Origin of the sequence: Shewanella surugensis (assembly GCF_023284005.1) — a bacterium.
Taxonomy (GTDB): Bacteria; Pseudomonadota; Gammaproteobacteria; order Enterobacterales; family Shewanellaceae; genus Shewanella; species Shewanella surugensis.
Genome location: NZ_JAKIKS010000035.1, coordinates 1 through 44,944, shown reverse-complemented (window position 1 = coordinate 44,944; position 44,944 = coordinate 1). Strand labels below are relative to the sequence as shown.

35 protein-coding genes are annotated in these 44,944 nt (G+C 40.9%); 22 read left to right on the top strand and 13 right to left on the bottom strand.

Features of this window, described 5'->3' with window-relative positions; translation table 11 throughout:
* A partial coding sequence (locus tag L2764_RS10835; protein ID WP_283106984.1) for a transposase occupies nt 1-128 on the bottom strand: 128 nt, incomplete at its 3' end.
* Between the two features lie 392 nt (nt 129-520).
* On the opposite strand from L2764_RS10835, the gene L2764_RS10830 reads away from it, so the two are divergent.
* Nucleotides 521-952: a GNAT family N-acetyltransferase gene (locus L2764_RS10830; protein ID WP_248940232.1), complete on the top strand. Its 432-nt coding sequence runs from the start codon at nt 521-523 to the stop codon at nt 950-952.
* Nucleotides 953-1,202: 250 nt separating this feature from the next.
* On the opposite strand, the gene L2764_RS10825 is transcribed toward L2764_RS10830, so the two are convergent.
* Nucleotides 1,203-1,700, bottom strand: a complete 498-nt coding sequence (locus tag L2764_RS10825) for a GNAT family N-acetyltransferase (RefSeq protein ID WP_248940231.1) — start codon at nt 1,698-1,700, stop codon at nt 1,203-1,205.
* A complete protein-coding gene (locus L2764_RS10820; protein ID WP_248940230.1) occupies nt 1,697-1,969 on the bottom strand; it encodes a type II toxin-antitoxin system TacA family antitoxin in 273 nt (90 codons plus the stop codon). The genes L2764_RS10825 and L2764_RS10820 overlap by 4 nt, the downstream gene beginning before the upstream one ends.
* A 226-nt stretch (nt 1,970-2,195) precedes the next feature.
* Between L2764_RS10820 and L2764_RS10815 the strand changes: the two genes are divergently transcribed.
* Both L2764_RS10815 and L2764_RS10810 read left to right on the top strand, forming a co-directional pair.
* Nucleotides 2,196-2,618, top strand: a complete 423-nt coding sequence (locus L2764_RS10815) for a hypothetical protein (protein ID WP_248940229.1) — start codon at nt 2,196-2,198, stop codon at nt 2,616-2,618.
* 552 nt (nt 2,619-3,170) lie between these two features.
* Nucleotides 3,171-3,626: a hypothetical protein gene (locus L2764_RS10810; protein ID WP_248940228.1), complete on the top strand. Its 456-nt coding sequence runs from the start codon at nt 3,171-3,173 to the stop codon at nt 3,624-3,626.
* A 17-nt stretch (nt 3,627-3,643) separates the two neighbouring features.
* Here the strand turns inward: L2764_RS10810 and L2764_RS10805 are convergent, their stop codons facing one another.
* The 3 genes from L2764_RS10805 to L2764_RS10795 all read right to left on the bottom strand — a co-directional run bounded on the left by L2764_RS10805 (nt 3,644) and on the right by L2764_RS10795 (nt 7,673).
* A complete protein-coding gene (locus tag L2764_RS10805; protein WP_248940227.1) occupies nt 3,644-4,723 on the bottom strand; it encodes a hypothetical protein in 1,080 nt (359 codons plus the stop codon).
* A gap of 378 nt (nt 4,724-5,101) precedes the next feature.
* Nucleotides 5,102-6,667: an endonuclease/exonuclease/phosphatase family protein gene (locus L2764_RS10800; RefSeq protein WP_248940226.1), complete on the bottom strand. Its 1,566-nt coding sequence runs from the start codon at nt 6,665-6,667 to the stop codon at nt 5,102-5,104.
* A 349-nt stretch (nt 6,668-7,016) separates the two neighbouring features.
* On the bottom strand, nt 7,017-7,673 hold the full coding sequence (locus L2764_RS10795) for a DUF4136 domain-containing protein (protein ID WP_248940225.1): 657 nt from the start codon (nt 7,671-7,673) through the stop codon (nt 7,017-7,019).
* Between the two features lie 688 nt (nt 7,674-8,361).
* Here L2764_RS10795 and L2764_RS10790 point away from each other — a divergent pair.
* The 7 genes from L2764_RS10790 to L2764_RS10760 all read left to right on the top strand — a co-directional run bounded on the left by L2764_RS10790 (nt 8,362) and on the right by L2764_RS10760 (nt 19,400).
* Nucleotides 8,362-11,379, top strand: a complete 3,018-nt coding sequence (locus L2764_RS10790; protein ID WP_248940224.1) for a M4 family metallopeptidase — start codon at nt 8,362-8,364, stop codon at nt 11,377-11,379.
* A gap of 193 nt (nt 11,380-11,572) precedes the next feature.
* Nucleotides 11,573-13,567: a Hint domain-containing protein gene (locus L2764_RS10785; protein WP_248940223.1), complete on the top strand. Its 1,995-nt coding sequence runs from the start codon at nt 11,573-11,575 to the stop codon at nt 13,565-13,567.
* A 54-nt stretch (nt 13,568-13,621) separates the two neighbouring features.
* Nucleotides 13,622-14,887 (top strand): hypothetical protein, encoded by a 1,266-nt coding sequence (locus L2764_RS10780; protein WP_248940222.1) that lies wholly within the window; start codon nt 13,622-13,624, stop codon nt 14,885-14,887.
* Nucleotides 14,888-14,897: 10 nt separating this feature from the next.
* A complete protein-coding gene (locus L2764_RS10775) occupies nt 14,898-15,734 on the top strand; it encodes a GEVED domain-containing protein (protein ID WP_248940221.1) in 837 nt (278 codons plus the stop codon).
* Nucleotides 15,735-15,755: 21 nt separating this feature from the next.
* Nucleotides 15,756-17,252, top strand: coding sequence for an internalin (locus L2764_RS10770; protein ID WP_248940220.1), 1,497 nt, complete (start codon nt 15,756-15,758; stop codon nt 17,250-17,252).
* A 118-nt stretch (nt 17,253-17,370) separates the two neighbouring features.
* Nucleotides 17,371-18,450 carry a hypothetical protein gene (locus L2764_RS10765; protein WP_248940219.1) on the top strand — a complete coding sequence of 360 codons (1,080 nt, stop codon included), beginning with the start codon at nt 17,371-17,373 and terminating at the stop codon, nt 18,448-18,450.
* Nucleotides 18,451-18,818: 368 nt separating this feature from the next.
* Complete coding sequence (locus tag L2764_RS10760; RefSeq protein ID WP_248940218.1) at nt 18,819-19,400, top strand: PKD domain-containing protein; 582 nt, start codon at nt 18,819-18,821, stop codon at nt 19,398-19,400.
* A gap of 6 nt (nt 19,401-19,406) precedes the next feature.
* On the opposite strand, the gene glaH is transcribed toward L2764_RS10760, so the two are convergent.
* Nucleotides 19,407-20,324: a glutarate dioxygenase GlaH gene (glaH, locus tag L2764_RS10755; protein WP_248940217.1), complete on the bottom strand. Its 918-nt coding sequence runs from the start codon at nt 20,322-20,324 to the stop codon at nt 19,407-19,409.
* 90 nt (nt 20,325-20,414) lie between these two features.
* Nucleotides 20,415-21,458 (bottom strand): porin, encoded by a 1,044-nt coding sequence (locus L2764_RS10750; RefSeq protein WP_248940216.1) that lies wholly within the window; start codon nt 21,456-21,458, stop codon nt 20,415-20,417.
* 303 nt (nt 21,459-21,761) lie between these two features.
* Here L2764_RS10750 and gdhA point away from each other — a divergent pair, with 303 nt between their 5' ends.
* Nucleotides 21,762-23,102, top strand: coding sequence for an NADP-specific glutamate dehydrogenase (gene gdhA, locus L2764_RS10745; protein WP_248940234.1), 1,341 nt, complete (start codon nt 21,762-21,764; stop codon nt 23,100-23,102).
* A gap of 82 nt (nt 23,103-23,184) precedes the next feature.
* Here gdhA and L2764_RS10740 read toward each other — a convergent pair whose 3' ends face one another.
* On the bottom strand, nt 23,185-24,486 hold the full coding sequence (locus L2764_RS10740) for an NAD(P)/FAD-dependent oxidoreductase (protein WP_248940215.1): 1,302 nt from the start codon (nt 24,484-24,486) through the stop codon (nt 23,185-23,187).
* 566 nt (nt 24,487-25,052) lie between these two features.
* Between L2764_RS10740 and eat the strand changes: the two genes are divergently transcribed.
* The 5 genes from eat to L2764_RS10715 all read left to right on the top strand — a co-directional run bounded on the left by eat (nt 25,053) and on the right by L2764_RS10715 (nt 31,370).
* A complete protein-coding gene (eat, locus tag L2764_RS10735; protein ID WP_248940214.1) occupies nt 25,053-26,549 on the top strand; it encodes an ethanolamine permease in 1,497 nt (498 codons plus the stop codon).
* Nucleotides 26,546-27,916, top strand: coding sequence for a glutamine synthetase family protein (locus tag L2764_RS10730; RefSeq protein ID WP_248940213.1), 1,371 nt, complete (start codon nt 26,546-26,548; stop codon nt 27,914-27,916). The genes eat and L2764_RS10730 overlap by 4 nt, the downstream gene beginning before the upstream one ends.
* Nucleotides 27,917-27,993: 77 nt before the next feature.
* Complete coding sequence (locus tag L2764_RS10725) at nt 27,994-29,406, top strand: aldehyde dehydrogenase family protein (protein ID WP_248940212.1); 1,413 nt, start codon at nt 27,994-27,996, stop codon at nt 29,404-29,406.
* Between the two features lie 29 nt (nt 29,407-29,435).
* The gene (locus L2764_RS10720) at nt 29,436-30,617 is read left to right on the top strand and encodes an iron-containing alcohol dehydrogenase (protein WP_248940211.1); all 1,182 of its coding nucleotides are present in this window, start codon (nt 29,436-29,438) and stop codon (nt 30,615-30,617) included.
* 36 nt (nt 30,618-30,653) lie between these two features.
* On the top strand, nt 30,654-31,370 hold the full coding sequence (locus L2764_RS10715) for a glutamine amidotransferase-related protein (RefSeq protein ID WP_248940210.1): 717 nt from the start codon (nt 30,654-30,656) through the stop codon (nt 31,368-31,370).
* An 80-nt stretch (nt 31,371-31,450) separates the two neighbouring features.
* Here the strand turns inward: L2764_RS10715 and L2764_RS10710 are convergent, their stop codons facing one another.
* The 4 genes from L2764_RS10710 to L2764_RS10695 all read right to left on the bottom strand — a co-directional run bounded on the left by L2764_RS10710 (nt 31,451) and on the right by L2764_RS10695 (nt 35,978).
* A complete protein-coding gene (locus tag L2764_RS10710) occupies nt 31,451-31,876 on the bottom strand; it encodes a hypothetical protein (RefSeq protein ID WP_248940209.1) in 426 nt (141 codons plus the stop codon).
* A gap of 242 nt (nt 31,877-32,118) precedes the next feature.
* A complete protein-coding gene (locus tag L2764_RS10705; protein ID WP_248940208.1) occupies nt 32,119-34,740 on the bottom strand; it encodes an MlaD family protein in 2,622 nt (873 codons plus the stop codon).
* Nucleotides 34,718-35,359 carry a paraquat-inducible protein A gene (locus tag L2764_RS10700; protein ID WP_248940207.1) on the bottom strand — a complete coding sequence of 214 codons (642 nt, stop codon included), beginning with the start codon at nt 35,357-35,359 and terminating at the stop codon, nt 34,718-34,720. Before L2764_RS10700 ends, L2764_RS10705 begins: the two co-directional genes overlap by 23 nt.
* A complete protein-coding gene (locus tag L2764_RS10695) occupies nt 35,346-35,978 on the bottom strand; it encodes a paraquat-inducible protein A (RefSeq protein WP_248940206.1) in 633 nt (210 codons plus the stop codon). Before L2764_RS10695 ends, L2764_RS10700 begins: the two co-directional genes overlap by 14 nt.
* A 370-nt stretch (nt 35,979-36,348) precedes the next feature.
* Between L2764_RS10695 and L2764_RS10690 the strand changes: the two genes are divergently transcribed.
* The 6 genes from L2764_RS10690 to L2764_RS10665 all read left to right on the top strand — a co-directional run bounded on the left by L2764_RS10690 (nt 36,349) and on the right by L2764_RS10665 (nt 44,184).
* A complete protein-coding gene (locus L2764_RS10690) occupies nt 36,349-36,660 on the top strand; it encodes a YebG family protein (RefSeq protein ID WP_248940205.1) in 312 nt (103 codons plus the stop codon).
* A gap of 584 nt (nt 36,661-37,244) precedes the next feature.
* On the top strand, nt 37,245-37,703 hold the full coding sequence (msrC, locus tag L2764_RS10685; protein ID WP_248940204.1) for a free L-methionine (R)-S-oxide reductase MsrC: 459 nt from the start codon (nt 37,245-37,247) through the stop codon (nt 37,701-37,703).
* A gap of 294 nt (nt 37,704-37,997) precedes the next feature.
* On the top strand, nt 37,998-38,639 hold the full coding sequence (gene proQ, locus L2764_RS10680) for an RNA chaperone ProQ (protein WP_248940233.1): 642 nt from the start codon (nt 37,998-38,000) through the stop codon (nt 38,637-38,639).
* Nucleotides 38,640-38,668: 29 nt separating this feature from the next.
* Nucleotides 38,669-40,693 carry a carboxy terminal-processing peptidase gene (prc, locus tag L2764_RS10675; protein ID WP_248940203.1) on the top strand — a complete coding sequence of 675 codons (2,025 nt, stop codon included), beginning with the start codon at nt 38,669-38,671 and terminating at the stop codon, nt 40,691-40,693.
* 112 nt (nt 40,694-40,805) lie between these two features.
* Nucleotides 40,806-43,373: an aminopeptidase N gene (gene pepN, locus L2764_RS10670; protein ID WP_248940202.1), complete on the top strand. Its 2,568-nt coding sequence runs from the start codon at nt 40,806-40,808 to the stop codon at nt 43,371-43,373.
* A gap of 166 nt (nt 43,374-43,539) precedes the next feature.
* On the top strand, nt 43,540-44,184 hold the full coding sequence (locus L2764_RS10665) for an SGNH/GDSL hydrolase family protein (RefSeq protein ID WP_248940201.1): 645 nt from the start codon (nt 43,540-43,542) through the stop codon (nt 44,182-44,184).
* The last annotated feature ends 760 nt before the right edge of the window (nt 44,185-44,944 follow it).

Below are 44,944 nucleotides of genomic sequence, written 5' to 3'. Positions count from 1 at the left end.
CTATAGATTTGTGATTCATGAATACCCAGCTCTTTTGCGGCTTTGGAAACCCCATTTCTTTCAGCTAAAGCAAGTGCTTCTTTCTTGAACTCATCTGTGTGTATTTTGCGTGTTTTCTTTGTCATCATATTATACCTCGGTTAGTGATTTTACTCACTTAGCCGAGTGTCCGAAAGTACTGCCTAGGATCAAAATTAGCTGGTACTGTAGTGATAGCACCAATGGATAAAGGGGCTGAAAATGTGGCTTTTTCTTCAGCTGACACAGGAGTAAAAAACAATTAAATAATCTGTTGTAGCAGTAAATAAAAAAGCGACTTGAATACTATCATTCGAGTCGCTTTTTTATTTTTTGTCTCTTTTTTAATCTTTTATATTGCTGATGGGGTCAATGATCTTTATTCAGATTTTGGACGTAGCAAGCTGCGAAGCTTAGCATTTGTGGACAATTCATATCAATGAAGGCTAAAATACGGGTTCGCGGCTGCACATGAATTCCAGTCAACTAAAGAGACAATATTATGATTGTAGACAATGTGCTTCCTGAACATTACGTAGAAATGTTGAATGTTTGGGAAAATTCAGTCCGAGCCACTCATGACTTTATAACAGAAGAAGATATTGCGTTTTTTAAACCCATTATCATTGAGCAGGCTTTTCCCGCTGTAACCTTGAGATGTGTGAAAAATGAAAGTGGTTCAATCTTAGGCTTTGTGGGAATCCATGACTCAAAGGTTGAAATGCTGTTTATCTTAAACGAAGCAAGAGGCCAAAGTGTTGGTAAAGTGCTACTGCAATACGCAATCGCGCAGTTAGGTGCAACCAAAGTAGACGTAAATGAACAAAATCCATTAGCGGTAGGTTTTTACGAGCATATGGGTTTTAAGATTGTTTCACGCTCACCCCTTGATGAGATGGGAAAACCATTTCCAATTCTGCATATGACGCTTTAACGCTCGGTTTGTCGTCACCCAGTGTTTGCTAGAAGAAACGCCCAAGGCTAATAACTTTGGGCGTTTCCGTTTGTGGCGAGAAAAATCACATGACTAAGCGTTTAAGGATCACAAGAACCAAGCCACCCATAATTAACGACAAAAGTAGATAATAGGTTTGTTCTGTTTTGAGTGTGTCTTAATGGCGATAATGCAGCGTTTTGTACGTTAAATGAGTAAAAGTAGGCTGGATGTCGGACAATAACAGTGGTTAACCTAAGCTCGCTCTAACATCAGCAATGGTGATGAAGAGTTTGTTTTTTGTATCTTGAAACGCTTTAAATCCATAGCGTTCATAGAAGTGTTTTGCACCGTCTTTAACATCAACAATCACGACTGGGAACGCGACGCTGTCACTCGCAGCTAACAGCTTTCGAAGTGCATCGATAAGCAGCCACTCACCAAAGCCTTTCCCTTTGTATCGGTCATCGACAGCTAAACGAGCAATAAGACCACCAGAAGTCGATGATTGGTGTTTCTTCTGTAATTTATCGGGCAATGCTTTTAAGTCAATAGGTGTCATTGTGAGTGAGTAAAAGCCGATGATATGTGAGTTCTCGTTATTATCTTCTAAAACGAACGTTCTGGTATTGTCTTTTTTTGCTTGCTGACTCGCCATCACTTTCAGGTAGTTGTTGAGCGCTTCAATGCCACAGTTGAATCGCTTTTTATCGTGTTTAGCTTTGTCTAGCAGTACCGCATTCATCATTGAGCTTTGCTCTCGTAGCGTTCAGCGGCCGCTTTCAGTTTTGAATTCGGTGTTGCAGGGTGGTCTAATGCCTCCATGAGCAACATAGCGTCAGCTTGACTGAGTTTTAGCGTTTGCTCACGCTCAATGACTTGTTTCGCTTTTTCAATTGCCGCACTGAGAACAAATGAGTTTATACTCGACATGCCAGCAATGGCAGCAGCCTTAGTCAGTAAATCTTGTGTATCGACATCCACTCTAGCGGTGATGCGAGGCAAAGTCGTCGCCATAATGTTATCTCCTGTTGTGTCAAAATGTCACATGGGTATTATGGTCTTAAAGTGTGCAATAAGCAATCGTTGTGTCACTTTGGCACGCAAACTAACAAACTACGCAATAGGAATGTATAACGCGTGGCATTTTTACTACGAACTCATAAATAGACATCATTAATGGCATTGCCACGTACGACCTAGAAGTGCATCATCTATATTTTTTAAAAGAGAACGGGAATAAATGCTAGAAAAATACACCGTTAATGAAATAGAAAAAGCTATTGATGAGCTTGTATCCTCAGGGAAGAAGAGTGACGTGAAGCTTTTGAAAGAAGAAGCATGTAGGAGGCGAATGGAGGCCTTGAGGCTCGGTGTTAACCTTGAGAAGGAAGAAGCTCATAAATTTGGGAATAAGTCAGTCTCAATGACACTTATTGCTTTTATTATGTCTTTCTTTCTATTCTTAAGTGGAGGATATATTCCCTGTATTGAATGGCCGAGTAGAAATGGTCAGGAGCACGAATGTCATGTAGATGGTTGGCAACTTAACATGTTTGAGCATTTAGGCATTTCATTAGTCTCTTTAATCGTCATATGTGCAGTAATGGTTGTCCGACGTAGGCGAATTGATCAACTTAAACGTTTAACGAAAACAGTCATATGATGTACTTACTTACGCTTCGCACTATTTACGTACAATAATTCAGACTCCTATAATTAATTTTATCATTTAGATCAACGATGAGGGCACTTATCAGGGGATTGTCAGCTAGCGATGAAAGTATAAGATAGTGCAACTAGGTTAAATTCCTTTTACTTATTAAGATTATTCCCCTCAGTTAATCAACTGAGTCGTGAATCAATACCTTAAAACGGATTAATTTTTGCTATTTAGCTCAATTTCGAAAATCATTATCAATGACGATACTTACAATTGCCTAAATCGTAGTTTGGTCGATCACGTGCGTTGATGCCTTGAAGGATTCTAGGTATGTTATTGAATAATAATGGCTGGCTATAGCTAATTTTTTAATGGCCTATTAAGGCGATATTTTCCTAAAGGAGCAGGTTTCTTTCATGTTTCAGACAAGAAATGAGAAAACATTGTAAGCTTAATGAATCATTGACCTAGAAAGATATTAAATGACCAAACACCAGCGGAAATGTTTAGATGATTTTAGCAGGTGCACTTTGAACATGAATTCGGGTTGTTACCATGATCAGCGACACATTTATTTTTCGTACTTTCATTATCTTTAATATGCCTTACCTGGCATTAAATTGTCCAAAACTTCATATGGTAAAAGACGATGAGGTTAACATTATTATACCGGGGCATTGGCCAAATAAAAGCTTTACGGGAGGGCTTGGTTTTGGACCTATTCTTAGTGGTGCGGAATGTGCAGCGGGCTTTCCCATTAGCCGACTGATAAAAAAAAGCAATCTTCCCCTACGCTTTATCGTAAACAAAGGAGAGTTTTTCTTACGTAGCAAATTTAGAGGTAGCACGATTTTTAGCTCATATCAGCCATCATTAGCACTCAATATTCAAAAAGTAATCAATGAAAATATAAAGCTGGAATTTCCAGTCGTAGTTCAAGCTTCTGATCAGAAAAGTGGTGAAAATCTGGGTGATTTTGACTTCACTTTGATGATATCACCCAACAAATAGAAGGATTTTTAAATTAATCACTGATGTTTTTTAAATATGAATATATTGCCGCCTTGAATAAAGTTAAACCCTAGACTATTTTTGCTCTCAACAGGTGCGATTAATTCAAGGCTACCTAGCTTTAGTAACGAATATATCAACTCAGATATTAGTTTGGTTGCATATTTTTTTCCAGGACAATATCTTTCGCCCCCACTAAATACATATTTTTCCGTCCCAGATAATTGACCATAATGATTGAGCCCTGAAACATAAATCTCACTATCATCTCCAACTCTTAACGTTCCACTTATCACTGCATCGGTAGATAACGTTTGATACATCGTAGAGACTATCAATTCTAGTGCTTGCATTTGGTTTTTATTACACTGTATGTCCTTCTGCAAATCAGGAGACTCAGAAATAGTCGCCAGTGTTTTTACCAGTGCGTTTGTTGTATTTAAGCTTGCGCCATAAAACATGCCTAGTACACTTTCCTTATCCATTAGGGAAAGATCGCTAGCTTCGACAATTTTATAAAGATTACTATTGTATCTTTTAGATGAAGCATCCTTGTTCATCATACTAATAATATTGCGTATTTTTCTTGATCTTGGAAATAACAAACGTTTTGCAATCGGCCAAAGCATGAAAGGAATAAAATATGCGTACTTCCCCTCTTTTGAAAATGCATGACGTATATCGCTATAAGTAACCATACTTGATACTTCGTGTAGGTGGGGGCACTCAAGTATTTTATATACTAGCGAAACGTTAATCATTTGATATAAATTATCAGCATCTAAAAATGCCAAATCAGGATTCAGAAAAACCGAAAATATTTCATTGTCGATAAAGTCAGAGTTTATCTGTAATGCTTTGTCATTCAAATGCTTATTGATTTGTTGCTTTAGGTTTTTCCATGCGGCGGTTAGTTCTGTGACTGTAAATATATTTGTGCCATCAAATATTATTTTAAATGCCTTTTGTTGGATGGCTGGTTTTTTTGATAGATTATTGATTACATACTCATGAGCTTTTATCGATCTGGCTTGAAAAATTCGCTTTCCATAGTTTTTAACTTCCTTAAAAGACATGCCTTTCGAATTTGCGTCCATTTTCAAATCCTTCAGGGTATACTGTTATCATACTATAACTGACCAACATAAAATCGTCCTTGGTTAAGGATTGTACAGGCGGGGCAGTTTGTCAAAAACTAAGCCTGATTTCATAGTTTAGATATTCTGGGAGGCTTTACGCTTGAAGGTTAAACCGATAAATATCACTATAAAATAGTTGTGGCTGTTCTTGTCTACTGTTCAGCCCCAAGATCTAATCTTTACCTCAATAGGGTAACTAGTGATGAGATATGTTCACCGCAAATAGGCTCCACCTTATCGCTTAGCATTAAATTCAAGATCACAAGCCTTTTTTTGGGCCACTTTTCTTATTTAGGCCTTGCTTGAGGGGATACTCCCCCCTCAGCACTTTAACGATTACATATTGATAGTGATTATTTCCCATGCACCAATGTCAGTGCGATCGGCGTGGGCATCACCGTCACTTTCACCGACGATAAATTGGCCGTGATGGCTTCTGAAAGAAATACGGTCATTATTTTCTAAACAGCCAGAATTATCATCGTGATTGATTAAACTAAAGGTTTCCCAGTTGCCCAGCTGAGTGCGGTCAGCATCTAGGCTCCCGTCTGTTTGAGCACTAAAGTAATAACCATCTTGGGTCCGAATAGAGACTAGATCGCCACTTTGAATGCAGCCAGTAAAGTATCTTGCTTGTTCTAGTCTGAGGTTAAAAGACTCCCAAGACCCTTGATCATCTCGGTTGGCATTCACTGTGCTGCCGCCATTGCCTTCAGCGGTAAAGTATTTTCCACTGCTAGCCTTAAGTGAAATAGCTAAATCTACAGGAGGATATTCGATGGGGGTCTTATAAGCATAGGTATTGACCCAATGTAGTTGTCCAATTCTGGGAGCATGATCGCTAATATTATTATGATCTAGGCGATTATCCACGAGGGGTGTATGACTGAATTCAAATTTTGGATTATTTCGGTAGCCAATATAATCGATACGATCACATCCTTCGATAACACCATTGACTGGTTCTTCTTCACAGGTAAAAGTCATGCCTGTTTGGGCTTTAAAGTCGAGCATTAATTGATATTGATGCGCACGGTCACTGTTTTGCTCAAAGTAAATATTGAAGTCACCAACAATAATAACGGGGAAACCTGCGGAGTAGGCTTGGATCATTTCAGAAACTTGATTTAAGTCTGATTGATTATTGGCTCTATTATGGCCGGTATTGCCATGAAGATTATAAAAATGGATGATAAAATCTTTAGCAATTTCAATTTCACTGATGGTAAACCCTTTTTCTGTCGCACAATCAGGGCTAGAAACGGCTCCTGTTAAATACTCTAATAGTGTGCCATTACATTTATTCCACTCATGATATTGGACTTTGTCTTGATCTAAGCTATATCGAGATAAGGTGAGTAAACCGTCACCAAAGGTGGTTGGGGTGCCAGCCCAGTATTGGGTACGATAGGGATAATTGTCTAGACTGAGTTGAGAGGTGATTGCATCGGTTCTCACCCAGTTTTCTTGTAAACCAATAATGTCAGCTTGCCAGTTTTCAATGAACTGGCTTAATTCTTGGGCTTCATTATCGCTGATCCCGTTTAATGCTTCTGGGAAGCCTTTAATATTGAAGGTGATAATGTTTAATGTTCCGTTTGGACCTGCATCCTGTGTTGCAGGAATATAAGCTTGGCCATAGGTACTGAGGTAGCCATGATCTGACATGGTGGCTTCTAAGATAGAGACATAACCATCAACATCGGTGGCGAGACCTTCAATGGGTGCGATAACGTGACTGTCGAGCCATGAAAGAGTGACTTGACTGGCATCAACAACGGGCGCGGCAACATTATCTTCTAGCCAATCCCAAACATTATCATACCAAGCGGCTTGTGCTTGAGTGCTAATGCAAGTACTCAATAATATTGTGCTCAACATGATGCTCTTTTTTAATCTCATCTTTTTGTCCTTATTGTAATGAGTACTGAAAAGTAAATGGGGAAATGAAATAAATGACGAAGACATTAAAACCAATATGATAGGGTTTTATTTTAAATAAATAACGTTGTCATTAAATACCGTGGATATATGTACGGTATATTTTTTTAAACAGTCATAAAGTAATCAGTTTTAAGGTGGCGAGTCTATAGCGCTAAAGCATTATATTATTATTTTTTTGATAAAGGTGTTTATTGCTTTATGGTATTGGGTATAAATGGATTAATCTCAATTTTAATTGATCATCTATTAATGCGGATTGATATAAGGCTATGAATAGCCTTATATCATATTTTGCAAGTGTTTCGTTTTATTGGGGTGGGAAGCTGGCTAACATCTTTGTGATAGTTTCATTGAGTTTGGTCTGCTTTTCTTCCGGTGTCATACTATTATCAATTTTGGCTGTTGCCGTGGATTGCCAGATGATCTGATTGGACTTGTTATCGACGATGTCAATAATGAGCCTGCCTTCTTGATAAGGGGTAACACGTGCGGGTGAGCTGGTGACAACGCTGCCAGGTCCCATGAAGCCTGTTGAATAGGTTGGGCCTTGTATATCCAATTTGGTTTCTTCTCCCATTCGATAGTAAACATTGACACTGGCGGTACTTGGGTTCTTTTTTTGCTGATATTTTCTGGATAAATTGTTATTAATGGATTGTTCTACTTGTCTATATAAGTAGGCCGTTGGTTGAGTTTTTGCTGCTGGAAGGGATGGTTCGATTGGCAGTGGAGGCAAAGGCGGCAGGCTTTCGGATAAATCTTGCATCATATTTTTTATTTTGGCCGCAGGAAGTGGTAAATCATCGGGATCGGGTTGAAGTTTTGATTCAAGATAATAGCTAACAATACTGGCATAGGCATATTGTGGATCATAATCATGGTTAATTTTAACAGAAGAGCAGCCATTTAAGACCAGTAGGGGAAGAATGATTAACGTTGAGAATAGAGAGCGTAAAAAAGGCATATTCATTTTCATACTTGATGAGTGTTGAGATTAATTAAAGTCTTAATTGTAGAAGGGAGCAAGCTTTTAATACAGTCAAGTGGTTAAAAGAGCGAGGAGAGGGGCACCTAATTTTGTGATTCTATCTTATCAATGTTATTTAGTGATAATTAATGCAATCAATTAACTTAATCGATGCAGTCGGTTTGGGAATTTGATTTAAGTCATGAAAAAGTTTGCTTGGGTTAGTGCTTTTATTCTAATTCATTCTTTGTTTTGAGTTAATAATTTGACTTATCTAGCTTTCATTCGTTTTGAATTATTATTTTTAGTGGTAAATAAGACATCTCTTTACATGAGGATAATGTGATTAATGTGTGATTGGAGGTGTTTTTGTTTTTTAGATGTTGATGTTTTTGTTAAAAAGAATAGAGTATGTTTGAAAATGTTACGAATAGTTGCAGAGAGAATTTAATCATTTTTGTCTACTTTAAATGCAACTGTTTTTTTTGAAAGCTCTCTTTTCAACAAAATAGAGTTTCAATAATAACAATATAATATTTTTTAAAAAATAAGAGTATCAATCTGCTGTTGGTTTTATTGATTGTCGGTTTTTTGATTTTTTATTTGTGATCAGCTACCGAAAAGAATGAATAATGCTAATACAATATGCTTTTGAATATCATACACAATGTTGGATGGAGCCGTCATGGAAAGATGTTTTTCGCGTTTATTTTTCGTTATCAATTGTGCTGTTATCAGTGGGAGTGTCTTCGCGTCGCAAGGGGATCTTAAAGAACATCCTGAAGACATGGTAACGCAGTCATGGATGTCGACAGGGGCTTATAGTCTTGAACACCCAAGACAGCCTCAATGGGAGCTCACTAATAAAGAAGGTTCATTAGAAACGGCTATAAAAGCAGTCATTCAAGCAAAAGCAACAGGGGTTCACTCAGCGAACAATGTTAATAACCTCATCAATGCAGGTACTCAAATAAAAGCGGGTGGAGGCGGCGGTAATGAAAAGTTAGGTTTAACCTGTTTTAGCCCAAGTGCGGATTCGATGCTGCTGTGTCAAACCTATGAAAGCTTAGTTGACAGCGTGACTTACGCCAATAATGGCTCGCAGGTGTTGTTTAACGATGCAAGTGACAATGCCATTTTTGCTGAATTTGATGGTTACCCTTTTATCGTGACGCAAGTGGATGATACTTGTTATCTGGAAAATGATTATATCACCACCATTAAGTACGACAGCAATTCTAATAATGATACCGCCTATGGGTATGATTGCAGTACGTCTGTAGAGCACTTTGAACAAGCAAAAGTTGATGCGACTTATTATGACTTCTTTTCTTTTTCGCCTGAAAATGATGCCCACTTTTATGCTGGTGTGGTCATGCAAATGTACCATTCCTATTTAGATGATTTATTTCCTAATCAAAAAGCCCAAAATCCAGATTCACCCGATTGCCCTATCAATAGCCAAGGGCAACCCAATGGTGACTATTGTTTAAAACGTTTATCGCAACGTGCTCATGCTTTGGGCGTCACTGGTGGGCATATGGATGATGCTAACTGGGATGGCGAATATGTGAATTATGGTAATGGCCAATGGGCGGGTCGGTTTTACAGTCTAACCACTATTGACTTGGTGGCCCATGAATCTATGCATGCCTTAAGTGAATGGAATGGAGATTTAGACTCAACGGGGCAAGCGGGGGCTATTGGTGAGGGCTTAGGCGATATTTCAGCTATTGCAGCCAACCATTACCTCGAAGGGCACCTCGTAGATGATCAACAAGTTGCTAGTTATAAGAGCAGTACAGCTTACGGTAATAAGCGTGACAACGAATGGGCTTATGCGTGGGATATCTATGTCAATAATGAACTGATGCGAATTTTTGAATTACCTTCATTTGATGGTTACTCAATTGAAGATGCAAGGGATTACGCGGCTGGAAAAGCCAAGCATCATAATGGTGGTGTTTTACGTAAGCTTTTTTATGAACTAGTGGTTGCTGATGGTTGGAGTCATGAGCAAGCCTTTAAGTTGTTTTTAGGGGCGAATGTGAGCTGTTTTACGCCCAGTGTGACATTTGATGAAATGGGCACATGTTTACTGAGTCAAGTGGATAATGTGTTCTCTCCATCTGAAGTCGATGCCCAGCAAACTAAATTAGATGAGCGTTTACATAGACTCGGTATCTTTGCCAGCAATACTCAAATCGATGCGTTGAGCTTCACACAGAACAAACATTATGATCATTCTGAATATTGGGTTTCTCCGTCTATTGATGTGACCGATATCGAAGAGGTGCGTGTTGATTGGGGCGATGGCACTCAAGTCAATTGGTCTGTTAACAATAATAATGGCACCAGTATTGAGGCAATGTTGACTGGCGAGCACCTTTACGCTTCGGATGCCAAACATGTTAACTTTTCACTTAGCGTCCTTAAAAATGATGGCACTTGGCTAAAAGGGTTGAGTCAAGATTATATTCATGCTTCGCCAGTGTTGTGTACACCGACAGTGCATAATCCTAATGGGGAAATTAGCCAGTTTACTTTCATGGGACAAGAATATGCCATGTCGAATTCGGGCTATCAATATGTGGACGCGACTCACCTAACGTTACCGAATAATAATGCCTCACCTATTGTTTTAGAAGGTAACTTTACCGGTAAGAATGTGACTGTTTTTGCTGATATGAATCGTGACGGCTACTTTAATCGTGATGAGTTATTGGCGGAAGAAAAGCCGATTGTCGATGGCACGCTGACGTTATCAGGATTGAGTGATATCACAGTGGGCAAGATTTTATTAAGAGTCGTTGTGGATGAGTTTACTGCTTGGGGATGCGGTGGTGTGTCTAAGGGAATGGCGATTGATATTTTAACACAGTTGGAAGCGGCGGCAACGCCCCCCACTGCCGAGTTTAGTTATGAGATCACCGGTACGACAAGTGTGCAATTTAATGCAGTGACTGACGGATTAGATGATAGCCGCAATCCTGAATTTACTTGGTCTTATCAGCAAACGGGTCAAAGTGAAGTGAATATGGGGCAAGGGGAAAGCTTACCTTATGTCTTTAGTCAATCAGGGACTTATTCGGTTAATTTAGTGGTTGCCTATGATGATGGCTCACAAGATACCCGTACTCAAGATATCGTTCTCGGTGGCATATGCATGCCTGAAAAGAGCAATCGTTTTGATGGTGACAGTTACTATATCGACAAGCTTGAGTATGCAGGTGTTTATAGTGGCTTATTGAATTCATCAGGTCGTAATCCGGGTGCTTATGTTGACCATGATGTTTATGATTACTTAGAAGGTTATCAAAATCAGATGCTCACTTTAAATGTCTATACCAACGTTATGTCGAGAATTTGGGCTAAACAGATCACCTCTAATCAAGGTATAAGGACAACATTTTGGGTGGACTTTAATCGCAATGGAGTCTTTGAAAGTAGTGAACATGCCGTTGCAAATAATCTGTCTTATCAATGTGAAAGTATCAGTAATTGCCGAATAAAAAGTAGCATCAATATGCTGATGAGTGACAGTACTTATAACAGTGGCCAAAATGAAATTCCTTTTAAAACAAGAGTTAAGGTGGAATATGATTATTGGGGGGATTTTGACGAGGCGGAAGGAGATAATGCCTGCAATACCATTATAACGGGTGAGGTAGAAGATCAAGATTTATATGTTGATCCGATGTAATGCGCTGTGATTCGGTTAATGTGGCATGAATGTTCAGTCATTAAGAGAGAAATAATGATGATATTTTGGGGGGGTATCTTGTTCTCTCTTAATACAATGACTGTGCTATTTCGCTCATGGTAAATGGGCAATCGACTAGGTATTAAGTTGTTACCTTAATTTTAATAATAATGAAAAAATGAATAAGGATATTATGAAAAAATTAAGTTTGGCCATTGCCCTTGCCCTGGGCTCCGCGATTGTATCTCAGTCTGCTATTGCAGATGAAGTGATACAATCTCATTCGGTTAACACTGAACAACAACAGCTTAAAACCTCGCTTCGCGGGTTAAAAGGTAAGGTTTTTCAATCTCAAGGTGAGACAAATTTCACCCAAATGAGCCAAGTTAAACGCATGGAAGCCCGTTTTGAAAAGTTTGGCTTGAATGCGAAAAATCGCCCTCATTTATTTAATTTAATTGAACAGCAAGGTGAAAAAAGTTTAGCTAAAGCCAGATTGTCGACTTTGGCAACGAGTGCCATGACAACTGATGATACATCTGGAAACTGTGTGGAAGGCGATACCAATTTATGTTCTTTTTTCTCTCACATGGGGTTTTCTGTATTAGTACATAAAGAAACCAATGAGCCTTATTTGGTGGCGTCAGCGCTTAATAGTGAGCGTGCATTGACTAACTACACAATGATTGATTTGACGCTGGTGAATGAAAATTGGCAGGCAGTGACGTTACCTAACTATACCGAGTTTTTTGGTGACGATACGACGACGAAAAAGCGTAAGGCTATTGAGAGTAGCGCACCTTTGGCTTCAGCACTGGAATTAGTTCGAAACTCTGAAAGTGTGTATGCCGATGCTTGGGTAACCGTGGTGACTGAAGATGAAAATGGCGTAGAAACCGTAGAAGATCGTAATGCCATGATTGAGTATTCTCGGGATGATCTTTTACGGATCTTAGAGGAAGCCGATGCAGCCTTTAATCCTCCTGTGTCATCTGCAGTATCGATTATGGATTTTGGCACGCCAGCCACTGGAGCGGTAGTGTCTTATGGACCTGAGTTGACATTGGAGGCGCCTATCGATAGCAATTCTGTCGAAGGCACCAATATTGTCGATCAGAAGATTACGATTTGTTTAAATCGTAATTATGGTGATTGTGATTATGAAAATATTTATCCGCTTAGTACCCCTGTCGCAGATACTAAGCTAAAAATTCCTTTTAAAGGAGAGTTATCAGTGCCTGGACAAGTAGAGGCTGTGTATAAGCCTTCAGACATATTGCCGACATTGGTACAGCGTCCGACGAATATTTTCATTCAAACGAAAGAAAATGGGGGGGCCACGACCATCGGTGATGGCGATTATGCTGATATTCAGGATTTATTCGCTGATAGCATCGTTTCTGTTTACGATGAAGCGGCAAATAAGACGTTATTGACGTGGGATATTGCCCGCGATGATGGCATGTTTGGTGATGCGAGCCTCTTTGGCCGATATCAGGATGCGCATTGGATTATGAATATTGCTTTATCGGTCAAAAGGCGTCCTACACGTCCCGCTTCGCCTGTGGTTTATATTGTTGGCTCATCCGATCCGGATACCAGTTTTTTCTTTGAACAACCGGTGATGCAAATGGTGTATAGCTGTTTAGCAAAAGGCTCGATGATCACCCTTGCGAGCGGCAAACCTATGCCTATTGAACGTCTTAACATCGGTGATACGGTATTAGGGGCAAGTGAGTATTCCCCGCATAAAGATATGCCATTGGTGATTGAAGATATTTCAATTGGGGTCGAAACCATTCCTATGGTGGAAATTACCACCAGTACAGGCGAAACATTATTGTTAACAGAGTCTCATCCTGTGCTTAATGTGGCGGACCAACCTGTTTGGGCTAATGCACTTAAAGTGGGCGACCGTATTCAAACCCAAGATAATAAAGTCATGATCACTAGCATTCGTCATGTGGATTATGATGATAATGTTTATAACTTGAAATTGGCGCGTCCTGAAGGGGACAGCCATTATGATCAAGGAGAAAGTTTTGCTATGTATGCCAATGGTTTGTTAGTGGGCGATTTGAGCATGCAGAGTGAGAATGAGTTTAAATATCAATCTGAGTCAAGAGACGATGTGTTAAATCGTCTTCCGACATCTTGGCACACAGATTTTCTTAACAGTCAGCAATAATTCTTTTCGGCCCATGACTTGATTTAAGTCTGGGCCACTTTCAAGGAAATAAGAATGAAATTACATAGCAAAGTAGGTTATGTGCTTGCCTGCGCCTGTTTGTCTGCGCCCAGCTTCGGGCAAAGTGAATTAAAACTTGAACAAATACATGCAGAAAAAGAAGCCTTGATGCAGAGTATGGAAATGTCTTCTAGTGATATGGTTCCCTTGGGGACGGGATATCAAAGTGAGGGGGATTACTTTTTAGGTTTGCAAACCGTTGAGGGTGTACTGGATGAAACCTTAGGTAACTCCATTATGGACTTTAGGGTTGGCGTCGACCTTTCCTACTCACAGGTGATTGATCTTATCGATGGGACTGTGGATGCCGGCTTTAATTTTCCAGCAGTCAGAGTCGATGCTGGCGCTAATTACGCCAAAGAGATCAGTGCCGATCAATACAGTGGTACTTACAGCGTATATGCGTCGATGAAACCTAAGGCGCAAATTTGGTTACCGATTGATGGTAGTGGTTATCAACCGACAACATCGGCGACTGAGTTGGCTCAAGCTTATCCAGGTAATCGTGCTCAGCATTTAGGGGATAAGTTTGTTAACGGTTTTGCTCTCGGCTCTAATGTAGTGATCAATATGAAAATTGATTACCGAAACGAAGCTGATAAGCGGGCGATTGGTGGCTACCTTGGGGTTGATTGGATCGGTAAAGTTGAGGTGGATGGCGCCTTACAATTATTGGACAATGACAAGAAAAAGTCAGTTAAAATCAGTGTGAGTGGTTATCAGAGTGGCGGCGAACCAAATCGATTATTGGATATCATTCCTAACGGTATAATGTTATGCACGTTGGAAAACCCGACACCTTGTTTTGATTTATTTGAAGAAGCCATTGTTTATTTAAAACAAGATTATGTTAATCAGTTTGATGAACTGACTGACTATAATGTCACTGATACCTATCTGGTGGATTATGAAAGAGCGGGTCCAGGTCTTCAGTCTCTAGTGCCTGAAAATGGCTATCAGCAAACCAGTTATTTAACCAAACTCATCGTGAAAGATATGACCTCTCGTTGGATTGATGAGCGTTTAACCAATCGCCGCGCGAAGAACTTACAACGTTATTATGCTTCTGCTTTTAGCACGCAAGATATCGCTGATTTAGGTGAAATTGAGCAACGCAGTGGTAATAATGCCAACATGTATGCTGATATTGTCGATTACTGTGAGCAAAATCCACAAGGCACTTATTGTGCCGATTTTGAAGCTGATATCGTGGGCAACTACATTCAAGATTATTCCAATATCATTTCAGTTCTAGAATAAGGACATTCCTATGTTTAACAAATATTCACTGGTTTTTTTATTGGGGCTAAGCGGTTCGGTGGCAGCAGAAGGTATTGATGATGCGGCTTTTAACGAATTGGGCGATTTATTAACGGTTGATCAAGCGCAGGGACGTTTTGATTGGTTAGAGCAATGCTATAGCGGCTTGATGGTTGAAATTTGGGAAAAAACTCATGATGCGACTCAAGTGCTAACGAATAGTGAGAAAATTAGGCAATTAAAAGAATTATGGGTTTCACAAGATAAAATCACTAAAGGACAAGTGAATTATTTAAGTTTTGCCAATGCTGATTTTACTAATCCTTATGGATGGTATGCGGGGACCGATGTCACGCAAAATTGTACCTTAATGCCGACAGAGTATGAGGCTGTTGCGCTTAAAACGACGGTTATTGATCATCAATATTGTGCTAATGCCAGTTACGACAGTGAATGGGAATGGATTGCATCGGTGAGCATGGATGGAAAAACCCATGCTTCAAATGCTAACCCTTATACCCAAGTATCTGGCTTAGTATTTCCGATGAGACTGAATCAAGAACATGAGATGGCACTGACCCCAGGTTTTCAAATACCTGATGATCCTTCATTTTTAGGCGCTCGAGTGTGGATTGATTGGAACCAAGATGGCAGTTTTAGCATCGATGAGATGGTGTTTAGTGGCCAAGGTAGTGAAACATTTAACTTTAATGTGGCTGTGCCCAGTACAGCAACACCGGGTGTATCTATGATGCGTGTGGCGATGGATGCGGGGGGTGGGTTCAATAATGCCTGTACGCGAAATTGGTACGGTGAAGTAGAAGACTATCTTGTGACGGTTCAATAACCCAGATAAAAGGACAATATCATGAAATTTATTTATGCAAGTCTGTTTTCGGCAATGCTGGGGACGAATGCAATGGCAAGTGATGGGCAGCTTGAAAAAGCATCGCAGTTAGCGTCAATACAGAGCAGTGCCTTAAGTGGTTCTACGGTGAGTGCCTTGATTAACGATCATATCCCTTTAGGCAGTGCTTATGATAGTCAAAGGGAAGTGTTTTTAAATGTACAGCCGGTTTCAGGACAAATAGATGAAACGTTTGGTAATACCGAACTGTCATTTAAAACTGGTATTGATATGAGCTATGAAGATATTCTTAGTACTTTAGCGGGCAGTGTGGATGTGAATGTCAACTTCCCTGTAGTGCGGGTTTCTGCAGGGGCATCCATGGCAACGGAAATGGCATCCAGCACTTACAGCAGTTCTTACACTTTTAGTGCCAGTAGTGTGCCTAAAAAGCGTTTATTATTACCGGATGATGCTTCTAGAGGCTACACCTTGTCGACTGCGGGTAATGAAGTGGCGACAAGCTATCAAAGTAAGATTCAAGAGTTGGTGGGGGATGAGTTCGTTTATGCCATAGAGTATGGAGCGAACTTATTGGTTAATTTGAAGATCGAATACGGTAGTAATAAAGATAAGTCTGACATTGGTGGTTATTTAGATGTGGATTTGTATGGCGGGGTTTTTAATGTTGGTGGGGAGCTTAAATATTTACAGGAAGAGACTAAATCTTCTGTCAAAATTACCGTTAGAGCGGTGCAACGCGGCGGCGATCCAAAACAATTGTTAAGTATTATTCCCAATAATATCATTACTTGTTCATTAGAGAACCCTGCACCCTGTTTTGATATGTTCAAGGAAGCGGTTGATTATTCTAAAAACCAATTTCAAGCGCAATTGCAAACCTTGGATGATTATAACGTAGTGAACTATTATATGACGCGATATGATTCAAGCAGTTTAGCGCTGAAAGCGCTAGCACCTGAATATCAGCAAGTTCGTTATGCAACTAAGTTACTTATTAGTGATTTAGAGGAAGATTTTCAACAAGCGTTGATGGATGAGCATAGAGCCAGTGAGCTGTTAACCAGCTATTATGCCTATTTACCGGAAGCGCAGCGCAATGCCGTTGAAGTCATTAAGCAAGCGGCTTACGACAATGCATGGTTTTTCTATACCGCTGCGGATTTCTGCCGAGATAATCCTTTTGGCACTAGCTGTGAAGACAGTTATAACGCCATGAAGCAAGATTGTCTGCAAAGAGGGCTTTCTTGTCCTCAATCTTATGATATCACCCAATTACAATTGCCAACGACCACTGATTTAGATTGGAAACAATGTGAAATGGCCCGTCAAGAAGCGGTTCGTTCAGGGGTTATTGTAGATGAAGAAAGCACCATTTATCGTAACATGCGTTGGGCGCCGACATTTATTGACAGTGCTCGCCCTGCACTGGGTATTTTAAACTGGCGTTTATGTGAAGCTGCACTAAATACCTATGGCGATACATTCTTGAATTGATGGTGTTTCATTCGATTACAGAATGATTTCGTAAGGAGAATAAGGCCTCTGTTAATGGGTTAACAGAGGCTTTCATACTCAGGTGGCCTTAATTTCAATAGTGATATAAAGGAATATTATGAAACCATTTGGATTGGCTTTTTTATTAACGCTTGTGTCGTTACCGATAGTGGCAACTGAATATTATGGTGATGGCTACTCTGTTGATGATCTCGGTAAAGGCTTTACGAGTCAGAATTATCAATCGGTACCTGCATGTATAGAAGGCTCTGTGGTGACACACACTCAAGGTAAGGGAGAGCTTAATTTTTTAAATCAACTCGATCAAAGGCAAGTCAGAAGTCGCACTTTTGGTGAGCTGCACGGTGGGGTGAACCTGTTTATTATTGCAGGCTCTGTTTCAACCTCGATATATCATACCAATGCAAAAGATGACTTAACCGTGTCTTCATCGCTACATCTGTATTTTGATGAAGGGCATCATACGTTGGAAAATCGACAAATACTCGATCATGCGGATTCGAGTCAGTGTGGGGATAGTTTTATTTATCAAGTGGACTATGGTCGAGATATTTTTCTGACCAGTCAGTTACATTTTCAATCGGTTGAAGATTATAAAAAATTTGTCACCAAAATAAAAATTCGTTTGTTATTTTGGACAAAAACAAAGACAACAGTGAAAGAATTTAAGGAGTATGCGCAAAATGCGGTGCTGACGGTTAAAGTCAATTCCAACGGTGCTATACCGGCATCATTGCAAGCGTTATTAGATAGCCGGCCGACCAGCTGCAAAGGCGATGAAGTCGATGAATGTATGGATACCCTCAATCAACTGAGCACGTACTTGTTTGAGCCAACGGGACTGGCACAAGATATGGATTCGATGCCGCCTGTGATCAGAAGTATGCACACTAAACAATATCAAGAGTCAGGTCATTATTCTCTTAATCAGCCTGCAGAGCCTGAGCAAGAGGCACTAATGAGTATTGTCGAGGAGGTCGAGCAAGAATACGGAGATCGTGTCAGGCAAGAGCAAAGGTTAAAAGCCTTTTATCAGGTTGCCGAAACAGTAACAGAAGAGCAGGATTATTTAGCACAATGGCAAGCGGCTAAGGCTTATCGGACAGCCTTTGAATCCTTAAGAACACGCTGTTTTATATCACCTTTTGAAAATGAATGTTTGCCTCCTTTTGAATAGTTCAGTATATTCTTTCAACTACATTGTGGGTTTATTGTTAATGGAATGGCTGTTATTGATTTAATGGATGTTTTTAATTGTATATACCCGTGATACTTCAAGATGCAGGATTCAGCTGGAATTAAAAGTCTTGTAGGCAAGGCTTTGAGCAGATGACCTAGTGCTTCTAAGTTAATGTTCAATAACGCAGCATAAAAGGCTTTTAAACCAGCCTATTAGGAATCATTAAAACCAATCACTTCTGTGTTGCATGCTTTTAAAAGGTACCTACATTCTCGCAATCGTGCGCCTTAAATTGATTGGTTTTATTGGCTCTGAAAACATGCATATTGAAGTATCACGGGTATAGTAATGAGTTGGAGAAAGGAATGAAACTTAGGTTTACAGTGGGTGCATGCTTGCTATCGACAGTGATGGTTGTGCATGCGAGTGATGATAATATTGATTATGTTTGGGACTTTGGTGATGGGAGCAGCGCTAATGAAAAGTCACCTGAGCATGTTTATGCAGAGGTTGGGATCTATCAAGCTAAATTGATGGTCTTTCAGAATGATAAGTTAGTGGATACACGAGTCAATAGCGTTGATTTGATCACTCCCTTGATTAACCAAGTCACAATTGATTATGAGCTTAGCGATTTAAGTTTAGCGGCCTCGGCTATTCTTGATGCTAAGCAAGCGTTAAGCTTAACTCATCATTGGTTAATCGAAGACCAAACCTATGTGGGACCCAATGCCAATCATGTTTTTTTAAGCCAGGGAGAGTATTCGGTCAAGCTTTCGAGTTATTTTGATGAGTACTTGGTTCATGAGACACAGTTGAATATATTCGCTTCAGAACCAGAACCAGAACCAGAACCAGAAAAAAGCGGCGAAGGTGATTCAGGTGGCGCATTGGGGGTCGGAGTCTTTCTTCTTGGTATTATGCGTTTATTGGGTAAAAAGACTTAGGATCATTCAGTTAAAAAACCGACCTCGTTGGCGCAATAGCTCTCTGGTTAATGCGATGTGCGGGGTGAAAGCATCTCGTCCATGCAGCCAATAATGGTTATGAATAACCAAGATGCTGCCGACGGGGAGCGTAAGGGATAGTATGTTCTCGTCTTGTTCCAGTGAGATTTGCAGTTGATATAAAAATAGGGCTTGTTCTTTATTTTGGGGATAGGCAAATTGATCAATAAATGACAGTTGTGGCTTGCCGTGTTTATCTTCATCAATAAAAACGGGGTGAAACACATTATGTTGTACCTGTTTACTGGGAGGCGATTGCCATTGAAAGGGTGTTTTTGCGATTTTATGGTGATAAAAATGCTTAAGCGCTTGCCAATCATCGATATGCAGTAATGTTGAATCTCCGCCTATCGCATCTTGTTCTCCAATTTTCATCATCAAGACAAAATCTGTATTTTCATCGACATAAGTGCCATCGTTATGTAAGGTCAAAGGATGGTAGGCTTTTCTTAAATAACTGTCGTCATTGTCAGTGTGATTGATGATAAAGCGGGCATAAAACTTTCCCGACATGGCGTCGAAATTAGGTAAGCCAATTAAGTGTGAAATGGCGGTGGAGAGTTTGATATAGCAATCAACAGATTGGTTCTCTTGTTGTTCGAATTGCAGTAAAAATGCACCTTTATTGCGAGAGGTAATAATGTTTTTTAAGCAATAGCCTAATTGATTTTCACAGATATTATCGAGAATGGTTGCCAGCATAAACCTAAGGAATGGCGTGAATTCGATTGCTTGTACATTCCATTGTGTAGTTTGCTGATTAAAGGCCGTGATTATTTCATTATTAAGCGTAATAATTTGGATTCGCTGAGATCGACTATATTCTGTTAGGGTAAAAGGTGGCGTCTCAGAAATAGGCGTCATAGGGCTATCCGCATAAAGAGTTTTCATCTTCAGTATAGAGCAAATAAGGATTTTAGATGACCGATTAAAACCCAATAGTCGTTATGTGACCTAAAAATGATAATCGATGCCTAAGCTGACAATATTGTCATTGTTTAATATCACACGTTGGTTAGCGTCTTGGTAATGACCTTGATACAGAACATCAAGGCAATAAAGGCGAGTGGAGTGAGACAGTTGATAATCTGCACCGAGGGCTATTTGGGTTATGTTTACTTGTGAAAATGGACTTCGATTTACTTCGCTACCTCCCGTTGCATTGTAAAAATAATCACCTAGCCCCGATGTATCTATGCCGTATTCTGCGTTGAAGTGAAGGTTTTTGAGTGTGTAGCGAAGGTTTATGTAACCACTGCTTCCTTGCATGTTTTTTTCAGTGAGTATTTGACTCTGGGTATATTGATATAAATCACTTAGAGTGAATTGTCTCCACTTTACTTGGTTTACCCAACGAAAAGCATCAATATCGGCAATGCCCTTGCTATACCCCACAGCGCAATAATACGGGCGAGTGGTTAAATGAGGATCGTCTAAGCTGGTCGATAAAGCAAATTGGATATTCGATTGAGCGTCCTCTTCTTGATTCGCTGACATTAAGTATGTGCTATTAAAAGATAAGCCTTGCTCAAATTGTGGTGAGTAATAGTTGATACTATCACTGCTGCGTGTTTGGCCTGCAACCAAGTGCGTGATACTGGCATCGGTACTATGAAAAATATCCATATTGGTTGCCGTGGATTTAAACACGGTATTGTTACGCCCGACAAGCAGCGTTCCGAATGTATTGCTTATGCCTAAATAACGACTATTCGCTTTGATTGGGGTGGTGTTACCTGACTGGGTTGCGTTATAGACTTTAACGCTTATTTTATAGAGTAAATGCATATTCGCTGTTATTGCTTCACTCCCTTTAAGTCCTAAAGTGGTTGAGTTTTCAAGTGACGTTCCTGAGAGTTTACTCTTGGTAGCATAGGGTGTATTGGCGTGGCTAATGGCGGTATTGATACTACCAAATACATTAAGGCTACTTGCATGTGATGAAAACGGAATACAGAGAAGTAAGCCATAATTGAGTAAACTTTTTCGACGTAACATTTTTATTTAATGGTCTTTTCAAAGAAATTAGTCATATGCGTTTTTAAGTGGTAAATGTGTTAAGTATGTCTTTAAGGGTCATTGCTTCATTTGAAATAATGACCCTTAAAGACACTGGTTAATCTATCACGAATGAGAATTATATCCATTTTGATTTTTAGCGTATTAAACATAATTAACATCAGTTTATGCATTAGGCGATTAAAGATCTGATTTTTCAACTACTCTCTTTTAAAGGCGCGACTTTTAAATGTCATTAGATACGGCTGATGATGCCCTGTCTGATGTGAGTGGGAGGTGATGATGTACAGTGATTTATCTTTAACACATTTTATGAGCGGTTTGGAAAAACGCAATCCAGGCGAAGTGGAGTTCCATCAAGCGGTGTATGAGGTGGCAGAATCTGTTATTCCGTTTATTTTAGATAATCCCGTTTACCAAAAGGCGGCGATTTTACAACGTATGACAGAACCCGACCGAAGTATTATTTTTAAGGTGGTTTGGGAAGATGATGCCGGTAATATCCGCTTAAATCGAGGTTATCGTGTGCAGTTTAATAATTCGATTGGGCCTTATAAAGGGGGACTTAGGTTTCATCCATCGGTTAATTTAAGTATTCTTAAATTTTTGGGATTTGAACAAACGTTTAAAAATAGTTTAACCACGTTACCGATGGGAGCGGCTAAAGGTGGTTCAGATTTTAATCCTAAAGGGAAATCGGATCGTGAAGTGATACGGTTCTGTCAAAGTTTTATGACTGAGCTTTCTCATTATATTGGGCCTAACACCGATATACCTGCTGGGGATGTTGGCGTTGGGGCGAGGGAAATTAGTTTTATGTTTGGTCAATACAAACGATTACGCCATGAATTTACCGGAGCATTAACAGGAAAGGCATTGGAATTTGGGGGGAGTCTTATTCGCACTGAAGCGACGGGTTACGGTGCCGCTTTTTTTATGGAGGCCATGTTACAACATAGAGATGACAGTATTCGAGGGAAAAAGTGTGTGCTCTCAGGCTCTGGGAATGTGGCTTTGTATTGCGCCGAAAAAATTATACAGCTAGGCGGTAAGGTTGTTACACTCTCTGATTCATCTGGTTTTATTTATGATGAACAAGGTATTGATGCTGATAAACTGGCTTATCTCATTGAGCTTAAGACGCACCAAAGAGGTCGTATATCGGAATATGCTGAAAAGTATCGCTGTGATTATTTTCCAACACAGTCTCCTTGGAATATTCGTTGTGATTTGGCTTTTCCTTGCGCAACGCAAAATGAAATTGATAAAAAATCGGCCCATGCGCTAGTGTCTAACGGTTGTATTGCTGTCGCTGAAGGCGCCAATATGCCAACGACCATTGAAGCTATTAAGGTATTACAACATGCCAAATTATTGTTTGCGCCAGGTAAAGCGGCCAATGCCGGAGGGGTGGCATTATCGGGATTAGAGATGACACAGAACAGTGTCCGATTGTCTTGGAGTGCGACAGAGCTAGAAGATCGACTGGCCACAATAATGAAAGACATCCATAGGCAATGTGTTAAATACAGTGACGATGGGGATTATGTCAATTATGTGAATGGGGCCAATATTGCAGGCTTTATTAAAGTCGCTAACGCCATGTTGGCTTATGGGGTATGAGTATTAAACTCACTGCTGTGTTTTCTTCAATTGAAAACACAGCAACAAAAGTAATATCAAAATAACTTATATTAACAATATATTAATGCAATTTCATTCTTGGTCTGACGGCTCGCATGAGCTTTTCTGTTAGCCAAAGGGCGATAGTTTTGCTGGTGCCGTGAACCGCTCGTTGATGCATACGGTACAGTGATATATACACAAGACGAGCAAGCTTACCTTCGATAAACATGGTGTTTTTGGTTAAATTTCCCATTAAGCTGCCCACAGTACTGAACTTAGATAAATTCACCAAAGATCCATAATCGACATAGGTATAACTTTCTAGAGGCTTTCCTGTAAGCTCATTAATCAGATTATTTTCAACACATTTCGCCATTTGGTGTGCTGATTGGGCTCGCGGCGGCACAAAACTACCATCGGCTTGCTTGCAGGCACAGCAATCACCGATGACGTAAATATGATCATTGACCGTGCTTAGCAAGGTGTCTTTTACCATGATTTGATTGGCGCGGTTTAATTCAAATAGATTGATGTCTTTGATAAAATTAGGGGCTTTAACGCCTGCAGCCCATAACATCAAGTGTGCATCGATACGGGTGCCTTCTTTGGTGATAAAACCAGTTGCAGTGGCTTCACTGACACAGGTGTTTTCCAGCACTTTGACCCCAAGTTTGACTAATTCTCGTCTTGCCGAAGCGGCGATACGATCGGGTAGAGCAGGTAAAATACGTGGGCCGGCTTCAATTAAATGTATGTGCAGTCTATCGGCCGTCATTTTACTTAAGCCATAACTTTTGAGTAACTCTGTCACATGGTAAAGCTCTGCGGATAGCTCGACCCCCGTTGCGCCAGCGCCGACAATGGCAATATCGAGCCGAGTATTGGTATCTGATTGATGAATGCGAGTAAAGCTATCAAGCAGAGCGTGATGAAAGCGGTCTGCTTGCTGGTGAGAGTCAAGAAAGTAACAATGATCTCTCACTCCTGGGGTATTAAAGTCATTGCTGACACTGCCAATGGCGATAATGAGTTTGTCGTATTGGATATGGCGCTCGGGTAAGATTGCCATGTTGAGATCGTTAAAAATCGGCGTTAAGGTAATGCTCTTTTCATCGGCATCTAAGTGACAAAAAGTGCCTAATTGGAATTGGTATCCATGTTTGGCTGCATGGGCTGAATAGACGACACCATCTAAATTTGGATCCAGTGAACCCGTGGCGACTTCATGGAGTAAAGGTTTCCAGATGTGGGTGCGATTCTTATCGATAAGGGTAATGTTTGCTTTACCCTTTTTCCCCAGTTTGTGGCCTAATTGGGTCGCTAATTCTAATCCACCGGCACCACCACCAATGATCACAATATCAGGGATTGTTGAGTCCATATCTTCATTCTCACGTTGACTTACACTGGCGTGTACATATTGATGACATGTCACTTAAATTCAAACTGTTTTTCTTGGCTAGACGATCGAATGAAATTACCTACTATCTAGGTAAATTATTAACAAAATCAGATGGTTTAGGCTAACAGTATGTCTCATGTTGAGTAGCGAAATTCAAATGTCAAATCTTAGATTAATATTAACTCATCATTGTGAGCGAATACTCCATGATTGTAGGAGCCTACGCTGACTTGATTAATCAATATAGATTTATTGTTATTACGCACAACATTCACTCTAACAAACGAGCAAGCTTAATAAATTTACAATTTCATTTACGACAATATTCAATATATTACCTTGTGAAAATAGCCGTAAAGCTGCGATTGTTATAGTGCAATATATTCGGCTCAGTGTCACTAACATATTCGATTAATGTCGGATGCTTTTACAGCGAAATGGCCTATTGCTTAAGCGAGTATTTTAAGGCTAAATAGTGTTTAAAAAGTAGTCTTTATGTTGCTGTTAGGGACGATTTAGCTTTATTGAAGCGATAAGGAAATGTCATGATCGATAAAGAAATACCTGTTAATGGGCTGGCAAAGGCTGAGGATAGTACAGCAGATAGCGAAGTCGATAAGGAGTATTTGTCCCAAAGACAGTTGAAAAAGGGGGTCGCTGGCTGGATATTGCTGGCCAGTCTGGGGGTTTCCTATGTTATTTCAGGGCATTTTGCGGGCTGGAATTTTGGTATTGCTTCGGGTGGTTTTGGCGGAATGATGATTGCTGCTGTGATTATGGGCCTCATGTATTGGTGTTTAGTGCTAACGTTGGCCGAGTTGTCTTCTTCTTTACCGACGGCAGGAGGTGGCTACAGTTTTGCGCGGCGAGCGATGGGGCCATGGGGTGGCTTTTTAACGGGCACGGCTATTTTACTCGAATATGCAATCGCCCCAGCGGCGATTGCGATATTCATTGGGAGTTATTTTCAGGCATTAATGGGCATTGATGGCCCCGTTGTTTATGGCGTGTTTTATCTTATCTTTATCGGCATACATTTATGGGGGGCGGGTGAAGCGTTAAGGATAATGATGGGGATCACTTTGCTGGCTGTGATAGCCATAGTGGTGTTTATCACAGCCATGTTACCGCATTTTCAGTGGGCGCTTTTATTTGACATTGTGCCAAATGAACAGGCATTTGGGGCCAGTCGTTTTTTACCGGAAGGCATTGTTGGGATCTGGGCGGCTTTGCCTTTTGCCATGTGGCTTTTTTTAGCGGTTGAAGGGGTGCCCTTAGCGGCAGAAGAAGCTTCCAATCCAAGCAAAGATTTGCCTAAAGGCATAATTGCCTCCATGATTATCTTGATTTTTTTTGCATCAATGATTTTATTTTTAGCGCCAGGTGGTGCGGGTGCTGAATTGATGAAAGATCATGGGACGCCTCTTGTCGGTGCGCTGGGCTTCATTTATGGCAATGATTCATTGATCGCTAAATTTGTCAATGTGGTGGGGTTATGTGGATTGATAGCCAGCTTTTTTTCCATTATCTATGCGTATTCTCGGCAAATATTTTCTCTGTCTCGCGCAGGTTACTTACCGCGCTTTCTCTCTATTTCAGGTAAGCGAAAAGTCCCCGTTTGGGCATTGATTATTCCCGGTTTTTTGGGATTTCTGCTGTCTTTAACGGGAGAGGGAGACTTGATGATCACCATGGCGGTTTTTGGCGCAACGTTATCGTATGCCATGATGAGTTTATCGCACATTATTTTACGTTACAAAGAACCTGAACTTATCCGCCCCTATCGAACGCCTGGGGGGATAGTGACATCAGGCCTGACGCTTGTTTTGTCATTAATTGCACTGGCTTCAACGTTTGTGGTCAGTCTGCATGCTGTACTTTGGGCGGCTGTTTTCTATTGTATCATGCTGCTTTACTTTATTTTTTACAGTCGAAATCATCTAGTGTCTTCGGCGCCAGAGGAAGCTTTTGATACTGAATCATTACAGGCAAAGCAGCAATCATCAGGTAATAATAGTGCAATAGAAAGGGAGTTAACATGATTAATGCTCGAGAAGTCATAACGATTACGGATGCCATTGCCATTGTTGAGGAGCGAGGTTTAAGCCATGTAAAAGTGGGCTTATTTGATATCGATGGTGTCATGCGAGGCAAGTACATGGCGAAAGGCAAGTTCTTTTCTGCATTAGAAAAAGGCTTTGCATTTTGTGATGTGGTGCTGGGGTGGGACGTAAAAGATCAGTTATTGGATAATACTCAATATACCGGATGGCATACGGGGTATCCCGATGCCCCCGTGCGTATTTTACCCCATAGCTGCCGCGAGGTATTTGAAGAAGAAGGCATGTTGTTGTTTATCGCAGAGTTTGATGATAAAGCCGCGAAGATCTGCCCTAGGGGCGTATTATCTAAGGTCATTGATCAGGCTAAAGAGATGGGCTTTATTGCATTTGGCGCCTTAGAATATGAATTTTTTCTTTTTAATGAAACTCCTGAGTCTGTGAGGCTGAAAAATTACAGGGATCTGAATACGTTAACGCCAGATTGGTTTGGCTATTCGATGCTCCGAAACTCGGTTCATGCAGAGTTGTATCGAGATATTCTTGCCATGGCAGAAATGATGGACTTTCCGATTGAAGGGCTACATACCGAAACGGGACCTGGGGTGATTGAAGCGGCGATTGTGGTGGATGAAGTGGCAGCAGCGGCGGATAAGGCGGCGCTTTTTAAAACGTTTATGAAAGTCTTGGCGCAAAGGCGTGAGTTGATGGCAACATTTATGGCTAAATGGTCCGGTGATTTTCCAGGACAAAGCGGACATATTCACCTTTCACTGCAGCACATTAATGGAACATCGGCATTTTTTGATCCCGCTCAACAATATAATATGAGCAAAATACAGAGATATTTTCTTGCGGGGCAGCAAAGGCTCATGCCAGATTTTTTGGCGATGCTTGCACCAACGATTAATAGCTACACTCGTATGGTTCCCGGTTTTTGGGCACCGACTCAAGCGACTTGGGGAGTCGAAAATAGAACGACGGCTTTGAGAGTGATCAGCGGCGCTGAAAAATCCCAACGTATTGAATATCGTTTGGGTGCGGCCGATGCGAATCCTTATTTAGCCTTAGCGGCAGCTTTAGCCAGTGGTCTATACGGCATAATGAACCAGTTAGAGCCCCATAAGCAAGTAAAAGGCAATGCGTATGAGCAGGAACAGCCAGATACGTTGAATTTACCGACCAGCCTTTGGGATGCTGCGCAAAAATTAAGGCAGTCTTCTGCCGCGAAAATGTTTTTTGGTGAAGAGTTTGTGACTCATTTTGCCAATAGCCGAGAATGGGAAGAAAGAGAATATCGAAAACATGTTTCAGATTGGGAAATGAGCCGCTATTTTGAAATAATTTAGTGTTGTATATTGCTGTTTATTTATATTCTTAAAGCAGTGATAATTAGTTGAATGGATTGCTGAGCAAGGAGTGCTTTATGTCGAGTAAAAATCAAGCTATTAATCATAAAATACAAGAAACTATTTCCCCGATAGATAGTCAGGTTTATGTGACTCGTCCATTAGCGAGCAAAGACGATATTAGTGAGGTTGTAGAGCAAGCCAATATGATGCAAAAATCTTGGGCTACTCTCCCTCTCGCTGATAGAAAGCTGGTGTGCGTGAAAGCCATTGACATTCTTATGAGCCAAAAGAAAGTCCTCGCTAATGAATTGTGTTGGATGATGGGACGGCCTATTCGATATTGTGAAGGTGAGCTTAATGGACTGGATGAGCGGGCACAATATTTGCTGCAAGTGTCTGATCACGCTTTGTCTCCTGTTGTTATTGCTGAAAAAGCGGGATTTACCCGATATATTAAAAGAGAAGCTTTAGGCGTTGTTCTCATTATTGCCCCTTGGAATTATCCTTATTTGACGGCGATCAATAGTCTTATACCGGCGTTGCTTACAGGCAATAGCGTTATCATAAAGCACTCAGCGCAAACCCCGTTATGTGCGGAGCGATTGGTGAGCGCTTTTGAAGCGGCGGGAATGCCAAAAGGTATTGTTCAATTTTTACATACGAGTCATGAAAATACATTAGCGTGCATAACGAAAGAAGCCATTCATCATGTGGCGTTTACCGGATCGGTTTTAGGCGGTAAAAAAGTGGAACAAGCGGCTGCGGGGCGATTTTTGAGTGTTGGGCTTGAGTTAGGCGGTAAAGATCCAGCCTACGTGCGCCAAGATGCGAATATTGAAAAAGTGGCGGAGATTTTAGTCCAAGGGGCTTTTTTTAATTCAGGGCAATCATGCTGTGCGATCGAACGTATTTATGTTCATGAGAGAGTATTTGATTTATTTTTAGCGACATTTGTGCAATGGGTATTACACTATCAATTGGGACGTTCAGATGATAGCGATACGACGTTAGGACCCATGATCAGCACTTTTGCGGCAGATGTGGTTCGTGCGCAGATACACGAAGCCATCGCGTTAGGCGCGGTGACCCATATCGATGAGAGTTTGTTTCCGTTAAGCCAAGCGGGGACGCCCTACCTAGCCCCTCAAGTGTTGACACAGGTCGATCATCGTATGCGCCTTATGACTGAGGAGTCTTTTGGTCCCGTTATTGGCATACAAAAGGTGAAAGATGATAATGAAGCGCTTTGTTTGATGAATGACAGTGAGTTTGGTTTAACTGCGGCTATTTTTACGCAAGACATCGAAACAGGTGTGGCTTTAGGGGATAAGGTTGATACGGGCACTTTTTTTATTAATCGATGTGATTATCTCGATCCGGCGCTTGCTTGGACGGGCGTGAAACAATCGGGAAGAGGTTGCAGTTTATCCGTATTGGGATTTGAGTCGGTGACTCGACCTAAGTCTTATCACATTAAACATAGATGATATTGGCTTTATAATGTAAGGAGGAAGCATTGATATTAGACGCACATTGGCACTTCCCAACGGATATCAGAGTCGGTGCAGGGTGTTTATCATTTATCGCTGAATATTGCCAAGCGTTAAAGATCACCAAAGTGTTACTCGTTACCGACAAACAATTAGCGGCTTTTCCTATGGTTAAGCAAGTTAAAGCTATTTGTGCTGCAAGCAATATTTTTTGTGATGTTTTTTCTCAGGTTGAATCCGATCCCACCGATAACGATATTGCGCTTGGTGTTGACACGGTGAACAAGGGTAGTTTTGATGGCATTATTGCGCTAGGGGGCGGGGCGAGCTTAGATGCCGCTAAAGCGATAGCCTTAAGTGCGAAACAAACGCTCTCTTTGTGGGAAATGGAAGATGTGGAGGATAATTGGACCCACATTCAAGCCGAAAAAATATTACCCCTGATTGCGATACCGACAACGGCAGGAACTGGCTCTGAGGTTGGGCGCGCTGCAGTGATCACCGATACTCAGGGCGCACATCATTGCAAGCGTATTTTGTTTCATCCCCAGTTAATAGCGGATCGAGTATTACTCGATCCGCTATTGACCATAGGGCTGCCTGCTAATATTACTGCAGCGACAGGGATGGATGCATTGTCACATCTTTTGGAGGCCTATTGCGTGGCAGGTTACCACCCTATGGCAGAAGGTATTGCAGTTGAAGGCATAAAGCGGATTAAGCGGTTTTTACCTATTGTGTTTCATCAAGGTCAAAACGTTGAAGCCAGAACCCAAATGCTGGTGGCATCTTGTATGGGAGCAACGGCATTTCAGCGAGGGTTAGGCGCTATGCATGCGCTGGCACATCCACTTGGTGCGCTTTATCATAAACATCATGGACTATTAAATGCGATCTTAATGCCTTATGTATTACGCCTAAACCGAACTGCTATAGAAGATAAAATGACTTATTTAACCTTATGTTTAGGGTTTGATGACCCGAGCTTTGAACATTTTCTGTCTTGGATATTAGCCTTAAGAAAGACGCTTGGGATCCCACAGACCTTAGCAGAGATAGGCATAGAGAGTCATGATGCTAAACTTGTTGGCAAAATGGCTGCTTGCGACTCTGCGGCAGCGGGGAATCCTATTCAATTGCATGCGGATCAGTACGCCGCGTTGTTTATTGATGCGGTTAAAGGCGTTGCATTTGAAGGCGAGTGTTAATGTTTACGGGTTAATAAACATGAATAAGGAATTGACATGAAGATAGGCATTTTACAATGTGATGATGTGAGGGCATATTTACAAGATGAATTTGGCAATTATCCACAAATGTTTATCCATTTATTTGCAGCATTGAATTTATCCGAGGTGCCTTCGTTTGTTTTTTATCGTGTGATGGATGGCCAATATCCACAACATATGGATGACTGTGATGGCTATATAACTACGGGATGTCGATGGAGTGTCAATTATGATGAACCTTGGGTTCATGCTTTTTATATGTATATTAATCAACTTCATGTGGCGAAAAAAAAGTGTATAGGGATTTGTTTTGGTCACCAAATGATGGCCAAAGCATTGGGTGGGGAAGTTGCACATTCTCCTAACGGCTGGGGAGTAGGGGTAATGACTAGCCAGCTGTTGCAGCCAATGCCATGGATGGCTAGAGGTGTAGATGACATGTCTGCTTTTGCGCTGGTGATGAGTCATCAAGACCAAGTGATTAAATTACCTGAAGCGGCGAAAGTGTTGGCTGGGAGTAATTTTTGCCCCAATGGTATGTTTCAAATAGACACACATTTTTTAGGTATACAAGGTCACCCTGAATTTAGTAAGGGTTATTCATCTGCATTAATGCTGGTTCGTGCAAAAAGTATTGGCGAGAAGCGATTAGCACAGGGTCAATTGTCATTAAACCAAGAAACAGATGAACTTTGGATAGGGCAGTCCATGATTAACTTCTTATTGTCATAAAAAGTTAATCATGGAGCTTACCTTTGATGTCATCAGACCCGTTGCATAAGCGAGCTGCAAAGTGTTGCAAATTTTTTATTTTAAGGCTCACGTTTAGCGTAGCCATGACCTTTTTCTATGCCTAAACAGTCTTTACCGACAAACATCCAAGTGAGTTGCTCACCATTTAATGTGTATTCATAGACGTATTTTCCTGGGCATTTAGGCGCGGTGTTTCTCCATTTTACTTTGAACGTCATCGGCGTCGTTTTCATGCCTTCCCCTTTTTTTGCCACCCCGGTTGCGGCCATGTATTTCCCCATGATCATTTGCCCGTTCTGTTTTAAGGTCATGGTGATATTGGTTGGCCCTTTTATCTTACTGGCGTAATTAACGCCAACCCAACGACCAGTGACATTCATTTCATTGGCGATAGCGGTGCTAGAGGCGAATAATGCGCATAAACTCACAATAGTGATGAGCCTTTTGATTATCATGGATGTTACCGGCATGATTTTTATTAACATGAGGATGTCCTTAATTGATTCATAATGATGAGAATAGATTACTGTCCATAAACTGTTGATTGATTTAACGGTTGACAGAAAACCCAACTTATCTTGATTTGTTTAAAGTTTAGTTAAGAACGGGGGGCTGCACAAATAGCAATGAATGATGTTTAAAAGTTGCAGGGGCGATGAGAGATAAGTCTTGCTCAGTGCTTCCCCCCCATCCAGTAAGATAGGGCAGGATGGGGGGGAGGCACTGATTATGGCATGATCTGAACGGGTGACCATTTATCCCACTGAGGATCTTTTTTGTCATGGATGATGAAACTGTCACCATTTTTTAAAGTGTTTTCTACAATTGTCGTGTCTTTTGTGACCACACCAATTCCGCCAGCCAATATGGTTTCTAAAGAACCCGTATCGACTTGTGCGCCAGAAAAGAGACCAACATTGACTTTTATACCGGATAGATCCCAAAATTGGCTGGAGTTATTGACTAAATAGCGATATTGAGGATCCACATGGGCATTGAGTGTCACAAAAGTGCCCTGACCCGATAGAGAATAACGATCGATTAGACCAATTTGTATTCCTCGAAAGAATAAAGGCGTGCCGACTTTAAAGGAATCGAGTTGTGCTCTTGTTAGTGTGAATTGTAACGCGTTGGGTTTGATGTCTGCTTGAGCATGCAATGTGCCAGAAAATTGGGTCGAAGAGACTTGGCTTAGGCCTGGGCTCACCTTAATATATGCACCTGTTAATAGTGTTTCTGGTGCTTTTATGCCTGTTAAGTCAATTTGAGCATTCACTAAGGAGTATTGAGCATCGGTGCGTAGAAACGGGGCGGCATATTCACCATATAGATAGGCCGTTGCAGTCAGGCTCTTGAGATCGGTATTGAGACTGACACTTTCGACTTCACCAATCTGATAACCTAAATAACGAATGGCGGCTTTTGCTTTGAGCTTGGCTTCAGCGGGAAAGTTTAATGTAATGGCTTGTGCTTGAGACAAGGCTAGCTTTTTAGTGGCATATAATAGTGCAGGGTTGCTTGTTTGATTTTGTTCAAGTAATCCTAGGGCGATACTGCCCCGTAAGGCGCCTTTGAGTGGGGCTATATTGACTTCTAATCCACTTAAGCTGGCATCGAATGATATCGCGCTATTTTGCCAAAAGACGGTTCGGTTATTAATTAAGCTTTTAAATTGTCTTTGAATGTTCAGCTTGACGGTAAAAGACTGCTTCTGTTCTGACCAAATGACCTGATTGACTCTGCCAATTTGCATTTTTTTGTAGTAAATAGGAGAGCCCGTCGATAAGCCCGCACCATCTTGGCTTTGAAGCGATAATTTAAGGGTGTTTTTTTGCGCAAAAAAATCTTCGGCAACGGCAGTGGAAGCAAATAAGGATAAATTAGCATTATTCTTAACTTGTGTGCGGGTGTCGCCTTGGATCAAGCTTATCGCTCCTTTAATGAAAGTATTTAAATCGCGGGTTTTCACTTTGACTTGATCTAACGTGGCATTGATTGAGACTGCGGATTCTGAAATAAAATAACTTCTTTGAGTGATGAGTGAAGTAAATTCAGGGTAAATGGTGAGTTGATAGTCCACTTGGGTTAACTTGTCATTTAGTTTAACAGAGGTAATTTCCCCTATTTTTATTTGCTTATATCTGACTTCAGCGCCAACGGAAAGATCGGGATTAGTGCTTGAATTAAGTGTTAGGTGTAAAGTGTTTTTTTGATTTTCCGGTGCCTTATCTTGTAATTTATATTCACTGCTTGCAGGCCCCGTTCCCGCTTTAAAATTGATGACATTACCCGTAATTAAACGCTCGGGATGCTGTATGCCCGATAATGATATTTTCGCACCTGCAACCCAGAATTGGGCCGTTTGTGTAAGGAGCTCTTGATAGTCATTATCCAGTTTTGCCATCATGCTTACCCCTTTTGAGGTGAGCTCTATATGGGTGACTTGACCAATTTGTAATCCTCTAAAAACGATGTTAGTTCCTTCATTGATACCATAAGTGTTCTCAGCTTTTAAGATAAATGAAACGCCTTCTAAGGCATCATGTTTACTGGAATATAAGGTGAAGCTGTCATTGGCTACGGCAGTTTGGGCGTTGGTATTGGAATTAAAGCTGATGCCGCCCGCTAAGATTGCGGCGAGGCTTTCCACATTGATTTGCAGCTTGGATAAAGACGCATTAATATTCAGGCCGGAGACATTCCAAAATTGAGAATCTATTTTGACCAGATGAGCATATTGTTGACGAATAAAGATCGTTAATTGGATATTATCATCTTTGTTAAGTTTATAAGCGACCACTTGACCGACAGGGACTTGACGAAAATAAATAGGCGAGCCGACTTCCAGTGAGCCTAATTTAGCGGTGTTCAGTTTAAGAATGATCCCTTCGCTGCCTGCTTGCATGACAGGCGCATTGGTTTCGGCTTTGAAACTGGTTTTTAAACTCCCAGTACCCGGTAGCATGCCGATATAATTACCCGAAAAAATAGCATCTAAACCTTGTACGCCCATAATGGATGCCTTTGGTTTTACAAGCCAAAATTGAGTGTTGGCACGTAAAAAAGGCTCTGCGCGTGAGTCCATTAATACATCAACATTGACACCACTTAAGTTTTTATCAATGTTAATATCAACGACTTTTCCCATATTGAGTCCTTGATAACGGACTAAGGTTTTACCGACATCCATACCACTGGCATTCGGAAAGTGGATCCTGACGGTAATACCCGAGCCTCGAATACTTTGTATCCCTAACCATGCCGCTAAAATGAGTGCTACGGCAGGTAGCAGCCAAATGGGGGAGAAAAGCTTTTTCTTTACAATTTTAGGGTGTTCTATTTGTGTCATCGTTAGTGTCCAGTCGATCCCAAAGTAAACGAGTGTCTAATACTTTAGCGGCAGTTTGTGTTAATAATATCACCAAGGCGAAGGCGGTTGCAGCGGGGGCGGGTTGTGCATCGAGCAGTTGCCCCATATTGACCAAAGCCACCGTTAATGAAATAACGAAAAGATCCAACATGGACCAACGACCAATGGTTTCAATAATATGAAAACCTAGCATGAGTTTTTTCTTGGATAAAGGCAGGTTGAAAGTGATGGCACTCAGATAAAGGGTAAGGCCAATAATTTTTAACCAGGGGACTAATATACTCGCCGTAAAAACGATGATTGCGATAGGTAGCATCCCAGTTTGTACGAGATGAATGATCCCCGAAAAAATCGTATCGTAGCGAATATTACCTTGCTTGGTTAGCATGGTGATAGGGTAGATATTCGCTGGAATAAGTAAAATCGCGGCAGTGATCACCAAGGCCCAACTTTTTTGCAGACTCAAGGTATCCCTAACGCGTAAGGCGCTGTCGCAGCGTTGGCAGATCTCTTCCGTTAAAGAGGTGATTTGTTTACAGGTCGGACAGGCGGTTAATTGTATATCTTTCCCTTGAAGCTGGAGATCAGTGTCTTGCATCTAATAGGCTCCACATGTGTTCGAGGTCGTATTCTCTGAGTAAAAACAAAGTGGAGATAAAGAGCATAGTGAAACAAAATGTGCCCATTCCAAAGGTAATAGAAGCAAAGTCAGAAAGCTGAAATGCTGAAACGAGGAAGCTAATAACATAGATTTCTAACATAGATAATTGCGTTAATAATGTGTGTAACATCAACAATTTTTTGAGTATCTTTCGATGAAAAGATGAATGTAATCGATGTTTTACGATAATGATTTGACTCAGTATTGACAGTAATAATAAGCCTGGAGCGAATACGGCGGCTGTCATCACAGCTAACCCCACGATCCAATAACCTTGATGGCCGACCGCCAATGCCCCTTCGAAAACGGTGGTGGTTCGAATACTGCCGAGAAAATGCAATTCAAGCATCGGTAATAAGTGGGCTGGCGTGAAAAAAATGAGTGCGGTAATACATAAGGCTAACATGCCATTAAGCGAGCAGTAGGGCGTATGGTAAAGCGGAGAATGGCAACGTGGGCATAATGCTCTGACACCGGAAGGTAGTGCGCGTTTTCTTATGGCTAAGTCACAAGAGTGGCATAACACGATACTCTCATTCACGGCTTGTGATCCCATAATGTACTTAACCTGCGTTATTTTGATTGATGAAGACAAAAAAGCGAACAGAACTCTTTTTATACGGTGCTATTTTTATACGGCGTTATTTCAACGGAACTGCTTTATATGAATAATACCGCTACTCTTGATTATCGCTTTTGAGAATGATTTATACATCAGTGAGTAAGGATATTAGATTATATACCCAAAATACTGGAAAAGGCGAGTTTACCGATTGAGGTAGGAGGACTTTGAAAAGCCTTGTCGTATTTAAGGGGGTTGAAACTAAAGCGGCCAGATAACACCTGCATCTATTTGATAATGACTTGCATATTGGGTGAGATATGTCAAAATGGACACTGTATATAAAAACAGTATGGAGTAACTTATGGCCGTTATCACACAATTTGTTGTGGTTAGAGAAGGGGTAGAAAAAATGACATTTACATCAAAGAAAGATGCGGATGCCTATGACAAAATGCTGGATATCGCTGATAACCTTCAGCCGCTGTTAGCCGAAGCAGCGCTGGATATTGATGATGCTACCTGCGAAAGTCTCAGTTTTTATCTTGCTAAGCATAGAGATGAGTTTATGAAAGTACTTAAAGGCGGTTCGAGTACAAAAGAAGAACCTGTGACGGTAAAGTCTCCTGGCACTAAAAAAAGAACGATGAAAAAGGCCTCTGAAGAAGTGGCTTGAATTGCCTGATCCTCAGCTCAATAAGCTTTGGATGTTATTATGTTAGGCTTATACCCAAGCCATCCGCTACTAAGAAGACCGTCAGGTCGTTCACTTAAATCCATGTGATCACGACATTTTATACCCAAGCCAGCTGAATCCTGCATCTTCAAGTGGCTTGGAAATATACTTAAGTTTTATCATTTTCTTGGTTTATTTTAAAATAAATGCTGAATTTTCCCTCGTTAAATCTGGGGGAGCTGTTTTGTTGTATCAGGTTTGTTTGTGACTTGCGTATGGCTTCGGGATGATAAGTATTGGCTATACTGTTTTTCACGGTTAAACTAACCGTTATATTGATTATTTTGACTTATCGCTACAGTGTCTGGTGCTTATAAAGTGTTTCATTAATCGCCAGAGATAAGGTGAAATTTCGAAGAGGGTCAATCTCAATGTCACAATTAGGCATGGGGCTGTCATAGAAAAGTCACTAGGATTTCAATATAGTTGTTTGTTAGACTGCCGAGCTGGTAGAATGCATCATTATTTTTTGGCTTTGATACTAATCGCTTTAGCGTATTAGAATGGGCTAGTTAGGAAGTTGGATGAGTGTTGAAGATTATGATGTACTCGATCGTCAAGTTCAGGCGCTATTTGCTGGAGAAGACGATTTAGTGTGTGCAATGGCGAATTTTTCGGCTTTGCTGAACGAAAGTATGAGTGATATTAATTGGGTTGGTTTTTATTTGATGAAAAACGAGCAATTAGTGTTAGGTCCTTTTCAGGGGAAGGTGGCTTGTACACGTATTCCTCTCGATAAAGGTGTTTGTGGTGCTGCTGTGAGTTTACATAAAACTCAGCGAATAGATGATGTACATCAATTTAAAGGGCATATTGCCTGTGATGCAGCCAGCAATTCTGAATTGGTGATCCCGCTTTGCCGTGATGGAAGCGTTATTGGTGTGTTAGATATCGATAGTGCTTCGTTAGCAAGATTCACTAAAAACGATCAAATTGGCCTTGAAGCTGTGGTTAAAAGCTTCGAAAGTTGCTTATTTGGTTAAATGCTCGTCTATTATGGGTAATAGATGGTCGCATTCATGGCTACTGTGCTTATAATAGGCGGTTTGATAAATTACAAAACTCAAGTAGGCTATTTTACTTGTTGGAATGAATGCTTGGCGTTTATTCTTTGTAATTGCTAAGGTATGTCTGTAGGAAAAACGTTAAAAATAAAAATGATTGTCAATTTATGCTTTATTTTTACGTGGATTCAGATAAATATAAACGACACTTAAAACTTATATACGATTATATGGTTTTTTAATGTGCCCTTTTTTAAAACTGTGGAAGTAATGATGGAATCAACAGAAAAGTTGACCGACACCAACGCAATTCTTGCGTATTTGTATGAAACATTTCCTTTATGCTTTATAGCTGAAGGTGAAACTAAGCCATTAAAGATTGGATTGTTTCAGGATTTGGCTGAAAGGTTATCTGATGATTCTAAAGTCAGTAAAACTCAATTGAGAATAGCATTACGTCGCTATACCAGTAGCTGGCGTTATTTGAAATGTATTAAGGTTGGAGTCCAACGTATTGATTTAGAAGGACAAAGTTGTGGTGAATTAGATAAAGAGCATATTGAGCATGCTCAAACCACATTGAAAGCGAGTCAAGAAAAGGCCAAAGAAAAGCGATTAGCTCAAGCGGCTAAAAATGCTGAGAAAGCGCCTAAAGTCAACAAAAAACCTGTTAAGAAAACCGCGCCGAAGCGTGCTCCTGCCGCTAAAGCAAGCAAGCCTGAAAAGAAACCTGCACCTAAGATTGAACTTGTACCCGCTGTGCTTACTGAATTAAAGCAAAATCAACGTGTTAATGTTAAGCTTGGGAAGTCTCCTATCGCTGGCATTATTTTGGATATCAAAAAAGAAGATGTGAGCGTTCAGTTAGATTCAGGTGTGACGGTAAAAGTTCGAGCTGAACATATAATGCTGTAATGGCGAAATAGTAAAGGAGTAACTTGTTGATGCGAAAACTCATTCTGGCTGCAACAGTCGTCAGTATTTTTGTAGGATTTTCTGCCTGGGCCGTTAGCCCTTCAATCCCCTTCAGCGAGTTACCCGCTTTAAAGCAGGAGCCTCAGCATAAGGTTGCAAGTAAGCGAGTAACGGATTTGTTTAATCGTTCTCACTATCGTCGATTTGTTCTCGATGATGCATTTTCTGAGCAAGTTTTCGATAGCTACCTTAAACAACTTGATTACCGTCGAAATGTATTGCTGCAATCTGATATTGATGGCTTTCAAGTTTATGCGAAAAAATTTGATACTATGTTAGAAACAGGCGATTTGAAACCTGCTTATAACATGTTTCAAATCACCGAAAAGCGACGTTATGAGCGTTTTGCCTATGCGTTGTCTTTACTCGATAAAAAAATGAATTTCGATGTGGCTGGCGATAACTATCAATTTGATAGAGAAGATGCGCCTTGGCCAAAAACAGAAGCTGAGCTCAATGAGCTGTGGCGTGAACGTGTCAAATACGATGCGTTGAATTTAAAATTAGCAGGTAAAACGTGGGAAGAAATTGTCTCGGTGTTGACCAAACGCTATAACAATGCGATTAAACGTTTAAGCCAAACAAACAGCGAAGATGTGTTTCAAGCCGTGATGAACGCCTTTGCTCGAACCGTAGAGCCCCATACCAGTTATCTTTCTCCTCGTAATGCTGAGCGTTTCCAAATGGAAATGAACTTAAGCCTTGAAGGGATTGGAGCGGTTCTGCAAATGGATAATGATTATACCGTTATTAAGAGTTTAGTGGCCGGTGGCCCTGCGGCCAGTAGCGATAAACTCGCCCCTGAAGATAAAATTGTGGGTGTGGCGCAAGACGGCAAAGAAATGGTTGATGTGATCGGCTGGCGTCTTGATGATGTGGTTGAGCTGATTAAAGGGCCTAAAGGCAGTAAAGTGACTTTAGAGATTTCACCCAAAAAAGGTGGCTCATCTGCTAAGACATTCAATGTTACCATTACTCGCGATAAAATTCGTTTAGAAGATCGTGCCGCAAGTTCTAAAGTAATTGAACCTGAAGAAGGGGTCTACGCTGGACGTAAAGTGGGCGTGATTAAAATTCCAGGTTTTTACATGGGATTGTCAAAAGACGTATCAAAAGAGTTGGCTTCGTTAAAAGAAAGCAAAGTAGATGGCATTATCATCGATTTGCGTGGTAATGGGGGCGGGGCGTTAACTGAAGCATCACTTTTAACGGGCCTGTTTATTGATCAAGGCCCCGTTGTTCAAATTCGAGATGCGAATGGTCGTGTAACACAAAACCGTGATAATGACGGTAAAACTGCTTACGCTGGTCCGTTAACTGTGATGGTGGATCGTTACAGTGCATCAGCATCAGAGATTTTTGCCGCGGCGTTGCAAGATTACGACAGAGCCTTAATTGTGGGCGAGTCAACCTACGGTAAAGGAACGGTACAGCAACATAAAAGCTTAGGGCGTATTTATGATTTATATGATAAGCCGCTGGGTCATGTTCAATACACCATTGCTAAGTTTTATCGTATTAACGGTGGCAGTACTCAATTGAAAGGGGTCACGCCTGATATTAAATTCCCCAGTGCATTAGAGCCGGGTGAATACGGTGAAGCTGAGTCTAAAAATGCGCTGCCTTGGGATAAGGTTCCCGTGGCTAAGTACAAAACGGTTGATGATATTAATCCTGGAATAATTGCTCAGCTTGATCAAAATTATGAACAACGCATTAAGACCGATGTTGAATTTGGCTATATTAATAGCGATATTACTGAATTTAAGAAACATCATGATGAAAAAAGCGTTTCTTTAGTTGAAAGTGAACGTTTAGCTGAACGTGAAACCAACGATAAGAAGCAACTCGATCGCGTTAATGAACGCCGCGTTAAAGCGGGCCTTGCGAAAGTGAAGTCGCTTGATGATGTTGACGATAAAGTGGAGCCTGTGGATGCGTTTCTTAACGAAACGGTTTACATTACATTGGATTTAGCGACAGCGGAAAAGTAAGCTAAAGCGCAGTAATTACCGTTGATTTTAAATAAAAAACGCGCCTATGGCGCGTTTTTTTTATGTATATCGTAATAAAACAGATTAAATTAATAAAAAGGGAAAGCTGAGTATGTCTCAATTGGAAGCTAAATACTTAAAAGATTATCAGGCCCCATTATTTACCATTAGTCATTTAGATTTAGTGGTCAATTTAGCTGGGGCTGACACGCAAGTGACTGCAACGAGTCAAGTCTTAAGGCAAGGTCAACATCAACAGGCATTAGTGTTAGATGGAGACGATATTAATCTCAAGTCCGTTAAAGTGAATGGTGAGGAAGTCGATTATCAAACGATTGATGGCCAACTCTCTGTGGATAGCACACTTGATGCGTTCGAATTAGAAGTGGTGACTCAGCTGGATCCTGAGGCTAATTTAAGTTTAGAAGGGCTTTACATGTCAGATGGGGCTTATTGTACCCAATGTGAAGCCGAAGGCTTTAGACGTGTCACTTATTTTCTTGATAGACCCGATGTGTTAGCCATTTATACCGTGACCATTACAGCACCCAAGCAAGGCTTTCCTTATCTTTTAAGTAACGGTAATCTCGTTGAGCAAGGTGAGGTAGATGCCTTGCATCATTATGTGAAATGGCACGATCCTTTTCCTAAGCCTGCTTATTTATTTGCGCTTGTTGCAGGGGATTTTGATCTTTTAGAAGATAAATATCAAACCATGAGTGGTCGTCAGGTTAAATTACAAGTGTTTGTTGATAAAGGTAATCGTCATAAAGCGCAGCATGCTATTGCCTCATTGAAAAAGTCGATGGCTTGGGATGAGTCTCGATTTAATCTCGAGTACGATCTTGATATCTATATGATCGTTGCTGTTGATTTTTTCAATATGGGGGCAATGGAGAACAAAGGCCTTAATGTGTTTAATACTAAATATGTATTAGCCGATAAGCGCACGGCAACCGATGATGATTATCATGGTATTGAATCGGTTGTAGGTCATGAATATTTTCATAACTGGACGGGCAATAGGGTGACTTGCCGAGATTGGTTTCAGCTCAGTTTAAAAGAAGGCTTAACCGTTTTTCGTGACCAAGAGTTCAGTTCCGATCTTGGTTCGCGTGCGGTTAACCGTATTCATGCGATTCGGGTGATGAAAAATCAGCAGTTTGCTGAAGATGCCGGTCCAATGGCCCATCCTATTCGCCCCGCTTCGGTAATCGAAATGAATAATTTCTATACGGTGACCGTTTATAATAAAGGGGCGGAGGTGATCCGCATGATCCACACTTTACTGGGAGAGAGCCGTTTTCAAGCGGGGATGGCGTTGTATATTGAGCGTCATGACGGTCAAGCGGTCACATGTGATGATTTTGTTGGTGCCATGGAGTCTGCATCCCATGTTGATTTAAGCCAATTTAGACGTTGGTACCGTCAAGCGGGCACGCCAGTGGTGACAGTGACAGAAGACTATGATCCAGCGACAGGGTGTTATCAGTTAACGCTTGCTCAAATGACGCCACAAACGCCAGATAAGCTCGATAAACGGCCCTTACACATTCCGTTTGACATTGAGCTGTTGAGTGCTGATGGTGAGGCGATTTTATCGCAAGTGCTTGATGTGAAAGAGTCCACGCAAACGTTTATTTTTGATGGCCTTTCTCATCAACCAGTGGCGTCATTACTGCAAAACTTTTCAGCACCCGTGCGGTTAAAGTTTGATTATAGTATTGAGCAACTGGTGCATATTATGGCGTTTGCGACCAGTGAAGTTGCCCGTTGGGAAGCTTCAGTGAATTTATTCAGTCATGCCATTTGGGAGAATGTGGCTCATTTACACTCAGGGACAGCCATGATGCTGGATCCTCGCATTATTGATGCGTTTAAGGGTGTTATTTTGAATGCAGCACTCGACAAGGCGTTAGTCGCAGAAATTTTAACCTTACCGAGTCTTTCTGCGTTAATTGAACAAGTTGAACAAGTTGATTTAGATAAATTAGCAGTGGCAAGAGAGTTTGCAATAGCGCAAATTGCCCAGTTTTGTGAAGATGAGCTGTTAGTGCGTTTTAGAGAGCTTGAATCGATGGATGATGCGGGAGCGCGAGCCTTTAAAAATAAATGTTTAGCGTTACTCATTCAAAGTAATGATCTGTATCAAGACATAGCGGCTGCGCAATTTAATCAAGCCGATAATATGACCAACAGCTTAGGGGCATTATTGGCGCTCAATGGTGAAGCATCTGATGTTCGTCAACGCTTAATGACAGCGTTTGAGCAAGAATGGATTGATACGCCTCTGGTGATGGATAAGTGGTTTAGTTTACAAGCTGCTTTGAATGATAAAGACTGTATTGCGCATTTAACGGTATTGCTTGAGCATCAAGCATTTAGCCTATCGAACCCCAATCGTGTTCGTTCGTTAATTGGTATGTTTGCCAGTGGTAATGTGGAACAGTTTCATCGAGTAGACGGTAAAGGCTATCAATTTATTACCGATATCTTAGTTAAGCTCAATAGTGTTAATCCACAAGTGGCTGCAAGGATCATCACGCCGCTTATTCAGTTTAAAAAGTTTGATGTTGAGCGTCAACGTTTGATGAAAGCGTCACTGCAGCAATTGCTTGATTTACCGGATCTGTCTAAAGACTTGTTTGAGAAAGTGTCTAAGGCATTAGAAATGGCGTAACGTTTACTGCATGGACCTCTAATAAGAGTGAATACTCAGGCTTTCCTTCTGTTAGGAAAGCCTTTTTTATCGTCAATTAGGCCGATAAGCAGAAATCAACGTTTGTGGTTAACGCTATTTTGGCTTAAACTTTAAATCTTAGTTGTAACAGGATGTTAAGTTTATTATGGACAATATTTTAGTTTACTCAGACAGTCTCACGTGGGGGATTATCCCGAATACTCGTAAACGCTTATCTTTTGATGAACGTTGGCCAGGTGTCATGGAAAACCTGTTGTTGGAGAAAGGTAAATCGGTGCGCGTGATTGAAAACTGTTTAAATGGCCGCCGCACTGTGTGGAACGATCCTTTTAGACCGGGCCGAGATGGTTCACAAGGCTTAGCTCAAGTGATCGAAATGCATTCGCCATTGAAGTTGGTGATCCTTATGCTTGGGATCAATGATTTTCAGTGTACTCATAACATCAGTGTTGCTTTGTCTGGTCAAGGTCTGGTGAAGCTGATTAATATTATCCGTCAGGCTCAAGTTGAACCGGGTATGCCGATCCCTGAGATCATGGTGGTGGCTCCGCCTCATTTAAAAAAAGCGCGGGGGGTGATTGCTTATAAACTGGAGGGGGCTGAGCTTCGAAGCCAAGGTTTATCCGCTGAATATGCCATTATTGCACAGGCTTATCAAACGTTATATTTTGATGCAGCGTCAGTGGTTGAGACGAGTGCCATTGATGGTATTCATTTGGATAAAGGGCAACATGCCATTTTAGGTAAGGTGTTGGCAAACCGAGTATCTGCGACTGTGTTGGCTAAATAATACATTAAAATCTGAAAATGATTATGTTAATGGGGTTATGGAGATCTCTTTATTGATCTCCAATTCAGTCGACATCGACAATACAAGCATATTGTTTACATTATCGACTTAAAAAGTAATATTGATTTTTAGTTACGTGACTTGATTATTACCTCTTTCATTTTCTTGTTCGTTTTCGTGCTCGTTGTCATGTTGGTTTTCATCTTCGTTGCCATGACCGTATTCATATTCATCTCGGTACTTCTTTTCATAGAGGTTCTCATTTTCTTCGTTTGCGAGTCGAATCGAGATGCTGTGATGATGAATAGAATGGTTTTTATTGGGTAAAAAAGACAGAATATTAGCTTCTTGGTTGTCATTGATGACTAAGGCGGAGTATGAGGAGTGGCGTTGACCGCAAATCCATAACTGAGTAACATATTTTCTTTAAATTCAAGATCCTTCTCCTTTTAAAATGTATCCATGTATTCTTGAGTCAGTTCATATTGATTTGAGCCATGTTCATTTATTCATTTTAGACTACTTCTCTTTGTTAATCGGGGGTGGGGGGGTGGCGGATTTATTTTTATCGTATTGTTAATATTCCCCGAGTTTATGTTCCAAATGAAATGGCTATGTTCTGTTGATCTGGAGGTTACTTGATGTAAAACGTAACCGTCCGAGCAAGTACATCTTCAACCGTGTTCATCGATCCCTTATGTTAACCCCTGACTATGATATCAGGAGTTAATATGACTAAGCGTTCTCATGAAGAGTGGGT

Bases quoted from the DNA above. Each gene is read 5' to 3' on its own strand.
- L2764_RS10710 (WP_248940209.1), bottom strand. From the start codon at position 31,876: ATGTTAATAAAAATCATGCCGGTAACATCCATGATAATCAAAAGGCTC.
- L2764_RS10820 (WP_248940230.1), bottom strand. From the start codon at position 1,969: ATGGCGACGACTTTGCCTCGCATCACCGCTAGAGTGGATGTCGATACA.
- L2764_RS10695 (WP_248940206.1), bottom strand. From the start codon at position 35,978: ATGGGATCACAAGCCGTGAATGAGAGTATCGTGTTATGCCACTCTTGT.
- L2764_RS10730 (WP_248940213.1), top strand. From the start codon at position 26,546: ATGATTAATGCTCGAGAAGTCATAACGATTACGGATGCCATTGCCATT.
- L2764_RS10760 (WP_248940218.1), top strand. From the start codon at position 18,819: ATGAAACTTAGGTTTACAGTGGGTGCATGCTTGCTATCGACAGTGATG.
- L2764_RS10800 (WP_248940226.1), bottom strand. From the start codon at position 6,667: ATGAGATTAAAAAAGAGCATCATGTTGAGCACAATATTATTGAGTACT.
- msrC (WP_248940204.1), top strand. From the start codon at position 37,245: ATGAGTGTTGAAGATTATGATGTACTCGATCGTCAAGTTCAGGCGCTA.
- L2764_RS10690 (WP_248940205.1), top strand. From the start codon at position 36,349: ATGGCCGTTATCACACAATTTGTTGTGGTTAGAGAAGGGGTAGAAAAA.
- L2764_RS10770 (WP_248940220.1), top strand. From the start codon at position 15,756: ATGAAATTTATTTATGCAAGTCTGTTTTCGGCAATGCTGGGGACGAAT.
- L2764_RS10775 (WP_248940221.1), top strand. From the start codon at position 14,898: ATGTTTAACAAATATTCACTGGTTTTTTTATTGGGGCTAAGCGGTTCG.
- proQ (WP_248940233.1), top strand. From the start codon at position 37,998: ATGGAATCAACAGAAAAGTTGACCGACACCAACGCAATTCTTGCGTAT.
- L2764_RS10810 (WP_248940228.1), top strand. From the start codon at position 3,171: ATGATCAGCGACACATTTATTTTTCGTACTTTCATTATCTTTAATATG.
- L2764_RS10740 (WP_248940215.1), bottom strand. From the start codon at position 24,486: ATGGACTCAACAATCCCTGATATTGTGATCATTGGTGGTGGTGCCGGT.
- glaH (WP_248940217.1), bottom strand. From the start codon at position 20,324: ATGACGCCTATTTCTGAGACGCCACCTTTTACCCTAACAGAATATAGT.
- L2764_RS10725 (WP_248940212.1), top strand. From the start codon at position 27,994: ATGTCGAGTAAAAATCAAGCTATTAATCATAAAATACAAGAAACTATT.
- L2764_RS10765 (WP_248940219.1), top strand. From the start codon at position 17,371: ATGAAACCATTTGGATTGGCTTTTTTATTAACGCTTGTGTCGTTACCG.
- L2764_RS10795 (WP_248940225.1), bottom strand. From the start codon at position 7,673: ATGCCTTTTTTACGCTCTCTATTCTCAACGTTAATCATTCTTCCCCTA.
- L2764_RS10825 (WP_248940231.1), bottom strand. From the start codon at position 1,700: ATGATGAATGCGGTACTGCTAGACAAAGCTAAACACGATAAAAAGCGA.
- eat (WP_248940214.1), top strand. From the start codon at position 25,053: ATGATCGATAAAGAAATACCTGTTAATGGGCTGGCAAAGGCTGAGGAT.
- pepN (WP_248940202.1), top strand. From the start codon at position 40,806: ATGTCTCAATTGGAAGCTAAATACTTAAAAGATTATCAGGCCCCATTA.
- L2764_RS10780 (WP_248940222.1), top strand. From the start codon at position 13,622: ATGAAATTACATAGCAAAGTAGGTTATGTGCTTGCCTGCGCCTGTTTG.
- L2764_RS10815 (WP_248940229.1), top strand. From the start codon at position 2,196: ATGCTAGAAAAATACACCGTTAATGAAATAGAAAAAGCTATTGATGAG.
- prc (WP_248940203.1), top strand. From the start codon at position 38,669: ATGCGAAAACTCATTCTGGCTGCAACAGTCGTCAGTATTTTTGTAGGA.
- L2764_RS10790 (WP_248940224.1), top strand. From the start codon at position 8,362: ATGGAAAGATGTTTTTCGCGTTTATTTTTCGTTATCAATTGTGCTGTT.
- L2764_RS10715 (WP_248940210.1), top strand. From the start codon at position 30,654: ATGAAGATAGGCATTTTACAATGTGATGATGTGAGGGCATATTTACAA.
- L2764_RS10830 (WP_248940232.1), top strand. From the start codon at position 521: ATGATTGTAGACAATGTGCTTCCTGAACATTACGTAGAAATGTTGAAT.
- L2764_RS10705 (WP_248940208.1), bottom strand. From the start codon at position 34,740: ATGACACAAATAGAACACCCTAAAATTGTAAAGAAAAAGCTTTTCTCC.
- L2764_RS10700 (WP_248940207.1), bottom strand. From the start codon at position 35,359: ATGCAAGACACTGATCTCCAGCTTCAAGGGAAAGATATACAATTAACC.
- L2764_RS10785 (WP_248940223.1), top strand. From the start codon at position 11,573: ATGAAAAAATTAAGTTTGGCCATTGCCCTTGCCCTGGGCTCCGCGATT.
- L2764_RS10805 (WP_248940227.1), bottom strand. From the start codon at position 4,723: ATGGACGCAAATTCGAAAGGCATGTCTTTTAAGGAAGTTAAAAACTAT.
- L2764_RS10665 (WP_248940201.1), top strand. From the start codon at position 43,540: ATGGACAATATTTTAGTTTACTCAGACAGTCTCACGTGGGGGATTATC.
- L2764_RS10750 (WP_248940216.1), bottom strand. From the start codon at position 21,458: ATGTTACGTCGAAAAAGTTTACTCAATTATGGCTTACTTCTCTGTATT.
- gdhA (WP_248940234.1), top strand. From the start codon at position 21,762: ATGTACAGTGATTTATCTTTAACACATTTTATGAGCGGTTTGGAAAAA.